The organism is Paraglaciecola sp. MB-3u-78 (assembly GCF_002835935.1).
Lineage (GTDB): Bacteria > Pseudomonadota > Gammaproteobacteria > Enterobacterales > Alteromonadaceae > Paraglaciecola.
This window is the reverse complement of record NZ_PJCF01000005.1, coordinates 576,716-634,386: the sequence shown is the minus strand read 5'-3', so window position 1 is coordinate 634,386 and position 57,671 is coordinate 576,716. Positions and strand designations below refer to the sequence as shown.

Here is a 57,671-nt window from a genome sequence, read left to right as displayed (position 1 = left end):
AAGGCACAACGATTTTAATACTTCGGCATATGAAGATCCCCAACTCAGGGGCTAATTAACCATGACTTTGTAGGTAAACCATGGCATTGGTTGTACTTTTGCTGCTAGCATCCAAGTGGATAAAAACCTCAAAAACTGAGCTATTGCAAAAGCCTGTGCGACACCAACAAGACCATTATATTCAACTAGGAGTAGCATTATGACTACATTTATTACACCTGAAATAATCGTGACTAAGGATAAATATTGGGTTTTTTTCGAAAAAAACACGTAGGTTGACACCATCAAGTGCATTCCACCAAAAATCTGCCCCATACATAGGTAACCAATTATGCTGCTCGCTTGAGCATATTTTTCACCTGCAACAAAAACCACAACTGGCGGTCCGATAACAAAAGATAAAATTGCGAGCACAACTAAAAAAGCCATATATAAATATGTACCCTTTACAACTCTTAACTTTTCTTCTTTTACATCTTTTTTAAGTAAAGTAAAAAGCCATGGTGTATATGCTTTACTAATAGCATCAAATACGATGGCCAATGCAGAGCTTAATTGATAAGAGACCATGTAGATAGCGGCGCTTTCAAGACCCAACTTACTATTTATTATGTAACGATCAACACTCGACAATAGAAAAATACCAATTATATGGGGTATCAAAGGTACGCCGAAGTTGAGAGCTTCTTTTATATACATGGGCTTAAAAGTAAAAAAGTTTACTAAGTTATCTAGTTTTAAGTAGTACAAAGTGAGCAAACTCATGATTAACACTGTAATTAACTGCGCATCAACTCGCCCAGCGGGGCCTAAGTTTAAAGTTATGACTAATAGTAGTGAAAACACTACATTAATAAGACTGCTTGCAATCTGTAACATCCCATATTGTTTAGCTTGACCGCGAACTTGCCATTGGCTTAATCTTATTTGGATAATAAAACCTAAACTTGCAATCGCTAGTGAGGCAAACACCCACTGGGCAGGTATAGCTAATAAATCCGATAATTCTTTATAAAAAAACAGAGTAAATGGAGATATAATAATGGTTGAAATGAATAAAATTTGAAAGCAAGCCCCATTAAAGTCTTTTAAGTCATCCGGGGTGATATCTTGATCGTAAAATTTCCTTGCCGAGGCCCCGACTACTCCAAATCCAGCCAAGGCAGATAGAGCCGTTATCAACAATTGAAACATTGCTATTTGACCATATTCAGCTTGGCTTAAGTACCTCGTCAATATAGGTAAAAGCATAAAAGGAATCGCTTTATTGACTATGTTACTAATCAAATAAATCGAGCCTGTTTTTAAAAAACTCATATTATCTACAGTCTCTGGTACAAAGAATTCTAATGTTCATTTGTATTTCTTCGGTGACCCCAGTGGCAGGATAAGACCACGCAGCCCCTTCCCCTATAAGGATTCCAGTTAGCTGATATTTCTACCTGCCTAGTTCGTTTTAAACAAAATCAAAATTCACTATTTTGGTCAAGTTCACTATGATCATGAAAAGATTTGATTTTTTTCGAAAATATAATTCCCAATGAGTAAAAGGGCGATTGGTTCCTAATCGACTTTCCTCAATATCAATGTTGATCTTCTTATCATAGTGAAAATCCATCATCAACAATAACATTTTGCCCTGTTACAAACTTCGACTGTTCAGATAGCAAAAATACAATAGAACCCATCACATCTTCTACATCTAGCATACCTTCTCCATGAGTATTCTTTTGATAGGCTTTAAGAAACGCTTCAGGCTGATGGTCAAATATGCCACCAGGGCTAACAGCATTAATGCGAAAACGACTATCATTTACATATGCTGCCACATATTTATTTAAATGAAGTGTAGCAGACTTGATAGCGGCATACTCAACAGGCATCGTCATAGGAGTGCTCTCATATATTCCAAACTTAGGTGCAACCACACCATAAACAGAAGAAATATTAACCAATGAAAATGGTGATTGTTGCGCTTTAAAGTAAGCAGCGCATTGCTGAGTGAATAGAAAACAGCTTCCTAAATGAAGAGACACATTTTCATTAAAGCTTGCCATAGATACATCGAAAAAATGTGCGCCATAAGACAAATTCCTTGGGTAAGTTGTATTCACTGCCCCAGTTAAGCCTTGCTGATATTTAAAAAACAACCGTACAGCAGGTTCATCAGTAATATCGAGCTCTTGAAGAAATAATCGTTGATCATCTAAATCCACCCCTGATAGAGCCAAACGAGATTCAAGCTTGTTTAAGTCAAGATCAACCGCAATAACTTCAGCGCCTTGAGTTAATAATCTCGCAACTAAATTTGATCCTAATAGACCAGCAGATCCAACTACAACAATTTTTTTATTGTCCAATGAACTATTCATAGTTAACTATTACCTTACTCTGTGCTTTCTTTGCTTGCCTACCCGCAATTAAAATAGAAATGGAACGGTTTAAGCTCTGCCAATCTAAAGCTGGTTTAGTTGTTTTAATTTGTTCAACAAATAACGCTAAGGTTCTTTTAAAAGAAGTGAAATTATCCCTAATTTCAAATTTTTGGCACAGCTTAGTACCAAAGACCTCATAAGAAAACGCCACTACATCGGGTCCGAGGGTGTCAATTTGAACCGTTAAATCATTTTCAAACTCAAGTAAGTAACTGTCGTAATTATTATTAGATATACACTGGATACTATTGGCATTTTGATCCCAAATACCTAAAGTGGCATCTAGCATGTGAATACCATATTTTTCCCAGTCATTAATCACAGCAGCTCTGACTAATCTCACATCCCCATATAAGTCTAATGAATTCCTTACTGGATCTAATTCTTGGCAATGACGAAGACCAGAGCATGACATAATCAAGCCCTTCTCATAATAAGGTTTGTACCAATTCAACTCTTCTCGGTCTAACGTTAGCGGTTTATCAATAAATACAGGAATACCTGCATCCAGAAAGTGTTGAGCTAGCTCTTTGTGCAATTCATAATCATCTCTAGCAATAATAATACCGTCAACATATCCAATCATATTGAGATAATCGTCCACGATATTCTCAATGTTGCAGCAATCTGCAATCTCGTGAGATAAAGCAGGAAACTGCGTCCAAATATGGGTAACCTTAGCATCTAACTCAGAGAACTCAGATGGCGATCTTTTCTCTAAATAATTGAGAATACCTACCCATTCAGTTTTCAAAAATGCATTACGGTTATAACCGTTAATGATGGCAGAAAACGAATAGGGATGACCATTTGCAGGGCTAAAGCCCAATACTCCGAGTTTTACCATATAGTCCAACCACCATCGACACAGATATTTTGCCCAGTCATATAAGAAGATGCGTCACTACATAAAAATGCTGCAGCTCCTTTAATTTCATGTGGTTTTCCTAAGCGCCCCATTGGGTTTTTATCACATAAACGCTGTTTGAAATCTGGATACTCATCAATTACATGCTCTAATGGGAATGGACCAGGGCTAATACAATTCACTCTAATTTTGTCTTGAGCTAAAAAGCTGCCTAAATATTTAGTCAATTGAATAACGCCAGCTTTCGCTGCACCATAACTTGGTGGATTTGCTTGAGGTACACCTTCATAAAGTCGATAATCAGGCGCAACATGGCCATACATTGAGCCAATATTTAAAACGACCCCCTGAGAACGCTTCAACGCTGCCGTTGAGGCTTTTATTAGTCGATAGACTCCATTTAAGCAAACTTCAATATCGTGATTCCAATCTTCGTCATTAATAGTATCCCAACTATTCTTTTTTCCTGACCATGCACAAGTTACTAATATATCTAACTGACCAAAAGCCGCCTCAGAGCTATTTACGCATTCGATAATACTTTCTGAATTCGTAAGATCTATAAAGAAATGACTAACTTGTATACTTGGAAAATCTTTCTTCAATTGGTCGCATTTTTTATTACATGAATCTAGATTACGACTTGCTATAATAATATTTGCACCTTGCTCCGCAAGTGCATCTGCAATTTCACCGCCCAATAAGCCAGCACCACCAGTCACTAAGGCTGTTCTTCCTGTTAAATCAAATAATCCTTTTAAGCTAACCATTAATTTCACCTTTAATTATTTCTTCTGCAATTGCAAAATGTATTAGATTGTCAATGTCCACAGACCGCTCTGGGGGCATCATCACTGCCGCGATATTTCCAGATAAAACGGGACTACCGTCAATAGTAATTTTATTGATATGAAAGCCATACACTGCACCATTTAATTGGTAAGCCTCTGGTTGTTTTTGCCTCGGTAGCCATGGAATTGCACCATCTATAAATGGAACGACCATATCACCTTCAACCTTCCACGCTCTATGCGGATTTAGTTCCGCCTCCATAAATGTTGCAACTGAGTCATGAGTAAGTAATTTTTCTATTACCAAATCAACATCTTCGACGCTTCTCAAAGGTGACGTTGGCTCTAACAATACTAAATAACATGCGTCTTCATTTTCTCTTTTTAAACGTCGAATCAAATCCCTTACACAATCAATAACCAACGATTCATCTTGAGCTAAATTTTCAGGCCTTAGATAAACCTCTGCACCATATTGTTCGGCAACTGATTTTATTAATTCCCCATCAGTTGAAACAATAATTCGATCTATATATTGTGACTTCTGAGCAGTTTCAATAGGCCAGGCGACTAAAGGTTTACCCGCTAGTAATTTGATATTTTTATTGATAATAGATTTACTTCCCGCTCTTGCAGGGATTACTGCGATAACTCTTTTATCATTTATCATATAAAATACCTAATCCTTTAATATCAGTTTGAGCACGATGATAGTCATCCATACGCCCAATATCTAACCAGTATTCATGAATTTGAAACATCATTATTTTGTTGTGTATTGCAATTTTAGATTCCAGTAATGTAGGCATATCAATAACTGTATTTTTAGACACTTTTTTAATAACAAGAGGATTAATAACGTAAATCCCTGCGTTAATATGGAAGTATTGAATAGGTTTTTCTACCATACTAATAATTTGGCCATGCTCACCTTTTACAACACCATAGGGTATTTGATACTCGTATTCGCGAACACACATGGTTGCATCTGCACTCTCACTATGATGAAAGTCCAGCAAGTTATGAAAATTAGTCTTCGTTAATATATCTCCATTCATCATGATTAATGGCAACTGAGGAATGTCATCAGGTAACAGACCTAAAGCACCGCCTGTCCCTAAAGGAGATTCCTCATGGACATAGGTAATGTTAACGCCCCACTTTGAACCGTCTCCAAAGTGATTTCTAATCATTTCGGGCATGTAATGGGTAGAGATATAAAAATTAACAAATCCATGTTTAATAAAATTTAATAGAGTTATTTCGAGTATCGGTTTATCACCCACTTTTAATAATGGTTTAGGGCAATTATTAGTAAGCGGTCTTAAACGCGTGCCAAAGCCACCTGCCATTAAAAATACTGGATTATCGAGTTTCGGCGTAGACAAAATTTCATGTAATGTACGTAACGAAACTACAATCCCATTCTCAACAATCGGTATCGATAAGAGTTCTTTCGCTTCCATTAATTTAACAAGCTGTTCTTGTGTTGTATCTCGAGTAGCAATAGTAGGGGAAGAATTCATCACTGCTGATACTTTGTCGTTTAAGGACACACCAGAAAGCAAGCCACGTCGGATATCTCCATCGCTGACTAGCCCCAACAACTTTTTATTTTCATCAACAACAATAGCGCCACGCAGGGCCTCTTTATCAATCACCGCAAGCGCATCTCTGACTGAGCAGTCTGGAGAAATTAATGTGTTTTGCCAAATATGGCTCATGATTTGCCCTTTTTATCTTGAATATGGGATCTAGCACCAAAAACCATCTTGCCGCTTTCAACGTGTTTCGTAATAATTGCACCAGCTGCAATAACAGCCCCATCCCCAATCGAAATGCCTTGAATAACAGTTGCACCAGAACCAATATGAACATTATTTCCTGTACTAACTTGCCCGCTTAAAGTGACGCCTGGAGCGACATGATTGTGCTTGCCAATAATACAATCGTGCTCAATAATCGCACCAGTATTAATGATAGTATTATCACCAATCACTGCACCAGCTTGTATAATTGCTCTGGGCATTACCTGAACACCTTGACCCAAGGTTGCAAAATCAGAAATGAAAGAGTGTTTAGAAATAACCTGTTGAAAAGAATACCCTTGCTCTGTGAACTTATTAAATAATTTTGTTCTTAAATTCGATCCAGGTAATGAACCTACACCATTAATGATACTTACCGTATTGCATTGATACTCAAAAATTTCGTCTTCATTTTTAAATATTGGAATACCTGATAATGCAGCTCTTGCAAAATCAATTTCGGGACTAAAAAGTCCTGATATTATCAATTTATTTTGCCTTAAAATATCGGCCAATACGCTTGCATGTCCTCCGGCACCTAATAAAAAAAACTTTTTATCCAAGGATAACCTCGCCTTCTAGGTAAGATTTGCTTGATTGCGTATTTAATAGCTCCCAATACCGATATGGACTAACGCCACTTCCGGGTCGTTTAATTGCTAGGTTTTCGCTATCAAATAATTCACCAGCAGCAATATCTTTGGCTGCGACTAAACTTTTTCGCGCAATTGCTTTATTCTTTATTTCAGATGGCCTAGGACCTTTCACACCATCACCAATTGCCAACTCAATATCGCGTATTCCTGCGACCATAGCAGCTAATTCGCTAGGCTCTAAAGAAGCTTTATGATCAGGGCCTTGCATGTTTTTATCTAATGTGAAATGTTTTTCGATGATCTTAGCGCCTCTTGCCACGGCTGCAATTGGTACGCTAATACCGGCACTATGATCTGAGTAACCTACTTTCAATTTAAACGCTTCAGCTAATGTATCCATGGCCTTTAAGTTAATATCTTTCATTGGCGCAGGGTATTCGGTTGTACAATGAAGCACGGTTACTTTAGTTTTCAATAGAGCTTGGCCTTCCTCTGAAAAATAGGCAGCCTGAAAAGCATCAAGAGAAGGTGTAACATCACTTTTCGCTAAATAGCCAAAAGCAATAACACCTAATGCGGACTCCACTTCCGCTAATGTAGCCATACCTGTCGAAACAATTAAATCAGCCCCTGTTTTTGCATGCTGCAAAACTAAAGGCGCGTTGGTTAATTCCCCTGATGGGATTTTTAAGGTTTTCAGGCCTAGTTCATTGACTAAAAAATCTAAACTTTCGGAATCAAATGCGGTTGAAAGAAATTCAATACCCAGCTTGTTACAATAAGCAACTAAGTCGTGATGAAATTCATAACTAAGCTCTAAGCGACTTAACATCGCAAATTGTGACTCTTCTTTCTGAGTGTTTTCTATTTGATAGTCGGCTTGTTTGGCTGTTACTGTAACAAGTTTTTTAGCTTTAAAGGTTTGAAATTTCACAATATCAACCCCCGCATTATATGCTACATCAACCAATTGTAATGCTAGCTTTTCGCTACCATTATGATTAACTCCCGCTTCTGCAATAATCAATGTACTCATTGAATTTCCTTAAGTAACATAAAAGCTTCAGCGGCATTACAATTAGCTTGAACACCTCGCACGCACGCCAGAGACTCCAGCGCTTTTCGACTTCGAGGAAATGGAAAATCTCCAATTTCTGATTTAAATTCTTCTAAAATATCCAATTTTCTGTCTAAGTGTGGAGTGATGTCAACAAAAACATTGGGTCTAAAACCTCCATCCTCTGGTTTCATACCAAAATCAGTTTCAGACATCGTTTCATACGCTAACACCCTTTTAATAAAGGGATGACGGAAAGACTTACTCGCAGACATCACGGCATCATATACAATCTCATGATCACTATGGGCATCATTGCGAAAAACTGTATATATATCACTCGGCTTAACTTTGTTAACAATGGATATTATTGGCCCGATTATATCTCCTTTAGGAAGCGTTTCTAACATAGCCGGAGCAAGCATCAACTCGTGAGTTGCAGTGAAGCCATACATCGTTGAAACCCTATCAATTTCGTTCCTTCTTGTATCGATCTGCTCTTGGCTAAATCCTGACTCTTTGCTCATTCCTGTTACCAATAACCAATGCACATTATGCCCTTCATTGATCGCTCGTAAGATTGTGCCTCCGCAGCCTAATGTTTCATCATCCGCATGAGGAGCAACAATTAAAATGTTTTTAGTAACCATGAGTTAGGGGATCCTCTTTTTTCAATAGCAACGACTTGAAGTCAATTGTTTTAATTAAGTTATAGGCTCGTTCGGAAGCTTTACCGTCACCGTATGGATTTACAACTAATTTTAATGTTTCTTCAAACTGCAACTCTTGTACCTTTCTAATACCAGTAATTACAGATTTTTTGTCAACATCGACAAAAATAACATTATCTGAACAGTATCGGCCTTTTTGTCTTTCCCCGATATTGATACAGGGTATAGGAATGCTTGCGGCTTCTAAGAGTCCGGCAGATGAATTTCCAGCAATCAGTTTGCAAGCTTTAAATAGTTGCACGAAGGGTTCTCTAGATAGATTACCATAGACACTAATGTGCTCTGTTTTCCCTTCAATTTCTTCTATAGCCTTGCGAATATCTGTATTTCCATAATCGCTATTGGGTTTACCAACAAAAACGTGAAAACCTTCTTCAATGAGGGCTGAAATTGAATCACTAACAATCTTAGCTGCAATATTCACTTCACTTTCAACAGGATGGAAAATAAATAGCGCGGCAGGTCTGTCAAGTTCTTTTCCCGCAACTGCATTTACCCTTTTACCACTAAACTCAATATCTGAAAATTTATCCAAAGCCACGCTGCCAATATGATGAATTCGATTACTTGGCTCACCTAAAGCTTTTAATCTCATTACATGTTCTTGTGTACTGACAAAATGACAAGTAGATAACTTTGAAACGGCATGGCGTAAAGGGTTGTCAATATGGCCGTCCAAGGAATGATCTCCACCAAAAAAATGTAAGGTTGGGATAGAAAGGTACCCCCCCAATAGAGCACCAACCATTACATCTTCGCGATCACCTGCATATATAATTAAATCCGGTGAAAATTGATTTACGATATCAGCTGCTGACAATAATAATATTGACGCACTTTTCAAGCGAGATGACTTTGAGTCTGCATCCAATAAGCTTTCAATATTGATAAGTATATTAAAGCCATCTAACTCAATATCTTTTTTAGTCAGGCCAAATGATGGTGAATTATGAGCACCGCCAACCATAAGCTGTAAATCAATTTCAGGGTCATTATTAAGTTTAAAGAATAACGAACTCAATAAATCATATTCAGAACGAATTGAGGTTAAGGCTAAAATTTTCATTAAAATACATCCGACATACACATTTGAACAAAAAATTGAGGGTTGTTAATATGTTCACAATTAAACAAGCGGTACCCAAAGCGGTAAGGAAATGCTACATGCATATTAGAAAACTCCGGCAATTCACCTATGGGTAAAATTACATTTACTTTATCTTTGATTTCAATACTTGAAATCAAAGAGGGATGAGCCAAGTACATTAAGTCGCTTCCACCATCAAAAACTTTTAACCCAACACCTTCATTAATACCCCATTCCTGAGAAGGTTTATTTACTCGCCAGTTTTTTAATGCTTGCTCATTAAGATTTAGCGTAAATAAGCTACTAAAATCCTGCTTTTCTAGTAAAGCAGCACATTGCTTTTGCGTTGTTTGGGTTAGCTCTATTATTTTATATTCTTCGGATATTATCCAGCCTAATCGTTTTCTAAAACCTGGAGCAGAATTGTCATTAGGAAATCCAAACACTGCAGACGGTTTATTTGTGGCATTAATTCGCTCAAAAACACGCTCTCCCAATACTTGAAATAATCGATAACGTCTATAAGCAGCAGAAACCATGATAGTCATGGTTAGGTAGCCATCAATTTTTTCAGTCGAACTTTCAACGGGCATGGGGATAGAAGTATAATGGCCAACTACTTTTCCACCAGAAATGGCAAGTGAAACGAAAGCTGAACCAGATGGATTGTTTTGATAAGCCCAATCCCATAACTGTCGATCTAATTTTCTACCAAAACACTCATTAAACAGTTCCGAAATCATGTCAAAATACGGTAGTAAATCACATGCAACATCAATATCGATATATTCAACTTTATCGTTCGTAGACATAAAAACCTCTACCTATTACTTTTCCACTTACAGGTACACATACTTTCATATTAAATCTTTATTACTGCAATAACATCGAGGGAGAGCTTGGCAAATTAATTAAATGCGCTTCAATCCACTCTGATACTGTTAAATCCCCCTTTAGGGCATTTTTAAACATCGGTAATCGGTGCATTAATTGCCAAATAGGTCTTGTCATTACACCTTGCTCATTGGTCTCTTTCAACAACACATTTCGACTATCTGTATCAGGGCAGATAATGGCATTCAACCAATAGTTTGATTGTGCATATTCAGGCTCAACAACAAACTGAAAATGAGAGCCTGAGAATAGCGTTTTATATTGCTCTGCCAGTACTCTTTTTTGCTTTAAAAATGTTGGCAATACTTCCATTTGAGCACAACCTAATGCTGCATTTAGATTAGGTAGTCGATAATTAAAGCCTGGCTCATCATGATAAAACTCATATGGATGAGGCACTTTCGCTGTCGTTGTTACGTGTCGAGTATGATTGCCGGCCTCTAAATTACTGCAAAGGACCATACCACCACCGCCAGTGGTTATTATTTTATTTCCATTAAAGCTAATAGCAGAAAAATCACCAATAGTGCCGGTATGTTTTCCTTTATAAAATGAGCCCAAACTCTCAGCCGCATCTTCAACCAAAATAAGCTTCCATTTCATACAAACAGCTAATAACTCATCAAGCTCAACAGGATGACCAAAGGTGTGCATTGGCACAACCGCATTAATTCTTTGCCCTGTACTTTTATGAATGCATACTCCGTCTGAATTGAGCTTGGCATTTTTCTCAAGGTACGCTTCAGTTGCGACAGGACATAAACCTAAACTGACTTTTGATACATCAACAAAAATAGGATGTGCGCCCATATGATAGAGCGCGTTGCAGGTAGCCACAAAAGTGAGTGCTTGAGTAATAACAAGATCACCTGGTTTAACCCCCGCCATATGCATTGCTGTATGTAATGCAGCCGTACCGTTAACTGTCGCAACTGCTTTAGCTGTTCCGGTATAAGCCTCTATATGTTGTTCGAAATCTTCTACATATTTACCTACGCTCGATACAAACGTGCTATCGATCGCATCAGTAACATATGCTTTTTCATTACCAGAAAATGTCGGTGCATGTAACGGAATAAAATCATTGGTCTGATAAACATCCCGGACAAAACTTATCAATTTTTTATTCATAACTATTGCCTTACATTTTGCTGTCTAGGTACTTACCTGTTTCTTTATGTCCAAAATCTGGGATCATCTTATAAAACAATGAAACAATTTGTTCTTTATCCCATTCTTTATCATTCTTCATTTGACCAATTTCTTGTTCAAATAATGAGACTAATTCTGCATCAAATAGCGCTTCATTTTTAATCACACCCAAATTTTCAAAACGTTGCATGTCTAATGTTTCTTTTTCGGTGAAGAACTCTTCGAAATCTTTTTCACCCGTCGTATCACTATCTGTAAATAAACAAGGCCACTTACCCTGTTCCGGCAATGTTTGAGCCAATTCCCTCGCCTCATCTTCTGAATCACAAAGATGTGGTTCATAACCTAATTGCCTAAGGTATTTTACAGCAATATCTGCAAATGAAATTAGATGCAGCGCTTCGCTTAACTTTGGGAAAAAAACATCTCTGTTTTCACCAAAAATGCATGACATGAGGCAAAGTTCACCGGACTCCTGAGGTGTTACGAAATAACGCTTAATATCTTTAGGAGCAACAATGGGTTGGCGTTTTTGAATACGTTGATTAAAGCCATGAAGCAGGGAGCCATCAGAAAATGCGACGTTAGCAAAACGTGCGGTAGATATTTTAATGTCTGAACTACGGCGCATTAAAAACATTTCCATAATACGCTTTGAAGCGCCCATCATATTGACAGGGTTAGCTGCTTTATCCGTTGATACACAAAAATATTTTTTAGTACCTTTGGCAACAGAATGTAATAATGTTTTTTCAGTATTAAAGATATTTACATCAATCATACGCATTAATGTGAATGGATCTTTTTCACTGCGAACGTGCTTAAGGGCGGAAAGATTTAAAACATAATCGTATTGACCATCAACTTTAATGAACGCATCGTACTCAACCGAACCAATATCCAAAGCAAAGGTTTGAAAATCTCCTTCAATATAACCAAATGAACTGCGAATATCACGCACCAATTCAACCATGTTATTTTCACTAATATCAACAACATGTAATTTTTTCGGATTTCTTTTGAAAATTTCTTTAGTTACAGCCTGACCAATTGATCCAGCCGCTCCAACAACGAGAAAACGACTACTTAAAACGATGTCTGTCAACTCTTTTTCGTGAATTTTAATGTCATTGGAAAATAATTCTTTTTCACGACCAATAAGCGATAGGATTGAGCTCATTAATATATTACCTTTATGAATACACATGGAGTCACTATAAATAACCAACCCCGAAATTTAACTCTGTTTTATAAAAACCACTGACAAGCTTTAGCCAAACCCTTTTCTAGCGACACCGAAAAAAATTCCAGCCTAATGATTTAAGTCTCCTGACATTCATAACCTTACGTGGAGCACCATCTAGTTTAGCAGCATCAAATTTGATTTCACCTTAAAAACCGTCCTCTACCACGCCCACCATGGTGTTCTTTACACTGCCTGGTTGAGATGACGTCTTCATCTATCACAAAATGTGATAGAGCTGCGGCTAAGCAATGTCTTGCTGTACTCTCTCCAGTTGACAATTTTGTTCTTAATTCTACCCATAATGACTAATGATATGGCTTCATTTGGCCGTCCTGCTCATCACATTGGGTAAAGGTTCAATCTATTTAAACAAAAAGTCCTTTAAAACCTAAAAAATAAAGGTATACCTGAAAACAGATATACCTTTGAATTTTACACTTATCATATTGATTTCAAAATATTATCGAGGTAACTAGGAGGTCTATAGATAGGCATTCTAGAAAGTTTATTGCATATAACTATACTAAAGCCTCTTTTTATAAAGAATTCATTGTGCAATTGTTGATAAAGCTAATAATTGGCCATTTTCTCATAAATTGGAAAACGGCTAAGATGCTCTGAAATTGAGCAAAGACCCTGAGTTTTACCACTTAAAAAACATTCGACTTGTTTATAAAGACCTGGCTTAAAATCGATATCAAGTTGATCATCTAGCTCAACTGAAACATGAGGGATTGTGCCTCTTTTTTGTACAAGAAGTGATTCTATCGGCCTAAATATATAGCGATTTTCTTTTGTCAAAATTTCAACAGACCAGCGCCCAGCTGATTCCCAATTAGCGGCATAGTTAAACAAAGCGCCATTAGTTGCGATACCCGCCCCTGAAAAAATAGCGGAATTTTTGTGCCAATCTAACTTTCCTGCTGTAAAACAGCAGATCTCCTCTGGTTTACCGCCTAAGAAAAATGCCATATCAGCAACATGCGTCGAGTTTGCAATGAACCACTTAGATAACACCGCTTTCGGTTGTTCTAAACCACCAATTATATGACTCCACTCTGTGAGTTCAAAGTTAAAAGACGTCACCCCTCCATCCTTTTCTATCAGCTCATTAGCTTTGATGACAGAACTATAAAAGCGTCGGTTGTAAGCGATAAATACCTCAGCTCCAAAACTCTCAGCTTTACAGTGTAACTGATTAATTTCGGACAACTCCAGTCCACCCGGCTTTTCTATAAGCAATGATTTGACACCATAGTTTAACAACGTCATCGAAGTATTAAATAAATGGTCGGCATTAACACTAACAATAACCGAAGAGGGCTGCTCTGGTTTTGACTGTAAAAATAGATCAACCCCTCCAACATAAACTTCAGCGCCGGTTTTTTCTTTAAAGATAACCGCGGATGCCTCACCTCTCCCTATTACTCTATATTCACATTTTTGAGCATCCAATACTTTTGCGTATGCAACTGACATCGCACCTGCGCCGACTAACCAGATCATAACAATTTCCTTTTAATATTTATGTAATTGGGCATGCAGTTAACTCTTTGCCCAAAGATGACTCAAAGTGCTCTTGCATAGACTTAATAAAGGGGAGGTGAATTGAGCATGACTCTTCAAAACTTGTTAAACTTGAAGAGTCAGATAGGATCAGCTCATCAACATTAAGACCTGATAATTGACTTTGATATAAGTTACTATGTTTTTCCCTTACTAACTGGCCATTATGTAGGTAGCTATAATATCCTTCAAACTCGTTAATTTGTACCTCATAGTGTGGGGTTTTCAAACTTATAGAGTAATTACCGGTTTCAGCTTCTTCACATATAAGCTCAAATCGACCTTTGCGGGTTTCACCTTGTAATTTACCCGTTGCCTCATAAAATCCTTCCCGTTTACTATCAACAAGCCCTTTAACAAGCCCTTCAGTTGATAAGTCAAAGTCAGTAACAGATGTTAAATATGCATATAAATCAATGAAATGAACACCATTACATGCAAGCCCCCAGCCATGACCAACGACTTCCATATCCAAAAACTCTTCACCGCAAAGTAACTCTTTTATTTTTTGATAAGTAGGAAATACACGTCTTGGGCAATTTACCCAACCTTGAGTTTCATGTTGTTTTAATAGATTACCTACGTTTTTATATTCTTCGACCTTTTGAAATAATACTTTTTCGAAAATAATATGCCTAACCTTGTTTTTTTCAAGCAATTCTCGAGTAACAATTGCTCTAACATTCGCTGTTGTTGCTATAATCACAACATAAAAAATGTCTAGACTTGGTATTGTATTTAAATATGAAACATTACTATTTTCGTTTCCTACAACAACTTCTTTTTCGCACTTTCGTGCATTTTCTAAAGATTTATTTGAAGGGTCAACAACGGTAATATTTAAATACTGCTTACTCTTCAATACTCCTTGTAAATGCCGGGCCCCTAATTGACCCGCTCCAATTATTAATATTTTATACATTTATCTCTCTCTTATTAACTTATCTTGATTATCACAAAACCACTGACAAGCTTTAGCTAAACCCTTTTCTAGCGACACTGAATATTCCCAGCCTAATGATTTAAGTCTGTCAACATTCATTAACTTGCGAGGTGCGCCTTCATGCTCAGAAAGCAGCCCGATATCTTTTGTGGTACTTTGGTCATGCGAATATCATATTCACCTTGATTATTAGCTCTATCGAAGCTTTCAGCGCAGGCGAAGTATTCGCATCGTTTTGCAACTGCGTCTTCGTTCGCTCTACTACTTCATTAATATTAATGCCGCTTAGGTTCATAGTCGAAGAGAATGGTGTGCCATGTAGATAGCATGGCAAATCAGAATGATCGGGCAATAGGAGCTCCAGATCAGTGCAACTTTATTTTTTAACAGGCTGAATAGTTACAATGTTTTTATAATTCAGGAGGCACTTGTTTAGACGTTATCCAAGTAAAGTTGTCTTTAACAGTAAGACCTAAAATAACTATTGCTAACTCTGAGTTTCTCTGTTGCCACTAGTGATTTTATTACTAGCAAAATAACGTATTAACACAATAAGCACCGCTAACATACCACCCAACAAGACACCTAACACCACAATCAGAGCACGCTTGGGTTTAGCTTTTAATTCTGGGACCAATGCCGTATCAATAGTTTTAAATATATATTCATCACGTACTTCAGCGAACATCAATGTTTTTGTTTGTTCTTCAATCAACTGATACAACAGGGTTTTATGATCGGCAATTGTGGTTTTTTCGATTTGAGATTGCAGATAAGCAATGCTCTTTTCAGCTTCTTGTTTATCACGGCTTTTCATATTGAGGTTAATATCTTGTATTAACCAATCGACCCATTGCTTTGCTACATAAGGTGAATAATGTTCAACACTGATATTCACCATGCCAGTTTCTTTAGCTTGCTCTATGTTCAATAGCTTTTTAAATGTCTCAATGGCTTCTTGCATCGAGGGTTTAATTTGCTTCGGTGGTTTAGCTTCGCGCACCCACTCGTCATTTTGAGGCAGATATATCTCTGCGTCATAGATAACTGAATTAGTGGATTGGTTCCACTCTTTGATTGCCATTAAATCAGGCAAAATATTATGCTTGTTTGCAAACTGACTAAAAAACTCTCGGGATTTAAGGATCTCAATGGCCATATCGATTTTATCTGCTTTACCGCCACCCAAATTAACCCCAGCTAATGAGGCTAAGCCGCCGAATTGACCAGCTAATGCCCCTAAGCCACTCTGTTGTTCACTGCTGGCGGGTGCAAGTAACACTTCACTTTTATATATACTCGGCAAACTTAGGGCATAAAAAACCGAGGCGATAGCGAATAAAGCCGTTACCCCAATAATAATCCATTTAGCCGACCAGATAACAGCCCATAATTCACGTAAGTCAATTCTGTCATCTTGACGGGCATTAATAGCACTGTCTGGGGCCACCATCACATAACGAACAGTGTCTGTGTTTGTTTCGTTTACATTATTGTCAGTCATAATAAATTACTATTGCCCGTTAGGACTTATAGCCTCCCAATCGCAACTAAGGCCACAGCCGATTGATAGACTATTTGTGTAACGGTTTGCCACAAACCCAACCTTTCGTAATTCACCACGTCTCGCGGCACAACAATAGTGTCACCGGGTTCTAATATTGCGCTTGTACCGCCAAACCAAAAATCGTTATTAGGCACCTTTACCGAGCCATTGGCTTTAACAATATAAACTTTACTGCTGTCTGCCTGCTCGGTTAAGCCGCCAGAGCGACTAATATAATCGGCAACGGTAGTGCCTTTATCTAGCAAGTGGGTAGAGGCCACAAACACCTCACCCACCACCGAGACTGAGTTTGAAATATTGGGCACATACAATTTATCGCCGCCTTTTAATTGAATATCATTCTCGCTGGCGTCAGCATTAAGACGTGCAACATCCAGAATTAAGCGACCAACGGGTTCAACATTTAACAACTCATTCAATATCTGATTGGCATCTGCAAAATTGATGGTTTTGACATTTTGGCTACCCGACACATTACTGTTAATAAATTGTTGCTTTAGATTTTCGATTGTTTTTTCTAAATTTTGTTTTTCTCTGCGTTTTAATTCTTCGCGGGTGAATATGACAGCATCTAAACTGGCATTAGAGGTAAAGCCTCCTGCTCGGCTAAGTAGTTGGGATAGTGTTTCGTCTTTTTTAATTTGGTATTTACCTGGAAACACCACTTCACCCACTAACTCTACCGTTCTGCTGTCATACCAATCTGGCACTCGGTGTACCTTTAATGCATCTTTACTTAAAATCTGTAGGTTTGCATTTTCACTACCTAACATGGCGTCAACCAAGTCTACGTTTATATGCTTAACATCTAAGGTACCACTGGCGTTTATCTGTGAACGTGATAGTTCAGCATTTTGAATATAGGCAGACTCGACAAAACCACCCGCCGCTAGAATAAGTTGTTTTATCTTGCCTTTATCGGCTATGGGATAAACGCCAGGATATTTTACTTGCCCCGATATTTCAGACAATTGAACGGGGGTTTCATTACTACCCTCATCTTTTAAGCGGGCAATAATAGGGGCCAGTAATTTTTTACGTGAGTAGTTTTTAGAGTTTGTGAGTATTAATTGGCTCTCAGTAAATGATTGTGAGTCTAAACCTTTTAAATAATCTGCCTCAGTGGTTTTTAAATCATCAGCGCTACCTTCTAAATTAACGCCAGTCACTTTAGCTTCAACGCCGCCAATCCTATCAAAGCCAGATTGATTAAACAGGGTAATTTGGTCAAAGCGTTCAAGGGTTGTGTCAAATTCGCCTGATAACACGCGACTGGGTTCAAACTGAATAACTTGGCTGTGACTGGCAAATTTTTCACGGCGAAGAATTAAGGCGTAATCTAAATCAGTGCCATTAAGTAAGGTATTTGGCTTAATTAAGCTTGAAAGTTGTAAGCTTGGCTGCCATTGCACAAGACCAGGTGTCGCGTAAGCACCAGCGATAACAATAGCGTTTGAAAATTCTTTATTGGCCTCAGCCACATTGATAAAGTCGCCGTTATACAAACTTAGGCTTGTTAATGTGTCATCAAATAAACTGACGCTTTTAACCTCTAGTTCTGATTTCGGTGTTTTTCTGGCGATTTGTAGCTGATCAGCGGCAGAAGGAAGTAAACCACCGGCAATCTCAATGACTTTTGCCAACGATTCTTGTTGTTTTACTTCATATATTGCTGGGCGCCTCACAGCGCCATCAATACTGACTAGTTTTTTAACCGTAGGGATAAAAATTACGTCACCTTGCTGGAGCCTAATATCATTTTCGGTTGAGCCGAAAATCAGCATGTCGTATAAGTCAAAGGTGCGAATAATTTGCCCAGCGCGTTTTAATTCAATATTACGCAATGAGCCTATGGCGTTTACTCCGCCACTGGCAAATAACGCATGGGTAATGGTTGATAAAGAATTAACAATAAGGGCTCCGGGGCGGTATGCCTCACCAACAATATACACTTGAATAGTACGCATAGTGCCCATAGTAATATGTGGTGAAACGCCAATCATCTGCTGCTTGTAACGCTCAATTAATGCTTGTTTTAGCTCTTCATATCTAAGGCCCAACACCGGCATAGGGCCTAGCTCGGGAATTTGGATCTCGCCTTCATTATTAACAACCAGCTCATATTGGCCACTTTCTTTACCAAATAATTGAATGTTAATGCTGTCTCCCGCCCCCATAAGGTAATCGGCAGGAACCGGCATATTGGGTGAGGGAGAAAATGACGCCGCGGCATTGCTGAACAATTGATAACCGTAAGGCTTGAGGGATTTGCTGTTATTTTGCGCCGCGCTTTGCTCTGCTAAGGTCTTAGACACCGCATTTTCATCAACGCGCCTGCTGACCATTGTTTCAGGTTCAACGTTAACTCTTTGCGTTGGGTTCGAGTTTAATTGAAAGCTGGATAGATCAATGCCCATTTGCCTGGCTAGTGCTTCTTGCTGGGCCCGTGGCATGGTTTTTAGTTGTTGAATTTGCTGCGCCGTAGGCGTAAACGCAAAAACAGCCTGCGTAACTACGTAAAATAACAAAACAATTACTCGAATTTCAAACTTTCTTAACATACTTCTATCCATATAATAAAAAGGCTCGAATCTTTCATACTTGAGCGGCCAAGGATGCTAACTGAATTCGTAATTAAGTTAAATATAAACTTAAACTTATCACTCAAATTTCGGAGTTAAAAGCCCACCAGCAATATAGCATAAGATGTTGTATTTAAACAAAATAAACCAATAATAATATAACATTTATTGTTTCGAAAAAACAAAATATATAAACAGTTTTAAATGGATACTGACACAATCCCTCTTATCGTTTTAGACACTTCATGCCAGCTATTCTGATAGTACATCGATAGTGTTGACTATTTATCTCTTGGATTCAAATAATAAGTGCATCACTTGGAAAAAGACTAGCATGTCGAGAGTCAGGTCTTGCCGTTTGCCTCACCACAGGATGTTGTTTACTCTTGGTATTGTTGTAAAGACAACAGAGAGCTTCGGCGCTGTTTCAGTCGTATTTTTCCTAATTTATTTAATATTTTCTAAGGAAAGAGCAAAATCATCTTCTTGATGATAATTAGCTTTTTCATTCCTACGAGAGGTGTCGATGATGTATAAATTTTATCAATTAATAAAAAAGCAGAAATAAAGACCCCCGTCACATAGTCTGTTTTTTGACTCCATAGTTGTTTTAATCTCAGCGCTCTAGTATAAACAATGCGTCAAAATGACAGACATAGTTTGACGTTCTATCAATACAGCTCTTAAAAACAGTTTGGTTTGTATTGATAATTCATTGCCATTAGATACTTTCGGCCTTCAGGGAGGCTTGTTTCTTAAGGCTCAGACTAACTTGTCAAACATTATAAAAATAAAAGGCAGACTTCATGACAACTGAATCAGTTCAAACAAAAACAAAAGATTTCCTGGGTCATCCAGGGGGGCTTTCCACACTATTTCTGACCGAGATGTGGGAGCGTATGAGTTACTACGGCATGCGTGCCATGCTGGTGCTCTTCATGACAGCATCAATTCAAGAAGGTGGGTTAGCGATCACTGTTGCTTCGGCAACTGCTATTTATGGTCTATATACTGGCTCAGTGTATTTAATGGGTTTACCTGGTGGCTGGATGGCTGACCGTTTAATTGGCGGACAACAAGCAGTTTGGTATGGCGGGATCATCATCATGTGTGGCCATATTGTGTTGGCTATTCCAAATGACTATACCTTTTTTATTGGCTTGATTTTAGTGGTACTAGGCACAGGTTTACTCAAACCTAATATTGGCGCTTTAGTAGGGCAGTTGTATTCAAGTGACGACAAAAGACGGGACAGTGGTTACACCCTTTATTATCTTGGCATCAATTTAGGCTCGGTTATTGGTTATACAGTTTGTGGTTATTTGCGCATCAACTTTGGATGGCACTGGGCGTTTGGCGCAGCTGCTGTCGGCATGGGTATTGGCTTAATCATGTATAAGAAGACACTTATCAAGTTAGAGGGTGCTGGTGCTGAGCCCACAGTTAGGTTGTCACCAAAAGCGGCAAAAATCAGCTGGTCAGTTATAGGTTTGTTTTTACTCGCTGTGACTGTAGTTGCTTATATGTTGATGAACAACTTGATGGCATTTAATGCCGTTGTTGTGGCACAAAAATTTGCCATTCTCGCTACCGTCTTATTTTTAGGCTACTTTGCTGCAATATTTTTTCTTGGTAACAATTCACCTAATGAAAAGCGTCAACTAGGGGCTTTATTTTTAGTGTGTATCGCGTCTATATTTTTCTGGACTGGTTTTGAACAGGCAGGTTCATCTTTGAATCTATTTGGTCAAAATTACACCGACAGGATCATAGGCACCTTTGAGATCCCACCTGAATGGCTGCAATCTGCCAACTCTATGTTTATTGTAATTTTGTCGCCTTTTTTCGCAGCAATGTGGATAAACATGGCTAAAAAAATGATCACCCCATCCTACGGTTTAAAATGTGCTGTTGGTTTGATTATTATGGCTTCGGGATTTCTTGTGATGTTTTTTGCCGCCCAGGTGGCTGCTACAGGATTAAAGGTGGCACCTTATTGGCTGATCGCCACCTACTTTTTACATACTGTAGGTGAGTTATGTTTGAGTCCAGTTGCCTTATCAGCGGTCAGTAAATTATCACCTAGACGTTTCGCGGGTCAGATGATGGGGGTGTTTGTACTCACTTACTCTATCGGCAATGTAGTGGCTGGTTTATTAGCTGGAAACTTTGATCCTAATAAGGTTGAAGATATGCCTAGTCTTTATCTACAAATCAGCTTATTTACTATTTCAATTGGTATTGTCATTTTCTTATTTACATTTAAGACTAAGAAGTGGGAAAAACTGGCGGATCATCAAGATGAAAATCGTGATGGAGCGATAGAACAACCCTTTAACTAATGTAAACTGGGAATTAAAATCGATGCCCATCTAAGTTTTTACTTATTTGGGCTGTTTAATCGTTACAAGCAGGTCACATTGCATATGAAGTTGTATTTTTCCACCAAACAAATCCCTCAACTACAGTCTTTATCTTTGACCCAAAGATTAGCAGCAGTGCAATTGGCCCAAGGCAAATTAATTGGACCTGAAAAATTATTCCTTAATGTGTTAAAAATGTTGGTCGTGATCCCAGTATTTATCCTTATAATTCAAATGGCGACTAATTGGATGGCTATTATATGGGCATTATTAGTTACATTACTTTATCCTATGTTAGTCAAACCGGTGCAGTACGGTTTATGTGCTAAATATATTCCTCAATCTAATCCTCATCCTGAAGGAGACAAATAATGCAGACAATTTTAGTAACAGGCGGTGCAGGATATATTGGTAGCCATACTGTTTTGCAGCTATTAGAGGCTGGAAATCAAGTGATAGTGCTCGATAACCTGTGTAACTCCTCTCAAGAATCCCTTAATCGCGTGGAAGAATTAACCGGTAAAAACACCATTTTTGTACAAGGTGACATTCGCGACCACACTATTTTAGAGTTGCTTTTTTCCAAACATAAAATCAATGCAGTTATCCATTTTGCCGGATTAAAAGCTGTGGGTGAATCGGTAAAAAAACCACTTAATTATTATAACAACAACGTCTATGGCACTTTAAAGCTATGCGAAGCAATGAACAAATTTGGTGTTAAAAACTTGGTGTTTAGCTCATCGGCAACGGTTTACGGCGATCCTGTTGAACTCCCACTTCGCGAAGATATGCCAACAGGTCACCCTACCAATCCATATGGCATGTCAAAACTCATGGTTGAGTTGGTGTTACGGGATTTATACAAATCAGACAACAACTGGAACATTGCTTTGCTGAGGTATTTCAATCCAGTTGGAGCACACCCGTCAGGACGTATAGGTGAAGATCCCAATGGTATTCCCAATAACCTGATGCCCTTTATTACCCAAGTCGCCACAGGAAAGCGTGACCACTTATCTATTTACGGAAACGACTATGATACCCCTGATGGAACGGGTGTTAGAGATTATATCCACGTAGAGGACTTGGCAGCAGGTCACTTAAAAGCCTTAGATAAACTATACACAAACCCAGGTATTGTGACTTACAACCTCGGCACAGGTCAGGGATATAGTGTATTAGATATGGTCAAAGAGTTTGAAAAACAAAGCGGCAAAGCTATCCCATATCAATTTGTTCCCCGCAGAGGAGGTGATGTAGCCTCTTGTTATGCTGACCCTAAAACGGCCAGCGAAGCCCTGGGATGGACAGCCACCAGAGGACTCGCAGAAATGTGCAAAGACTCATGGAACTGGCAAGCAAGTAACCCAGAAGGTTATAAATAACCTTTAAAACCTAAAGAACTTTTAAACAACTTAAAAGCAAAGAATTTTTTACCACCGAGGACAATGAGATCACCGGGTGCCGCGCACAGAGGAAAAGATGAAAATAAGACAAAAAAGGTTGGATGTTTGTTGTGTTGGTCTTTCAATCTTATCTTAACAATCAGTTGATTTTCTCTGTGTAGCGCAGCGGTCGGCGCCCGACGCTCTTTTTCCTCGGTGGTGTAATCGCTCTTGTTTTTTCTATCTACTATCTACTAGCCACTATTTACCGTCTACTGCTTTGCAATTTGTTTTCTATGCTTGGTATTCGCTAGCTGTGTGGTTAAACTAAAACAGAATCAATATAGAACTCGGTACTTTTATGGCTGTGAGATCCCAGGAGAAGTTAATTAATGACATTCGTTCACTAGTATTGGAACAGTCTCAGAGTATTAAGCTGATATATTTATTTGGCTCGCATGCAAATAATCAGTCGGATTCGCAAAGTGACATTGATATTGCCATATTAGGAGCAAACAAGTTCGACCCTGTTGCTCGTTGGCAATGGCAAAATGAACTAACAATAGCATTAAAAAACGATGTTGATTTAGTCGATTTATTAAGTGCTTCTACTGTTATGCAAAACCAAGTGATTCATCACGGAATGTGTATTTATGATGCAGCAAACTATGCGGCTTTATTTGAAATGCAGGTTATGTCAATGTATCAGCACTTAAATGACGAAAGAGCAGATATTTTGAAGCAACACATGAGTTTGGCAAATGAATGATGTAGTCATCAATAAAATCGCTACCATTGAGCGATGTTTACAACGCATCAATAGTGTATACGCTGAAGTTGCAGATAACTTATCTACTGACTTTACTCGTCAGGATTCCATTGTATTAAATTTACAGCGAGCCTGTGAAGCATCAATTGATCTAGCCAATTATGTTAATAAACAAAAAAAACTAGGCATACCACAATCCAGTAGAGACGCCTTTGAACTGTTATTTAAGGCTGTATTGCTGCCTGAAGAAGTAGCCGTAAACTTAAAAAAGATGGTGGGATTAAGAAATATAGCTGTGCATGACTATCAAGAACTCAATATTGATATTGTTAGGTTTATTGTTGAAAACCATTTGATTGATTTCCAATATTTTATCAAAGCCATTAAATTAATACCAAACCTCTAAATCCAATGCTCCTTTCACTTAAAAGATATTAAACCTCTGTGTAGCGCAGCGCTCGGCGCCCGACGCTCTTTTTCCTCGGTGGTGTAAACGCTTTTGTTTTTAAACGAATTAAAAGCAAAAGCGTTTACACCACCGAGGACAATGAGATCACCGAGGAAAAGATTAACAGAAGTTAAAAAAGGTTGGATATTTATCGTGCCACTCTTTAAATCTTATCTTAACAAATCAGTTGATTTTCTCTGTGAAGCGCAGCGCTCCTTTTCCTCGGTGGTGCAAACGCTCTTGTTTTTTCTATTTACTATTTACTATCTACTAGCCACTATCTACTGGCGCTATAGATCATCCAAAAACGCATCGATATCATCTTCTAATGCGGCTTCCTCTTCAGACTTTTCTACTTTTCCATCTTTCACTTTAAATTCTAAATTTTGAAAATAAGCACTTTTCACAAAAGCATAGGGATCGGAAGAAGAGTTCAGTTGTTGCTCTTGCTGTAACAAGGATGCTCGGGTTTCTAATGCTTTAATTCCTACTCGCAAAACACTGAAATATAGGTTAAGGCCGTCAAGAGGAGAGTAAGATGTATCTACCACATCTCCTACTGTACTGCGCACATCACTTGGTCCTCGAGCAGGTATCATCAAATAAGGCCCGGTATTTAGCCCCCATTTACCCAGTACTTCTCCAAATTCCTCTTCCTTAGGCTCTAAACCAATTTCACTGGCGACATCAATCAAGCCCAACAACCCCACGGTAGAGTTCAGCAGAAAACGCCCTAGACTGATAAAAGTGCCATCCAGTTTCCATTGCAACAGATTGTTAAGACTGTTGGAAGGCTCTTCAAGGTTCTCTGCCATGTTCAATAACCCAGTACGTGCTATTTGTGGCATATGGTCCACATAGGCTACAGCAGTAGGTCGTAATAGGTATTCATCTAATATTTCATAATTAAAATCCCACATCGTGCGATTTAATGACTCTAAGGGATCTTTAGGATCTGCAAACTGCTGCGATTGTTCTATAGCAGCGGGCTGAGATGCACAACCACCCAGTATCAGCAAGGCGGTTACCAAAGCTAGAACACTTGCGCTTTTCATCATAATTCCCTATCTATGGTTATCGTTTCTTGCGTCATCTCGTTCGCACTCAAAGTCACGAGCAATTCTCCTTGAAAGTCACCCGCTGACTGAGTCCCGATTCCATCAATAGAAACCCTAGCCACCAACTTAGCTTGTTGTAATTGCGACAAGGTATAATTGGGTGTCATAGCATTGTCATTAGACAACTCCACCACAACAGGGAATTCTCCAAGAGGCATTTTTACTACAGCAGCAGGCATTTTCACTTGTCCGCTACTTTCTTGAGCGAATACGAATAGAAAACCATTTCCAGGCAATTTAGCCTGCAATTCATCACTGATATTAATTGTTAACGACACTCGTGTTGTACTTAGGTTATCGGTAGATACTTTAGACTGGTTTTGAGCTACTTGCTGATTATCTTGATCTAGCTCGGTCTGTAATTGCAAAATACGTTGATTAACAGCCGCATTATTGGGATCTGAGTCCGGTATAAAAGCCACTAACCTTTGCCAATTTTCTAATGCTAATGCTTTGTCTCCTAATTCAGAGGCAGCAATAGCCAAAACCCCCATAGCATTAGTATTATCTGGTTCTAAATCCAGTATTTGCAACAGCACTTGTTTAGCCTGGAATACTTGCTGTTCTTGGCCCGTCATCAACAACGCTTGAGCATAGCTGGATAAGGTTCCAATGTTATTAGGATCATATTGTAAAGACTTTTCAAAAGCTTGAATAGCACTGTCTAGCCTATTAATGGCGCCAGATACTCGGCCTAACAACATCCACCCGGTAGCATCTTCTGGGGTGTCTACCAGTTTTGTTCTTAGTCCTAAAGCAAAGGTTTGTAAATCTTTTAAATTAAGGTTTTCATCACCTTTAATCATTCGCTGGCCAAGCTCACTGGTTTGTTGTTGCGCCATCTGCCATTGATCGATACGTTGGATCTGGTTCGAATACAGATACACACCTATACCGACTGACAAACTAACCAATGCACCAATTGCAAGGGGAATACCCACACTCGTCTCGTTGCTTTGACTCGTTTTAGTTTCATCCAACAAAGCAAGCTTTAGCTCATTTTCTGACTGTAATCTATCGGTATCACTCAACAAACCTTGCTGTTGCTCGGTATGTAATTCTGTTAGACGTTGTTTAATCAGGCTCTTATTGGTTAATGTACTAACAGTGTCATCGGGACTCTTTGTGAACCAAGGAAATAGAATAAACATGAGGAAAATAACAAAAGATAACACCGCACCTAGATAAAAAAGACTCACTCGTCACGCTCCAAAATTGCTTGTGCTTTAGCTAGTTGTTCGTCGTTAATCTCAGATGGTTGGCGTTTACGAGTCATCACTATTCCAGCCAAAGCCACTAAAATAAATAATACAGGTAATAACCATAACCAAATTGTCATAGGGTTAACTGGGGGTTGGTAATACACAAAATCACCATAACGTTGTTTCATAAAATCAATCACCTGATCCTTGTCATAATCTTTTTGCAGCAACTCATAAACCTTACGTTTTAAATCCACCGCTATCATGGCATCAGAATCTGCAATGTTTTGATTTTGACATTTAGGACAGCGCAATTCTTTAGTTAGCTCTATAAACAGAGCGGTTTTTTCGGGAGATTCAAAGTGAAATTTATCTTCTGTGGCGAGAACTAGGCTAGCAAAACTCCCAAGCACCAAAATAAGTAATGTGGCGACTAATCGATTCATTGCGCCACCAATGCATCATATATAGGTGCAAATTTGTTATTCCAAACCCGTGGATTCATATCACCAATATGATGCAAACGTATCTTGCCCTGTTGATCAATTAAATAGGTTTCCGGAGCACCGGTGACACCCAGATCCATAGACAAATCTCGTTTGACATCGAATATATTGTAGGCATAAGGATTACCTAATTGGTTGAGTTTGTCGGTGACTTCCTGCTGCACGCGAGCAACTGTCTTAATCCCAAAATCAGGATCCATATCTTGGTCGAAGTACAAACCTACAATATGTTTGCCTTCATCTTGCAACTGCTTGAGGTAAGGCAACTCTATTGCGCATGTAATACACCATACCCCCCAAACATTGAGTAAGGTCACTTTGCCAAGAAATACATCTTGTGTATAGGTCTGCTCAATATTCATCAAATCAGGCAACACAAACTCAGGCATGGGCTGTTCTAGTAAACTAGATTGATGCTCCCTTGGATTGGAAAACAATCCTTGATACAGGAATATAATTAACCCAAAAAACAGTCCCAAAGGGATTAAATATACCGCGATTTTTTTCAAGATGGTTGCTCCGTTAAGGCAGGGGCTGGTGTTGTATTAGCTTTAGGTTTTACGACAATTTTCCCCATACGATAGCGCTTATCACTAATAGACAACACCCCGCCAAACGCCATAATAAAGGCACCTAACCATATCCAGTTAATAAAAGGTTTCACATAAATGCGTAATGACCAATCACCATTTTTAAGCTGTTCGCCCAATGCTACAAATAAATCTCGTGTGAAACCTGAATCGATGCCCGCTTCCGTCATAACATTTCGTTGTACCGGATAAAAACGTTTTTCAGCAGCGAGTGACGATATTTTCTGCCCATTTTGGTAAATATCTAGATGCCCAACATCGGCCGTATAATTAGGTCCTGCAAATACTGAAACACCTTTAAAAACAAATTCATATCCTTGCAAAGTGACACCATCTCCCACAGCCATCCTTACATTGCGTTCCACACTATATGCACTGACTAATGCAATACCGATAAGGGTTACCGCAAAACCAAGGTGGCCTGATACCATACCCCAATGGCTTCGGGTCAGTTTTTTAAGGCTTTGTAAAATGGTAAATTTACCTGACTCAACTTGTGGCTGAATACGCTGCCGTATTTCCATGATAGTCGTAATAATAATCCAAAAGCTCATGACTAAGCCTAACGCTGCCATATAGCTAGATTGCTCGAAACTAGCATTCACCAAGATCCCGGCTGACACACTTAAACCAAATGCAATCAACAGTTGTTTATATAACGCTTGAGGGGATTGGCTTTTCCAGCGTGACAGCGGGCCAATACCCATAAACAGTACAAATGGCACAATAAGATAGGTAAACATTTGATTAAAAAAGGGTGCGCCGATTGAAATAGAGCCCATACCGATTTCTTTATGTACCAAGGGTAACAAGGTACCTAATAACACCACTAAGGTAGCCGCGGTTAAGAACACATTATTACCAATCAATAACACTTCTCTTGAAAACAGTTGGTATCTACCATTCCCTTTTAATTGAGGTGCCCTATAGGCATACAAAGCCAAAGAGCCGCCGATAATTATTACTAACAAGCCAAGGATAAATAATCCACGACTAGGATCACTCGCGAATGAATGTACTGAAACTAACACCCCTGAACGCACTAAGAACGTACCAAGTAAGCTTAATGAAAACGCAGATATAGCTAACAAAACGGTCCAAGACTTAAACACTTTGCGTTTTTCAGTGACGGCCAAACTATGGATCAAAGCGGTACCTACCAGCCATGGCATAAACGAGGCGTTTTCAACTGGATCCCAAAACCACCAACCGCCCCAACCCAATTCGTAGTAGGCCCACCAACTGCCAAGCGCTACGCCTACTGTTAGAAAAGACCATGCAGCCAACGTCCAAGGCCTAGACCAGCGCGCCCAAGTGGAGTCTAATTGCCCAGAAATCAGCGCAGCAAGCGCGAAGGCAAAGGCAACAGAAAAACCCACATACCCCATATACAACATAGGAGGGTGAATGATCATCCCAAAATCTTGCAACAACGGGTTTAAGTCTTTGCCATCAATAGGAAAGAAAGGTAACAGACGATCAAAAGGGTTAGAGGTAAGCAACATAAACAAATAAAAGCCAATACCTACCATACCTAAAATAGATAACACTCTGGCGACCATTCTCATGGGGATAGCCTTACTAAACAGCGCTACCGCCACGGTCCAAATAGAAAATATCAACACCCATAGTAAAAATGAACCTTCATGCCCTCCCCACACAGCCGTTATTTTATAATAGATCGGCAATGTACTGTTCGATGTGTTCGCTACGTAGGCTATGCTGAAGTCATCAGTGATAAATCCATGGGTCAGGCAACCATATGCAAAAGCGGTAAATACAAACATGCCTATTGCCAATGGTTTCGCCATGGCCATCATTTGTGAATGATTTTTATAGGCGCCCCACATGGGGAAAATAGATAATAATATGCCCGTCATCAGGGCTAGTACTAAAGCGAAATGACCTAATTCAGCTAACATAGTTATTCACTCGCTCCTGTGTTGCCATAACTGGCATTTTCTGGTTTAACGTGTTTAATGCCTTTCATTTTTTCTGCCAGTTCTGGCGGCATATATTCTTCATCATGTTTAGCCAGTACTTCATGAGCGTCAATATGATTAGTTTTAGTCAAGACACCTGTTGCCACAATACCCTGCCCTTCACGAAACAAATCAGGCAGTATGCCGTGATAACTCACAGTCACCGCGGGACCGATATCGACTAAATCAAAGCTCACAGTTAAGGTTTCTTGGTCCCGCTCAACGGTGCCGGGCACAACCATGCCACCGATGCGTAATCGCTGACCGACTTCAGGGATTTTCCCTTCTTTTCCATCAATAATTTCAGATGGCGTATAAAATAAATCGATATTTTGACTTAGAGCATACAACATCAAACCGATAGCACCGCCCACTACTAGTAAGATTGCAGACACAGCCATCAAACGTTTTTGACGCCTTGGGTTCATATTGTTTCTCCGTTAGTTTTTTGTTCAGCTGTGGCACTTTGTTCAGCTGTGGCACTTTGTTCAGCTGTGGCACTTTGTTCAGCTGTAGCACTTTGTTCAGCTGTAGCACTTTGTTCAGCTGTAGCACTTTGCTTAGCCGCAGCTTTAATTCGCCCTTGCCTTGTTTGTTCATTCAATACTTGTGTTATTAATCTTCGCTTTGAAAAAAGTGAGTCTAACCACAAAACTAACAAACTAAAGGCTGCGGAGCCAAAAGACAGCCATACGTATAGACCATAACCGCCCATATCAAAGAGACTATTGATGTCATCAAAATACATTATTTGCCTTCACTTAACGTTGAGCTTTTGTTTGCCAAAGCCACCACCCACGGGCGCCTAATTTCTCGTTGTAAAATTTCGTTTTGCATACGTAATAAAAAAATAGCACCACTGACAAGTGCCCACCCTAAAATAGACAACAATAGTGGCCATAACATTTCAGGGGGCATAGATGGTTTACCCAGTTTCATTATGGTGGCGCCTTGGTGCAATGTATTCCACCATTGTACTGAGTAATGAATAATCGGCAGATTTATCACGCCCACTATGGCCATGACCCCAGCCGCTTTGCCTGCCTGCTGTTTATCTTCAAAGGCCTTGTATAAAGAAATCACCCCAAGAAATAAAAACAATAATATCAATTGCGAGGTTAATCGAGCATCCCACTCCCACCATGTCCCCCACATAGGTTTACCCCAAGCAGCGCCAGTAATAAGTGAAACAAAGGTCACAGTTGCGCCTATGGGCGCCAAAGCTATCATTGCCATAAAAGACGTTTTAATTTGCCAGACCAAACCAATAATGGCAGCCAGTGCCATAGCGCTATATAGGCTTTTTGATAACACTGCACTGGGTACATGCACATAAATAATGCGGTAGGCTTCACTTTGTTGATAATCCGTTGGGGCAAAAGCCAATCCCCAAACAGTTGCTACTATAATCACTGCCAAACCCAGCACACTAAACCAAGGCAACAGCCTTTGGCATAAGTGATAGGTGCGTTCAGTTTTAGCGTAAGGATGTAACCACTTCCACATCAGGTTTGACTCACTCTAAGTGCATAAGCGATGGCAAATGGCGCCAAAGCTAAAGAGAAAAGGAACATAGCACCAATGATCGCCAATTGTGCACTATATTGCAGTTGCATTGAGGCCGATTCCACAGCTGATGTAGCAAAGATTAACAAAGGAATAAACACAGGTAGTAGCAATAAAGCTAGCAGCACACCACCACGATTTAACCCAACAGTTAACCCTACGGCTATAGCACCAATTAGGCTCAATAAAGGTGTACCCAATAACAAAGTTTTCAGCAATGCCCAATACATGGGTTCGCTCAAATGTAAAAACAACGCCAACAAAGGCGACAATATAATCAATGGCAAAATACTGGTTAACCAATGAGCCACAACTTTGATCAATGCCGCAGCAGGTAATGAGGTGCTAGATAACATCAACTGTTCTAATGACCCGTCTTGAAAATCATCCCGAAACAATCGCTCTAAACCTAACAGTGAAGACAATATTGCTGCAACCCAAATCACCCCAGGGCCAATAAGTTGTAACGTTTTAGGTTCAGGCCCCACAGCGAGTGGAAATAAGCTTATCACCAAAATAAAAAATAACATTGGCTGCATCAACTCAGCTCGTTGCCTATAAGCCAAGGCTAAGTCACGCTTTAAAATAGCCATCAATGCTGCCATTAAATCCGATACTCCAATGTCAGTTCGTCTGTTGGATAATCAATACGTAAAGCTTGATGGGAAGTCATCACCACAGCGCCACCACCTCTGAGAAAAGAAGTGATGTGTTTGCTTAACAACTCAATACCTTGAGTATCAAGGGCGGTAAAAGGTTCATCCAAAATCCATAATTTTGCATCTTGTTTAAACCAAAATCTTGCTAATGCCACTCTACGCTGTTGTCCAGCTGACAAATTGGAGACAGGAATATCTTCTAACCCAACCAAATTAAGCTGAGCTAAAGTATAAAATATTGTATCAACGGAAATAACCACCTGATGCTGCTTGCACCAATACTGCAAGTTTTCCACCGCACTTAATGTTAAGTTAATGCCCAACTTGTGACCAAAATACACTAAATGTTGGTGATAATGTTCGCGGCAATCTTTGATATTTTGTAGGGTGAAATACACTTCGCCACAATCAGCTGCAACTAAACCAGCCAGTACCCTAAGCATACTGGTTTTACCGGCCCCATTTTGCCCTTTGACGTACAGTAAACTTCCTTGCTTAACGGCAAAGTTTACGTTTTTAAACAATAATCTATCTCTTTTGACTACAGATAAATTAGTTACAGAAAGTACCGCCAAAGGTATCCTCGTTTTTTCCATAAAGAGTGAAACAAAAAAAAGTGCGACAAAGAAAGCAACAAATTGGTTTATAATAATATCATAGGGTTAGGCCATGACCTACTAGCTAAAACAAATAGTGAGTGCCAATTAGTAACAAAATAATCAGAAAAATAGACAACAGAAATAGAAAACAATTTAAAAGATAAATAAGCAGATTAGTCAATATACGCTAGTTGCGGGTAAACTAAGATTTAACTCATACTTCTGAATATCAGCCGATAACGTTTATATGCCTGACATTTCTCAATCTTCCCAAGCAACCCTATCTCAGGCACTCACTCAACTGAGTCAATTAACCCCTACATCTGACGTAGCGAGGCAAGGTGTTGAGGTATTGGTAAAACACCTTGCAGGTAATGTTTTAAGTTTAAGTAAAAGCACTGTTTTGTTGAATAAAGTTGTTTTGTTAAACAATCCACAGATAAAAGGCAATTTAGCAGAGGGGCAAACCCACCAAGTTAAATTGTCCACAGGCAATAATCCTTCGCTTGATTTTTTTTCTCAGGCAAGTGCCAAATCAACCATTGTCATTTCACTTACTGAGCAACAACTGCAAAGTTTACTCAGGTTACCTGCAAAACAAATCATGTCTAATAACCTACTGGCTAATTCAGACCTAACCACTAAACTGCCTCTGATTAATGCAAGCGTATTATCCATATTGCCCAAAGAACAATCCAGTACCCAAATCCCCGCCGAGTTACTTAAACTACAGGTTACAACCAGCCCAAAAGAGTTAAAAAGTATAAGTGTCACTCATCAGCAAAACATCCTTAGGATTAATCTGACTGACCTGCGTCAACCACTCGAAGTTGCATTGCCTACCAAAACATTAAATCAGTTTGCTGTGGGTGACAAAATCAGCCTTGCCATCACTCCCAAAGGTAATAATTGGCAACTCACTATCACACCCAATAAAACGGATGCATCTAATCAGAATACCGGCGGAGATAGGGTGCAGTTAAAAAGCCAGCCAGCCACTTCTGTTTTACCCATACCCGAGATTAAAATCGCTAAAGATCAACAAAGTATACTCTCACCTATACTCGCCACACCTCTAATTAAAGCCAGCTTGCAACAAGTTAACTTGGCTAAACCGCTGACTTTTGAACTGCCTATTAAGCCGGTTTTACAGCAACTAAGTAAAATCAATAATCAACAAAACCAAGAACTGATACAAAAACTACAGTCATTACCCATAGATAAGCTAACACTGCAAATAAAACCCCATGGTGAAATTAATTTGTTGCTACAAAATACTCAGCCTGTGGCTAACATCCCTATCACTAAGGAGATTGCACAGGCATTAGTACCACTCAAATTACCGAATCAACAAGCCGTCATTAAACAACTAAATCTACCCAGTGATACTAACAAACAGTTCCAAGCAACTTCTCAAGCGCCGCGCCCAGAGCTAAACCTAAATAACCAAAGGTTAGGCACAGAGGGATGGCAGAATACGACCACTGCTAATAAGTTGCCTCCTATTGCGCCACCTGTGGATTCCAATACCTTTCAAACATTCAGATTAAACATGAAAGAGGCAGCGGCGAATTTATTAGCTGCAGTACAACAAAACCCTGTGGCACAAAGTATTATCAACCCAAGCCTACTTGCCAACAAACCAGAACAAATAAATCTAGTACAAAGTTTACTGCGTATCGTTCAGGCCAAAGCAGAAGCACCAGCCATCACCCTGCAATCAATAGAAAAAGCCTTAGTGGATGTCGAGTTTTTTAAGGGGGCAACCGAGCAGTCAAGCAAACAATTAGTCGAACAAGTATTACAACAAATTAAACAAGCACTGCCCCAAGGAAAAGAACAAGACGCTAATCAAATAAGACAATTACTCACCGCCCCAGCACTTAATTTGTCAGCGTTACAAATGATTAACCCCGCATCAAACCAAGGGTTTATGAGTGGTTTGATCACCCTATTACAAATGTCTCTCAGTGCAAGGCTGGCACGTAACCAATCGAGTCGTGCTGAACATATTACGGCAACAGTCAATGATGTGTTGGGCGTCACCAGTAAGGTCAAAACAGGTGTCAGCCCTAAAGCCATGATCGAGATGTCACAATTGGAACAAAAACACCAATTAATGAAAGAGATTGGTCGTTTGTTATCTGGTCATCAGACAAACAAACTTAGCAATGCAGAACAGATGATCCAAGGTCAAGAAACCTTCTACTACAATTTGCCTTCAGCTTTAGGAGGCACGATTAAAGACGTTGAATTGTTAATTAAACGGGAAGAACACAATAAAGAACATGATTCAGACGATGAGCAAAGTAATAAAACATGGCAACTTACTATGAAGTTAGCCGTTGGCGAGTTGGGAGAGTTATTAACAAAAGCTAAACTAAGAGCTGACACCTTAGAAATAAATTTTTATGCTTCCAATGAAACGGTGAAAATTCAAGTGATGAATTTCCTACCATTACTACGCAGAAAACTTGACTCCCTTGGCATTGAAGTGAGTAAAAGCCAGTGCCAGTTAGGTAAAATCCCAGATACTCTGCAACAACGTCCTTACCATATGTTCCAGGCTAAAGCTTAGGAGGCTTAGACATCAATGACCGATAAAACATCAAAAAAGCCCAGCCAGAAAAGCGCCGTTGCCATTAAATATGATCAGAGTAGTCAAGATGCTGGGATTAACGATGGCGAGTCATCCGCAGGGGCACCTACCATTATAGCGAAAGGCTTTGGCGACTTGGCCCAGGAAATAATTACACTTGCAAGACAAAACGGAGTCTTGGTCCATGAAGATCCGTACCTTAGTGACTTTTTAGCCACCTTAGACTTAGGCCAAGAAATCCCAGATCAGCTTTATCACGTAATAGCAGAACTCATATCGTTCTCCTATGTACTGCAAGGTAAGTTTCCTGATAGCTGGGCAAAAATGCATAATAAAGTGTCGAAAAAGGTGTAAGTGGGATCCCTTATGTTTTTTGATTTAAGGTACTTATCTGATACTCAAAACTGTAAAAACGAGTTAAAAAGCCACTCAGTTTAAAAAACAACCCACTATTCTATGTAAAACATAAAAATGTAATAAGATATCAACACCTTCAAAGAATGTGTTTAATCATTATTTAGAAAAACAGCCCTAAACTATCGCCAACCCTACTATTTCTATTGAGAAGAGCGCACAATCAGAAGAGCTCGAGTGTTCGCAGTGTTTTAATTAAACAATAGAATAAGTTCAGTTATGAGCCAATCAGCCGAAAACGTTATTAGTCAGTGTATTACACAGTGCTTAAATGAGAAGTTATGTTATGTATTCTCATGAGCTATAAAAGGTACCTAGCACCTTTATTATTTATTAAATATGTGGAGCCTCAATTCATGTTGGTCAGTAAAAGCAGATATGTTGAATTAGAACAAAAATTAGCTCATATAGATGCAGAAAAGAATCGCTATAAAACTGAGAATGAAGACCTCATAGCTGAATTAAGCCAGGTAAAGGCGGCTTCAGTTATCCAAGAAGAAATGAGTTTTGATAAACAGATTTGGCCCAACTTACTTGATTGTATTGGACAAGTGGCAAGCATAAGAGAGTCTGTTCTGTCTTCCTATGAAGTTATCCATGACGAAGCCCAAACTATTGATGAGCTGAACCATGTGTTAGAGAGCGGTCAAAAATCCATAACAAATATTGCTGGCGGTATGGAGCAAATAACCGAAAAAATGCAAAATATGTCACAAAGCATGGCTAACTTAGAAGCCATTGCCGACAGCATTAATTCATTTGTAGTGACCATATCTAAAATATCGGATCAAACAAACTTGTTAGCACTTAATGCGGCAATTGAAGCAGCGAGGGCTGGAGATGCCGGTCGTGGGTTTTCTGTCGTAGCCGATGAAGTGAGAAGTTTGGCAAGTAATACCAGTAAATCTGCAGAAGAAGTGGGTGGGCTCATTGCCAGAATTAAACAAGACACCGAGTCAGGCGTTAAATTTGCGACAGCACTTGAAGAGTCAAACGTTGAGCTATCTAATACCATTGCTGGCTTAAATGAGAGTTACAGCGGCATTAACAGCACAGTCGGCGCAATGAAATCATCCATTGTCGAGGTGACAGATAGAAGTTTTATTCAGACGGTGAAGTTAGATCATATTGTTTTCAAAGGCGAAGTTTATGAAGTGGCGCTAGGGCGTTCTCAAAAATCTGTAGATTCATTCATAGATCATAAACAATGTAGGTTAGGACAATGGTATAGCAGTGATCAATCACGCAAGTACCAAAAAAACTCGTCTTTTAAAGCCATCGAAAGACCTCACGCTGAAGTACACCAGAGTGGCATTACTGCTTTAAAACAATTACAAAGTGGTGATATCAAACAAAGCTTATTATCTTTTGAACAAATGGAACAAGCCAGTATGCAGCTCATTAATATTTTAGATGACTTAGCGAACTAAGGTTAATTTGTAGTAGTTCCCAGTTGACTTAATCATCACCTATTTTTGAAAAAACATAAAAAAACCCCGCTAAATAGCGAGGTTTTTCGTTTTAATACTCAGATTACAAATCGTCTTCTTTTATCTCAGTTTCATCAATCTCTTGGGTAATCCTGCCATTTTTTAACGTTCTTCTCGCCAATGAACTACAACATCTCTTCATCACGAAGTAGTTTGAATATTTCTTGGGCTGACTCCTTGCTATCGTAAATCACCTTACCAGAGCCCCCTTGAATTTTTGCTGTGGCCGCTTTAAAACGGTCGGCTGCGGTTTTAGCCTTAACAATTTTGAGTCTTTTAGGACGCATTTGAGCACTGTTAACTTGCCAATGACGTTGTCCAACATCATCAATACTCTGATTGAAGTCTTTAACAACCAACTGTCCCCGCATAGCGCAGCCATAGGCACTTTGTCTTGGAGCGGGTGCCGCCATATCAACACTAGCGACAAATGGCAGGCTTACTTTTATTTTCCGACGTTGCCCTCGAGGCAAAGCCTGTAAAACTTCAGCCAGTCCAGTCAGCATATCAATGGATACAATATCTGTAATTGAAGTGACGATTGGGATATTTAATTGCTCAGCCAATAGATAAGGGATCATGCCCGACGATTCGCCGTTTTCAGCACGGCCCCCTGTTAAAATGATATCAGGACAATTTGCTTTAAAATTTTCTAGCAAAGTGTTGCTAATATCGGCTTGTGGAGGCACGTCTAATACCTGTATTTGGCCTAAACCCATACCTAGGTAATCTTTTAATACACTGACTGTCGCGGGGCTTTTCGCCTGACCGATATATAATACTTGTAAATTATCAGCTACTAATTTTAGACCCAGCTCTAAGGCTCTAGCATCCTGTTCAGCACGACGTGGCCGTCCAGACAATGGGTGCTCGCCGATAGAAACAAGTGTTACAATGTTCAGACTTGGATCAAATATCATATTGTATTTATCCATGATTGATAACAACATGGTTAACTGGTTTTTCCGCTGCGTGCTGGCGCACTACATTAAGCAACTCACCGAGTATTTCGCTACTGTCTCCAATAGCACTTAAATCAGCGCGTTTCACCATATCGCAGCTATCATTATTATTAATTGCCACTACTTTGTCGCATTGAGCAATTCCCTGCATGTGCTGAATAGCACCTGAAATACCGACAGCGATATATACTCTAGCGGTTACCCAGGTACCTGATGCTCCAACCTGACGATCTCTTGGCATAAACCCATCGTCCACTGCAACACGACTTGCCCCCTCTGTTGCTCCCAATATTTTCGCTGCCAAGTGAAATTCAGGCCAATCTTTTACGCCATTTCCACCCGACAATATAAAGCCAGCCTCAGCCAAGTTAATCGCATTTGGGTCAACACTCATATTACCTAAATCAAGAATACGTTGCTTGACGGTCACAGATGAAACAACGGGCATCAACAAACTTTGATGGCGTGTTTCGCTGACAGGCTCACTACACTCTTCAAGTACTAACAATATTTTGGCCATAGGGCGAGTAATGTCAGTTTTACCTGCACCACCACGGCATACCAATTGTTCACCATTGACTTTCCACACGCCGCACGCCGGTCGCTGGTCTAGTTTAGCCGCTAAACGACGACCTAAGTCTCCACCACCGTTGATACTGTCTGGCAACAGAATGTGTTTAGGTTGCAATTCATTGACTATGTTGCATAGGTCAGCACAACGTTGTTCCGGGTTGTAGCTCTGGTATGCAGAAGTGTCGAAGTGGATCAACCGATCAATACCCGCGGTATCCAGCTTGTCTTCTTTCACCTCTCCAAATAAGACGGCAACTACTGCACCTTTGGCGTTGTTGCTATTAGCCATATGATGCGCCAAACCTAAGGTATCCCTGTCATGATTGTTTAATCGAGCAGACACCAAATCCACGACCACCAATATGTAAAAATCTGGCTTATCTATTTGATGCAGTGGTAAAACAATCTCAACGGCTGTGGTCGCTTTACGCCCTGATAAACCACCCTTTGAATCACCTGAACGGTCAATGCGTTTAACGCCATTAGCACCAATAAAGCCAATATTGTGCAGGTTTTTGCGTAGCAATCCACTGGGGCCGCGCTCAGGCTCCCCTATGTTTGCGACATGTAAAGGATGTAATCTATTGCGGGCTATCCACTGTGTCCTTGGATCACGACGGAAAATATCGCTCATTAGACAACCTCCTCACACAATGCATCTAGCATCAATTCAGCAATGTCTTTAACTTGAGGACGCGGTTCAACCACACCTTCTAACATCTGACTACATCCAGGACAGGCGACTGCGACAATTTCCGCCCCAGTGGAATTGGCGTCATCCATTCGCATATCCGGGATCCGTTGTTTACCCGGGATATCCGTCACTGCAGCACCGCCGCCGCCGCCACAACAACGGGATTTGGATTTACTGCGCTCCATCTCTTTAACATTAATGCCCATCGCTTCGAGTAAATAGCGCGGCGCATCGTATTCCCCGTTGTATCGACCTAAATAACAAGGATCATGGTAGGTAAGAGAAATGGCATTATTCGTATTAAGTTTAATTTTCCCATTTTTAACCAGGTCAGCAAAAAAGCCAGTATGGTGATAAACATCGTAGTGGCCGCCAAAATCGGCGTATTCATTCTTAAGGCAATGAAAAGCATGAGGATCGGCGGTCACTATATGCTTAAACTCAAACTGGCTCATCGTGGCAATATTGGTTTTCGCCAAACGTTGAAAGGTTGCTTCGTCACCTAAACGTCGGGCTAAATCGCCGCTGTCGCATTCACAGTCACCCAACACCGCAAAGTCAACTTTAGCGGCTCTTAACAAAGTGATCATAGCGCGCAATGTGCGCTGATTGCGCATATCAAACGCCGCATCACCAATCCACAACAACACGTCGGCGCGATCTACATCGCTGCCAAACACGGCTAAATTTTGGTCTGCTGCCCAATTCATTCTACTACTAGGCGCATGGCCGTTAGGATTGTCAGTGGTATTCAAATTGTCTAATACTTCAGCCCCTTTGCCGGGTGTTTTTCCCTTTTCCATGGTTTCAAAACGGCGCATGTCAACTATGGCATCAACATGTTCAATCATCATTGGACATTCTTGTACACAAGCTCGGCAAGTAGTACATGACCATAGGGTATTGGCTTCTAATAGCACATCAACAATGGGGATAACAGCCCCACCCTTGTGGCTACCGAGCTCAACGCCAGGGTATGCGCTGCCGGCAAATTTGGCAGTATTACCACCAGCCATGCCGACAACCATGTCCTGGATGATTTTTTTCGGATTTAGCGGTTGCCCCGCCGCGAATGCAGGACACGCTTTTTCGCAGCGGCCACATTCAACACATGCATCAAAGCTTAATAACTGACTCCATTTAAAATCTTCTGGTTTTTCTACGCCTAATTTGTCTTTTTCCAGGTCAATACTGATCAAGCCCGTTGAACGGCCGCCACCAAAACGATCCTGACGACGGTGTAAACCCAAATGCAGTGCCCCCGCAAAAGCGTGTTTCATTGGCCCGCCCCAGGTCAGACCAAAAAACATTTCGCCCACCCCCCAGATGATCCCAACAACTAATAAAATGGCGAGTAACCAACTCCCTGAATCGATTGGTAACAAGCCAGAAGCAGGTAGAGTTAACACAAAAAAACTTGAGGAAAAAATCAGCAAACTATAAGGCAGTCGCGACCAAGGACCGAGTGATAGGTTAGGCGGCGGATTGATACGGCGCATTAAAACAAAAACTGCACCAACAAACATTAAGCCACTCGATGCTAAGAGTGCATAATTTAGGATATTTGTAGCAACATCAAACAGGTAAATTAAAATAACCAATAGGGCGGTTAGTACAAAGCCACCTGCGGTCGCCACATGGGTATTGGATATATATTTATCACTGGCTACCACATGATGCAGATCCACCAAATAACGCTGCGGGATGGAAAATAATCCTGCCCAGTGAATGGTCGACTCCTGCCCCTGGCGCCATAACAATATTCTGCGCAGCGCGCCTATGACAGCAAGCACTAAGCCAAGCAGTATTAATATGGGCAACAGTTGCGGTAAAAACTCAGCAAAAGACATGACAATACCTATAGTGAGATGGGGTTTTAACAATCACAGCTAATATCAAGCTGGGCACAAACGTCCCCAGCTTTGACCTAGTGATGAGTGCAAATTGCGTCGCGCCATGCAAGCTGACTAAAAATCCTTGCACAGACGTAGCGCGTCATAAATCGCTGCGTGGGTGTTACGCTGAGCAACACAATCACCAATCCGATAAAGCAGATAACCATCAGCAGCCTCTGTTAAAGCGGGCTGGGGCTTGGCTGCATATAAGGCTTCGATATCAATTTGCCCTTTGTTACGTGAATCTTGTTTAAGTTGGAAATATAACCGTTCATCCGGGCGCACACCGTTTTCAACCACGACTTGGTCAACCACTCTTTCTTCTTGCTGCCCGGTATATTCATTTTCCAGTACGGCGACCAATTTATCCCCTTCGCGGTAGACCTTTTCCAGAACCAAATCAGAGCTCATGATCACTTCACGCTCATACAAACTGCGGTAATAGGTAGGGAAAGTAGTACCACCTACAGCAGCACCGGGTTTGATGTCGTCAGTCACCATTTCAACTTGTGCGCCGGCGTGAGCTAGAAAATCAGCCACCGACAAGCCGCTGAATTCACAAATAGTATCGTACACCAACACATTTTTACCCGGTGCTACTGTGCCGTTGAGAATGTCCCATGAACTTACCACTAAACCTTCGGCTGCACCCCAATGAGGGTTTTGCGTCAAAAAGGGCTGTGCACCTGTCGCTAAAATAATCACGTCGGCATTCGTCCCGCGGATCGTAGCTTCATCGGCAGCAGTATTTAACTGTACATCCACGCCCAAACGGGCCAATTCCAGGGCAAACCAACGGGTGATCCCGGCAATTTGGTCACGCTGTGGTGCTTTGGAGGCAATGGTGATTTGTCCTCCTAATTCAGGGTTTTTCTCAATCAAGCTAACCTTGTGTCCTCGTTCTGCACACACACGAGCCGCTTCCATCCCTCCAGGCCCACCGCCTATGACGACAACCTTGCGAATAACACCGCTGGTTTTTTGGATAATATGCGGCATGGTGGATTCTCGGGACGTGGCAGCATTTTGAATACACAACACGTCTAAACCCTGGTACTGACGGTCGATGCAATAGTTTGCACCCACACATTGTTTGATTTGGTCAATCTGATTGAGTTTAATTTTGGTGATTAAATGAGGATCCGCAATATGGGCTCGAGTCATACCCACAAAATCCACATAACCGGCTTCAAGAATGCGTTGTGCCTGGTTCGGATCTTTAATGTTTTGGGCATGCATGACCGGCACATCAACCACGCCTTTGATACCCGCGGCCAAATGTAAAAACGGCTCTGGAGGATAACTCATGTTGGGAATAACGTTGGCCAGAGTATTGTGGGTGTCACAGCCGGAGCCGATGACACTAAAAAAGTCCAGCAGGCCGGTTTTATTGTAGTACGCAGCGATTTCTTTCATGTCTTCGTGGTTTAGACCATCAGCATGAAATTCATCGCCGGTAATACGTAAGCCCACCGCAAAATCACGACCCACTTCTGCGCGCACCGCTTTTAGCACTTCCATACCAAAGCGCATACGGTTTTCGAAACTGCCACCCCATTCATCGGTACGTTGGTTTACTCTTGGACTCCAAAACTGGTCAATCAAATGTTGATGCACAGCAGATAATTCCACCCCGTCCAAACCGCCGGCTTTGGCCCGTCCAGCCGCTTTGGCAAAATCACCAATGATACGCTGCATCTCTTCAACCTCGATGGATTTGCAGGTTGCACGATGCACCGGTTCACGGATCCCGCTGGGGCTGACCAGGGTACTCCAGTTACCACCATCCCAACGGGAACGACGGCCCATATGGGTGATTTGGATCATAATTTTGCCGCCATGTTTATGCACGGCATCGGCTAAATTTTGAAAATGTGGAATAATCCTATCGGTGGACAAATTAACTGATTTCCACCATTCCTGAGGGCTATCAATTGACACCACGCTTGAGCCACCACAAATACAAAGTCCTACGCCCCCTTTGGATTTTTCTTCATAATATTTCACATAACGTTCTGTCGTCATGCCGCCTTCAGTGGCATACACTTCGGCATGTGCGGTACTGACTACTCGATTTCGAATTGTCAGCTGATTAATTTTTAATGGCTTAAATAATGCGTCAAACTGTGCCATGTTGGCCCCTCACAGAATTGAGTAATAATATTGGTTAGAAATGTTTGTCTGTACCTACAAGGGTGACACGTCAAAAATTCCGGATTCACAGCCATCTTCGGCAGCACATTGCACTTGTATGGCCTGAGTTTTAACCTCATAACCAAGACTGTCAGCGATTTGATCCATAGCGCCTGCAAACCAGCCCGTAAACATATAATCAACTTTGCGATTAACTTTTCCGTACTGATAAACAAAGGCTGAGTGTTCCAATCGAACTCGCGCCTTACCTGCTTTTAAATCGAGAAATTCGGTAATAAAAAATCCCCAGCCACGCTGCGATAAACGTTTCATATAATGCTCAAATACTGCCTCACCCGATAACCCATGGGCTGCGGCTTCTTTTTCGCACCAGTAGTAGGCCGATTTATACCCAGCCTTATATAAAACTTCAGCATATTTTTCAGCGCCTAACGCTTCTTCTATTGCCATATGATTGTTAACAAAAAAGTGCCTTGGCACATACAACATGGGCAAAGAATCTGTGCTCCACACACCCGTTTCATCATCTACTTGTATTGGCATTTCTGGACTGTGACTAGTCATCGGCTATTCTCCCCATACGTCTTTTAAGACATTTACCCAGTTCTCACCCATCACTTTGCGGATTTTTTGCTCTGACCAATCATGCTTTAACATGGTCGCGGTTAAATTGGGAAATTCACCTAAGGTACGTATGCCCAATGGGTTCACAATTTTGCCAAAATTAGTCAAACGCCGTGCATAGCCTTTATCGTGAGTTAACATATCAAAAAAAGTTTGATCATGGCCTTGAGTGAAGTCGGTGCCTATACCGACACAATCTTCTCCGACTAGATCAATCACATAATCTATCGCTTCAACATAGTCATCAACGGTAGAATCAATGCCTTTTTTCAAAAAAGGGGCAAACATGGTGATACCAATAAAGCCGTTTCTATCGGCAATAAATTTTAATTCTTCGTCAGACTTATTACGGGGGTGCTCTTTAAGGCCTAAGGGTAAACAATGGGAATAACACACGGGTTTAGTCGATGCCTCAATCACCTCGATTGAGGTTTGTGGTCCAACATGACTAAGATCACACATCATGCCGACTCGGTTCATTTCAGCCACGATTTCACGACCAAAGCCAGACAATCCACCGTCGCGTTCATAACAGCCAGTGCCTACTAAATTTTGCGTGTTGTAGGCCATCTGTACTATACCAACACCAAGCTTTTTAAATATTTCCACATAGCCGATTTGATCTTCAAACGCATTGGCATTTTGAAAGCCTAATATGATGCCAGTTTTGCCTAGTTCTTTAGCCCGTGCTATATCAGAAGTTTTAGTCACAGGTATAATCAAGTCACTATCGTTCTGAAAAAATTGATTAAACTCGACAATGTTATTCACAGTCGCCTGAAAACCGTCCCACACTGACACCGTGCAGTTGGCTGCAGTCAAGCCACCGCGGTGCATATCTTCAAAAAGAGCTCTGTTCCATTTGGCGATCACCAAACCATCAAATATAATGGAGTTGCTGTGCAACTCTTGTGCGTTTTGCATGCTTTTATCCTCAAATTACCGAAGCTTTTTTGACTGTTGTACGAAGTAGAAATCTTGATTCAGTCTAGCATTGGCAATATGGCTGATTTGGGCTAATACGACTCATTATTGGCTAATCACGTCGTGTTTGTTCTAAAGGCAAGGTCGCATATGATATCTCCCTTTGCTAAAAGACGCCTATTTGTGTGAACCGGATAAACGCAACTGGGCAAAGAACGCAGATAAGCTAAACTGAGATATCCAGGGCTTACGTTTTTCACAATAAAAAGGTTAGCTAGCTACATGCAGGTGATAAAAAGTTGTTTAATCTACACATTATATTTTTCCTAAGCAGAAAATTTAATCTGCACAGGCAAAGTATTTGAGGGGGGGTTACTTATAATAGATGGAGGTAGCCCTACTATAAGTAAAGTAAATTTATCTACGCAGAGCAGTATATACATCAAAAAAGTCTCAACTAGTACACAGAATTGAACCAAAAGTAGACTCTTCACTGGCAGCCTCAGATGGCAATGTTAGACCACGATTGACGCGTTCATCTCTTGGTGGGATCCTAAATGTATTACGATAACATTTACTAAAGTGGGGGGTAGAAACAAAACCACAGCAAATAGCGACTTCGATAATGGACAGATTGGTCTGTTTAATTAATTGACGCGCTCGGGTTAAGCGTATTTGCAAATAATAGCGGTGGGGTGAGCAATGTAAGTATCGCTGAAATAAACGCTCAAGCTGACGTCTGGATAAGACCACATAAGAAGCCAGCTCATCCAAACTTAATATTTCTTCAATATTCGCCTCCATTAAATGGACGATTTCTTGTAATTTGGATTGATTTGCGCCTAAAACATGCTGCAATGGAATACGTTGCATCTCAGACTCATCACGAAAATGTTCATGGTTAAACATCTCACAAATGGCGATTTGCAATGCTTTACCATGGGCTTTGCCGATAAGGCATAACATTAAATCCATTGGGGCAATGCCACCTGAACTGCACCAACGTTTGTTCTCAATGGTAAACAGCTGATTAGTACTTTTGATATTTGGAAATTCCTCTTGCCAGCTGGCTAAGAGTTCCCAATGTATGGTGCATTTAATGCCGTCCAATAAGCCAGCCTTTGCCAAGAGGTAACTGCCCGTACAGATCCCGCCTAAGGTCACTTTATTGCGAGATAAGTAGTTCAACCAGCTTAGGGTTGCCTTGGTGATGGTATCTTTAATCGCAATTCCTCCACACACTACCACTGCGTCATAGAGACGGTGTTTATCAATACGACAATCCACGTTGACACTTAAACCGTCGCTGGCCAACACCGCATGACCATCTTGACTAATCAGAGTCCAAGCATATAGTTTTTTGCCAGCCAGCTGATTGGCCATGCGTAGCGGTTCAATAGCCGAACACAGAGCGATCATCGTGAAATTACTCTGTAATAAAAAACCTATAGTTAACGTTTTATTGCTTTTATCATTATATAAATTAGAAGCGGATGACATGAATCAATACCTCTTGTTTAGCACAAATTAATTTTATGTTTTAGTGATTATTAATCAGTTCTTCAGTATTTTCATCCGATTAACAGCAGATATTATCACGGCTAATACTGGTGAAATAGCGACCACGCCGACATTTCAATAACGACTACATAGGCACTTAAAACGACATTATCATAAATGAAGTGATCTTTTTATTTATCAATGTTGCTGGTGTATACCGAACCATGTCTTAATTGGGTATGTGTATGTCTTAATCAGTTAAACGTATACTACACTAATGGCATTAAGGTGGAGGTATAAAAGTCACAACATGAATAATACCTATGAGCGCAATCAGTACAGCTGATATTCATACAATAAACAACCTACTTGAACAACATAAAACCCTCCCTGGTGCTCTGCTGCCTATATTACACAGTATCCAAGACCAATTGGGTTATGTTCCCCCTGAAGTGGTGCCTATGATTGCTTCAACACTGAACCAATCCAGCGCTGAAATCCACGGGGTAATCAGTTTCTACCATCATTTTTTAACGCATAAACCCGGACAAAATAAAATTTCCATATGTCTTGCTGAGTCCTGCCAAGCCTTGGGCTCAACAGGATTAGAAAAAGACATTAAACAGCGTTTGAATATTGATTATCACCAAACTACAAAAGATGGGAAATACACCCTAGAGCCAGTTTATTGCTTGGGGAATTGTGCCTGTTCCCCGGCTATTCGTATTGGTGAAAAAATATACGGAGAAATGGACATAAATAAATTTGACGAATTATTGGAAGCACTAGTGACCTATAAAGTTGAGCTCACATGAATAGCACTTGCGCATCTATAGCAAATAGGGTTTTTGTGTCACTGGATACCAGTGCGCTGTCTAAAGGCAGCGAAGCGGTAGCTGAGCGTATTCAGCAATACTTAATCAAACAGCCTGACATGGATGTAACACTGGTAAGAAATGGCACCAGAGGCATGGTTTGGCTAGAGCCCTTAGTTGAGTTTGAAACCGCCCAGGGCCGCATCGCGTATGGCCCAGTTAAGCCTGAGGATGTAGCAGATATTTTCCAGCAACAACCCTTTTCTGGGCTCAATAATCATCGGCTGTGTCTAGGTTTAACCGACAATCTACCTTGGATGAAAAAACAACAGCGCTTAACCTTTGCCAGAGTAGGTCTGATCGATCCCTTGGATATAGAGGATTATATCCGCCATGACGGATTTACAGGCTTAAAAAACGCGCTGTCTCAGAGCCCACAAGCAATCGTATTACAAGTCAAGGAGTCAGGTTTACGTGGCCGAGGTGGCGCGGCCTTTCCAACCGGGATCAAGTGGCAAACCGTGCTTGATACCCCCTCCGAGCAAAAGTACATTGTGTGTAACGCTGATGAAGGCGATTCAGGGACCTTTGCTGACCGTATGTTGATGGAGGGTGATCCTCTGGTACTGATTGAAGGTATGCTGATTGCAGGCTTGGCCGTGGGTGCCACGCAGGGGTATATCTACTTGCGCAGCGAATATCCCCAAGCCCATAAAATATTGAATATGGCCATTAACCGAGCAGAAGCAGCGGGGTATTTGGGCGACAATATTTGTGGCAGCGGCAAACGTTTTGCCTTAGAAGTACGCTTAGGCGCGGGGGCCTATATTTGTGGCGAAGAAACATCCCTGTTAGAAAGTCTTGAAGGTAAACGGGGGGTAGTCAGAGCTAAGCCGCCCTTGCCTGCTATTGAAGGCTTATTCGGCCAGCCTACCGTCGTCAACAACGTTATCTCTCTAGCCTCTGTGCCCATTATTTTAAGTCGCGGCGGTGAGTTTTATCGGGATTTTGGCATTGGACGCTCAAGGGGCACCATTCCCATGCAGTTAGCGGGCAATATTTCCCGACCGGGTTTACTCGAACTGGCCTTTGGTTTGAGCTTAGATGAATTACTGGAAGATTTGGGGGGTGGCTGTAAAACTAATCGGCCCATGCGCAGTGTGCAAGTTGGTGGTCCATTGGGCGCATACCTAGCGCCTGAGCACTGGTCAACCCCTATAGATTATGAAGAATTTGCTAAAATCAACGCGGTACTTGGCCATGGTGGTGTGGTGGTGTTTGACGACACTGTGGATATGGCCGTACAAGCACGTTTTGCCATGGAGTTTTGTGTCGTAGAATCCTGCGGTAAATGCACCCCCTGTCGCATTGGCGCAGTGCGCGGCGTGGAAGTGATCGACAAGCTCACAGATGTGCATGCCGACCAAGGACAGCGCCAGCAATCACTGAGCCTATTAAATGAACTATGTGACACCATGGAATTGGCTTCATTGTGCGCCATGGGTGGGATGACGCCAATCCCGGTCAGAAGTGCCTTAAAATATTATCCAGCTGATTTCGGCCTTGCACCTTTACTCGTCGACCCTCGCTCGACTCATCAAGAGAACACGTCCAAATGATCCAATATTTTGATCCTAAAACAGACTCGATTATCAACCCTATTCATGCACAGCGAGATTTGGGTACCCCTGAAAAATTCTCTACCACTGAGATAACCTTAGACATTGATGGAGTATCGATTACGGTACCACAGGGTACTTCTGTGCTACGTGCAGCGGCCATTTTAAATATTAACATTCCTAAATTATGCGCCAGTGATAATCTTGAGCCCTTTGGCTCCTGCCGCCTGTGTATGGTAAGCATTGAAGGCATGCGAGGTATGCCGGCTTCTTGTACAACGCCGGTCAAAGCGGGTATGAAAGTACAAACCCAAACCCCGGCTTTGGCTAAGTTACGCCGTAATGTAATGGAGCTATATATTTCTGATCACCCGCTAGACTGTTTAACTTGCCCAGCGAATGGTGACTGCGAATTACAAGACATGGCGGGGGGCGTGGGATTACGCGAGGTACGTTACGGATTCAGTGGCGAAAATCATCTGGATGCAAGCACCGATACCTCCAATCCTTATTTTGACTTTGATGCCTCAAAATGCATTGTCTGCTCCCGTTGTGTGCGAGCTTGTGAAGACGTTCAAGGCACCTTTGCCTTAACTATTGAGGGACGAGGTTTTGACTCCAAAGTGGTGGCTGGGCAAAACCAGAGTTTCATCGACTCTGATTGTGTGTCTTGCGGCGCTTGTGTGCAAGCATGCCCCACCTCTACGCTCATGGAAAAATCCATCGTTGAAATGGGTCAGCCCGATCACAGTGTGATCACAACCTGTGCATACTGTGGTGTGGGCTGTTCGTTTAAGGCTGATATGCAGGGTGAAAAGGTGATCCGCATGGTGCCGGATAAAAATGGTCAGGCTAATCAGGGTCATTCCTGTGTTAAAGGCCGTTTTGCCTTTGGTTATGCCAATCATAAGGATCGCATTACTTCCCCAATGATCCGAAATTCCATTGATGAGCCTTGGCAGAAAGTCAGTTGGCAACAAGCCTTGGACTTCACTGCCAATAAATTCCGTAGCATCCAAGAACAACATGGACGCAATAGCATTGGGGCAATAACGTCGTCTCGCTGCACTAATGAAGAAACCTATTTAGTGCAGAAGCTAGTTCGTGCGGTGTTTAACAATAACAATGTCGATACCTGCGCCCGAGTGTGTCACTCCCCTACTGGTTATGGACTCAAAGCGACCTTAAATGAGTCATCTGGCACTCAAACATTTCAATCCGTTATGGCCGCCGATGTTATCTTAGTCATTGGTGCCAATCCCACTGATGCACACCCGGTGTTTGCATCCATGTTAAAACGTCGCCTGCGCCAGGGCGCGAAACTTATCGTGGTTGATCCCCGTACTATTGATTTAGTTAATAGCCCCCATACCAAAGCCCAACATCATCTAAAATTGCGCCCAGGGACCAATGTTGCGCTGATCAATGCCATCGCCCATGTCATTGTCGATGAAGCGTTGCTCGATAATGACTTTATCACCCGTCGCTGCAATGATCTTGCCTTTAGCAAATGGTTTGAACATATTAAGGATGCACGTCATGCGCCAGAAAACACCTGGCAGATAACAGGCGTGCCTGCCCAAGAAATGAGGGCGGCAGCGCGTTTATATGCTAAGGCGAATAACGGCGCTATTTATTATGGTCTGGGAGTCACTGAACATTCCCAAGGATCTTCCGCGGTAATGGGTATCGCCAATTTAGCCATGGCTACCGGCAATATTGGCCGTGAAGGGGTGGGCGTTAACCCCTTACGTGGGCAAAACAATGTGCAAGGTGCGTGTGACATGGGGTCATTCCCTCATGAGTTACCGGGTTATCGCCATGTGAGTGATACCACTACCCGCCATTTATTCGAAAATGCTTGGCAGGTCGAGCTGGATCACGAACCAGGCTTACGTATTCCAAACATGTTTGATAGCGCAATTAATGGCCATTTTAAAGGCTTGTATTGCCAGGGGGAAGATATCGCCCAATCTGATCCCAATACCCAGCATGTTCAACAAGCATTGATGGCGATGGAATGTATTGTTGTACAGGATCTGTTTTTAAATGAAACCGCAAAATATGCCCATGTGTTTTTACCCGGCTCGTCCTTTATGGAAAAAAATGGGACTTTCACCAATGCAGAGCGACGCATATCCAGAGTCAGAAAACTGATGCAGCCTTTGGCCGGCAAAGAAGACTGGCAAGTCACGGTCGCGTTAGCGAAAGCCTTAGGTTATGAGATGAACTATGCTCATCCCTCAGAAATAATGGATGAAATTGCTGCACTCACTCCAACCTTTAACGGTGTCAATTATGCCCTGCTAGATAAGCTTGGCAGTATTCAATGGCCTTGTAATGAACAAGCACCCGAGGGTACACCTGTGATGCACATAAGTGATTTTGTGGGCAAACAGGGTAAATTTGCGATTACTGAATATGTTGCTACCCCAGAAAAAGTCAATAAACACTTTCCCTTGTTGTTAACCACCGGACGGATTTTGAGCCAATACAATGTAGGGGCGCAAACCCGGCGTACCGACAACCAAATCTGGCACGAAGAAGATAGACTAGAGATCCATCCCCACGACGCCGAGGAACGGGGCATTACACCAGGAGATTGGGTAGGCATTGCCAGTCGCGCTGGCACGACTGCACTACGTGCTACAATCAGTAAGCGTATGCAACCCGGTGTAGTCTATACGACCTTCCATCATCCCTTAAGTGGTGCCAATGTAGTGACGACCAACAATTCAGACTGGGCCACCAACTGCCCAGAATATAAGGTGACTGCGGTGCAGGTGACTCAGGTCAGTGAACCCGCTAAATGGCAGGCAGAATATCGAGAGTTCACCGCCCGTCAGCACCATTTTTTGAATAAAGCATCAGAGCCATTCAATGACATCAGTTAAGCCAGCCGAAGAACAAGCTCGACATCTTGAAGCTAAATCAGGGTTTTGCCTTAATTTCTAGTCGGGCCAGCTATGAGATGGTGAGTAAAGCGAGTCGTGTGGGTATGAGATATCTAGTGGCGGTATCGGCTCCCACTACCTTAGCTATTGAGGTGGCCAAACAAATAGATTTAACCCTAGTAGGTTTTGCCCGAAGCGGTAGACAGACTCATTACAGCTAATATTCGTCATCTAACATAGTCAAAGGGAATATCCAATGTCACATTCCAGTACCTCACATTTGATTGAAATGGCCAACCAAATTGCCCTCAACCTATCACATGGTAGAGAGCAGCTTGAGTGCATCAGCGAGATAGCCAAACATATCCAACGTTTTTGGGCACCCAGTATGCGTTTGCAACTAATTGCATTGGTGGCGCTAGATAATCCACAGATTCATCAGCGGGTCAATATAGCCGTCACTCAGTTAAGCGATTATTCTGCGCCCACCTAAGCAGCCATCGTATATCAATCCACTTTAATAAGTACCCTAATGTGCGATAAAACAAATATCAATACCTTAACTATTTCTCAGTCATTCGCCCCGTCTAAAAGCGTCAGGGTTAATCGACTGACGCCCATAGCCGTGTTCTTTATTGGGGACCGTTAGCCGCAATATTTTTTTGCATGGAGTGACTAAACCAATCAATAAAATTGATCACACCAAACTCATAGGTTTCTGAATAGGGCCCCGGCTGATAAGCGATAGAGTTAACGCCACGCTGATTGTTTTCCACCAAATTACGGTCTTGGCTGTTTGTTGCATTCCACACATAAGTCAGCCTATCAATATTATAGTCAACACCTTCAACCGCCTCTTTATTGACCACCCATTTGGTGATGACCTCCGTCAGCTGAGGCCCTAAGGGTCTTACCTCAAAGACGACAATATGATCACCTTGCGCGTGGCACCAGGAGTTAGGTAAATGTAAAATACGCATAGAGCCCAAATCTGGATTTTTAATCCGCCCCATCAATTTACTACAGGCTGCACGACCATCTTGAGTCATGGCTACGGTGCCATCTTTAAGTGGCATACGTACGATACGATTACGCAGACCGTGACCGTGGGAAACATGTTTATAAGGAATGCCTTCGGCTTCCCAAATGGCTTGTTTACTGGCCACCAGAGCCCTAAATTCATCACTGGCACGAGGATCTTCGGTGTCATCCCACTCCAACAGGCTAGTTAATAACTCGGGATGTGAACCATCACAATGGTAACACTCTCGGTTATTCTCAATCACCAATTTCCAGTTAGCCTCTTCAACTATAGTGCTTTGCACAGCCACTTTCGCATTGTCAAGATCATAGGGTTCAAGATAGCGTTGCAGATCGTCGAAATAGGCGTCTATGTTAGTCGGATTATCACTAAGGGAAACATACATATATCCCCCGGCGGTTCGACAATTAATGGGGTGTAATGAAAATTTTGATTTATCAAAATCACTGCCCATATTTGTGCCCGCATAAAGCAAATTACCATCCAGCTCATAGGTCCATTGATGATAGGAGCACACCAGTTTGGCCACTTTACCCTGTTTTGCCAAACACAACTTCGAGCCACGATGGCGACAAACATTATGAAACGCCCTGATCTGACCCTGATCACCTCTAACTATCGTAATCGGACTGCTACCAATCTGAAGTGTAATAAAATTACCTTTAGCTGGGATTTCACAGGTTAGACCGACAAAAAGCCATTCTTTTTGAAAGATTTGTTCCATTTCAAGATCAAAATAATGTTGGTCGGTGTAAAACTTCCGAGGCAAAGAAAAACCGACTGGGTGAGAGTTTAAATATTCAGACACTTGCTCACTGCACGATACAGGTAAAAGCGAATCAAGCTTGATATGTCGATCAGTCATGGTATGTCCCTATTACCGGTATAGAAAAGCCGTTTAGCTTATGATTATAACTGTACATCGTGATATTACTTGACCTTTGCATAATTGGCATGAGCCCATTAAATTATTCTGTTGATTTTGCAGTCCTCTTGTTAACTCAACTTCTCTATAAACGACAAAATCACACTCTAATACCGACATTTAGTCATAATTAAACTGCATTGTTACTGTATTGGATTTAATTGGATTTAATTGGATTTATTCCTTTTTGCAACTTTGGTGATATTGGTTACAGTTATGTCGTTTTTGGCGAAGTAGGCGAAGGCTTACTGTACGATATTCTATGCACAATTAAGCTTATGATCGGAACTCAATTTTTATGAGCGATAACTCTTTTACCGAAGTTAATACACAGACTTGGGCTAATGGCCGGCATGAAATTCAATGCGTAAAAGTTATCTATGAAACGGCCGACGTTTATACCTTTTGCTTTAATGCGACCACCCCGGTCATGCATTTTTTTAAACCAGGTCAATTTGTCACCTTTGAACTGGAAATTAATGGCCAGCAGGTCCTGCGTAGTTACACCATATCGTCCTCTCCGTCTGTGCCTTATAGCTTTTCGGTGACCATTAAACGCATCCTAGATGGCCAAGTATCGAACTGGATGCATGATAATTTAAAGCCCGGAGATTTGTTGGCGGTACATGGCCCCGTGGGCCGTTTTAACTGCATTGACATTTTCGACGACAAAGTATTACTGCTCTCCGGTGGTGTGGGTATTACCCCGGTAATGTCGATGGTGAGATGGTGGTATGACACCAATACTAACGTTGACATGATCTTTGTGCACAGCGCACGAACGCCCAAAGACATCATCTATCGCCGTGAACTCGAACTCATTGATACGCGGATTGATAATTTTAAGCTGAATTTAATTTGTGAATATGTTGAAAACGGTGAAAGCTGGAGCGGTTACACAGGTTTTTTTGATCGCAAAAAACTCGATATTATTGCCCCTGATTTCATGCAACGAACCGTATTTTGTTGCGGACCCCCTCCTTATATGAACGCAGTAAAAAATATACTCATAGCCGCTGGTTTTGACATGACTAATTACCATGAGGAAAGTTTTAGTGCTCCGCCAGAAGAAGTCCTATTAGATGCCGAACAACAAGCTGATGATAATGCCAATCTAGAGATTGATAATCAGGACCTACTACAAATAGAATTTAGTAATAGTGGTAAATCGGTGAAGATCCAACCCGGACAAACGGTGCATGCCGCGGCCGCACTACTAGGTTTACACATACCCAAAGGATGTGGAATGGGGATGTGCGGAACCTGTATTGTTAAAAAAACCACTGGCAAGGTAGAAATGTCACACAACGGAGGGATCACCGAAGATGATGAAGCAGAAGGGTATATTCTTAGCTGCTGCAGCATTCCCCAGGGCGATGTGTCTATCGAATATTAAGCCTAGCAGCAACGCCAATGGATTTGGGTATAGGGTCTTGACCCACATTATAAATCACTGTTTGTTAGAATTTTTCTGATTATTTAGCGACATTTCTAAGCAGAAAAACATGTCGCTAATAGTCGCAAGTGTGGCGTTAGCAGAACTATTGGTTAGGCGAACGAGGGATATTATTCTGATCAAAGGGTCAGGCCATTGTATGCCAAGCGAAGTATTCGAAGCAGACAACAGCAAGACCATTGATATCAAGTTTAACTTGCTTTTATACGCTTTACACACATAAAACTGGGCCTTTTGTCGGGCACTGGAGATGTCACAATGTTTTACAAAAATGATCAAATAGCAGGTTTTGATGAACCAATATGGCAAGCAATCCTTAGTGAAGATAAACGACAACAGGATCATGTAGAACTGATTGCTTCAGAGAATTATACCAGTGCCCGTGTAATGCAAGCACAGGGCACTCAGTTGACCAATAAATACGCTGAAGGTTATCCAGGAAAACGTTATTATGGTGGCTGTGAACATGTCGACATAGTCGAACAAGTAGCCATCGACCGCGCCAAAACGTTATTTTCTGCAGATTATGCCAATGTCCAACCTCATTCAGGCTCCCAAGCGAATGCCGCGGTGTTTATGGCGCTACTACAACCGGGTGATACTGTGTTGGGCATGAGTCTAGCCCATGGAGGCCATTTAACTCATGGCTCAAAAGTAAGTTTTTCGGGAAAAATCTACAATGCTATACAATATGGTCTGGATGAAAGTACTGGTGAAATTAACTATCAACAAGTTGAAAGATTAGCACAAGAGCACAAACCGAAAATGATCATTGCCGGTTTTTCGGCCTACTCACGCGTCGTTGACTGGCAACGCTTTCGTGATATCGCCGACAGTATTGGCGCTTGGCTCTTTGTCGATATGGCCCATGTAGCAGGTTTGGTTGCCGCCGGGCTTTATCCTAATCCTGTGCCTATTGCCGATGTTGTTACTACAACTACCCATAAAACCTTGCGTGGACCTCGTGGTGGATTGATATTGGCCAAAGAAAACGCCACCTTAGAGAAAAAACTCAATTCAGCCGTTTTCCCTGGTGGCCAGGGTGGCCCCTTGATGCATGTGATCGCAGCCAAAGCTATTTCCTTTAAAGAAGCCATGCAAGAGGACTTTGTTGTCTATCAACAACAGGTTATCGATAACGCCCGTGCTATGGCCGCAATTTTTAAGCAGCGCAGCTATAACGTCGTATCTGGTGGAACCGACAATCACCTGTTTTTGTTAGATCTCATCAATAAAGGGATCACAGGTAAAGACGCCGATGCGGCCTTGGGCCGGGCAAATATTACAGTAAACAAAAACTCTGTACCCAACGACCCTCAATCACCCTTTGTCACCAGTGGTTTACGTATTGGCACACCTGCGGTGACCAGCAGAGGCTTTGGTGTTGAGGACGTGTGTGAATTGACTCACTGGATCTGCGATGTTTTGGATGACATACACAATGAAGCGACCATCAACTCAGTGCGCAATAAAGTCTTGGCCTTGTGTGACGCGAATCCGGTTTATAGCTAATCAATAGACCTCAACCAAATAATTGGATTTGATAAACACATAAATATTGACCGCGAAATTAAGAATAAGGTAGAACCATGCAAAAATACTCTGGGTTCGGACTGTTAAAACATTCCATGAGTCATCACGAAAACTGGCAACGCGTGTGGCGTAATCCCGCGCCTAAAAAACATTATGATGTGGTGATAGTGGGTGGCGGTGGTCATGGTTTGGCGACAGCCTATTATATGGCAAAAGAGCATGGTTTAACCAATATCGCAGTGGTTGAAAAAGGCTATCTTGGTGGTGGAAATACGGCGCGTAATACCACCATTGTGCGCTCCAATTATTTGTGGGACGAAGCCGCTCACTTGTACGAACATTCATTAAAATTATGGGAAGGTTTGGCTCAGGATCTAAATTATAATCTTATGTTCAGCCAACGGGGAGTATTGAATCTCGGCCATAGCTTGCAAGATATGCGCGACATAGAGCGGCGGGTCAACGCCAATCGTCTCAATGGTATTGATTCACAAGTACTCAATAACGCTCAAGTGCAAGCGAAGGTGCCCATTCTCGATTGTTCCAAAAACGCTCGCTATCCGGTGATGGGCGCATCCTGGCAAGCCCGGGGTGGCACCGCACGGCATGACGCCGTTGCCTGGGGTTTTGCCCGTGCTGCGGATGCCTTAGGTGTCGATTTATTGCAACAAACTGAAGTAACCGGTATTCGCCGTAAAGATGGCGCGGTATGTGGCGTGGAAACCAACCGTGGTTTTATTTCTGCGGATAAAGTTGCCTGTGTTGCATCTGGTAACTCTAGTACCTTGGCCAAAATGGTGGGCATAGACTTACCCTTAGAGTCACATCCTTTACAGGCCATGGTATCTGAGCCCATTAAACCCATACTCGATACAGTGGTGATGTCGAATCATGTGCATGGTTATCTGAGCCAATCGGACAAGGGCGACCTGGTCATTGGTGCCGGTATTGACAGTTACCTGGGTTATGGTCAACGTGGCTCATTTGATGTTGTGGAGCACACCATTGCGGCCATTATTGAAATGTTCCCCATATTCAGCCGAGT

Annotated in this window: 52 protein-coding genes (1 of these 52 cut by a window edge); 17 read left to right on the top strand and 35 right to left on the bottom strand. The window is 41.3% G+C overall.

Annotated elements, in window-relative coordinates; genetic code table 11:
* Positions 1–51: 51 nt before the first annotated feature.
* The 17 genes from CXF95_RS13890 to CXF95_RS13805 form a co-directional block, all read right to left on the bottom strand.
* Positions 52–1,317 (bottom strand): lipopolysaccharide biosynthesis protein, encoded by a 1,266-nt coding sequence (locus CXF95_RS13890; protein WP_101199231.1) that lies wholly within the window; start codon positions 1,315–1,317, stop codon positions 52–54.
* Positions 1,318–1,601: 284 nt separating this feature from the next.
* A complete protein-coding gene (locus CXF95_RS13885) occupies positions 1,602–2,372 on the bottom strand; it encodes an oxidoreductase (RefSeq protein WP_101199230.1) in 771 nt (256 codons plus the stop codon).
* Positions 2,365–3,282, bottom strand: a complete 918-nt coding sequence (locus tag CXF95_RS13880) for a Gfo/Idh/MocA family oxidoreductase (RefSeq protein ID WP_101199229.1) — start codon at positions 3,280–3,282, stop codon at positions 2,365–2,367. The genes CXF95_RS13885 and CXF95_RS13880 overlap by 8 nt, the downstream gene beginning before the upstream one ends.
* On the bottom strand, positions 3,276–4,073 hold the full coding sequence (locus CXF95_RS13875; RefSeq protein ID WP_101199228.1) for an SDR family NAD(P)-dependent oxidoreductase: 798 nt from the start codon (positions 4,071–4,073) through the stop codon (positions 3,276–3,278). The genes CXF95_RS13880 and CXF95_RS13875 overlap by 7 nt, the downstream gene beginning before the upstream one ends.
* On the bottom strand, positions 4,066–4,764 hold the full coding sequence (locus CXF95_RS13870; protein ID WP_101199227.1) for a cytidylyltransferase domain-containing protein: 699 nt from the start codon (positions 4,762–4,764) through the stop codon (positions 4,066–4,068). Before CXF95_RS13870 ends, CXF95_RS13875 begins: the two co-directional genes overlap by 8 nt.
* Positions 4,754–5,818 (bottom strand): nucleotidyltransferase family protein, encoded by a 1,065-nt coding sequence (locus tag CXF95_RS13865; protein WP_101199226.1) that lies wholly within the window; start codon positions 5,816–5,818, stop codon positions 4,754–4,756. Before CXF95_RS13865 ends, CXF95_RS13870 begins: the two co-directional genes overlap by 11 nt.
* On the bottom strand, positions 5,815–6,465 hold the full coding sequence (locus tag CXF95_RS13860) for an acetyltransferase (RefSeq protein ID WP_101199225.1): 651 nt from the start codon (positions 6,463–6,465) through the stop codon (positions 5,815–5,817). Before CXF95_RS13860 ends, CXF95_RS13865 begins: the two co-directional genes overlap by 4 nt.
* A complete protein-coding gene (gene neuB / locus CXF95_RS13855) occupies positions 6,458–7,534 on the bottom strand; it encodes an N-acetylneuraminate synthase (protein ID WP_101199224.1) in 1,077 nt (358 codons plus the stop codon). Before neuB ends, CXF95_RS13860 begins: the two co-directional genes overlap by 8 nt.
* The gene (locus CXF95_RS13850; RefSeq protein WP_101199223.1) at positions 7,531–8,205 is read right to left on the bottom strand and encodes a PIG-L deacetylase family protein; all 675 of its coding nucleotides are present in this window, start codon (positions 8,203–8,205) and stop codon (positions 7,531–7,533) included. Before CXF95_RS13850 ends, neuB begins: the two co-directional genes overlap by 4 nt.
* A complete protein-coding gene (neuC, locus tag CXF95_RS13845; RefSeq protein ID WP_101199222.1) occupies positions 8,195–9,352 on the bottom strand; it encodes a UDP-N-acetylglucosamine 2-epimerase in 1,158 nt (385 codons plus the stop codon). The genes CXF95_RS13850 and neuC overlap by 11 nt, the downstream gene beginning before the upstream one ends.
* Positions 9,352–10,185: a GNAT family N-acetyltransferase gene (locus tag CXF95_RS13840; RefSeq protein ID WP_101199221.1), complete on the bottom strand. Its 834-nt coding sequence runs from the start codon at positions 10,183–10,185 to the stop codon at positions 9,352–9,354. The genes neuC and CXF95_RS13840 overlap by 1 nt, the downstream gene beginning before the upstream one ends.
* Positions 10,186–10,246: 61 nt before the next feature.
* Entirely contained in the window at positions 10,247–11,398 is a 1,152-nt protein-coding gene (locus CXF95_RS13835) for a LegC family aminotransferase (RefSeq protein WP_101199220.1), read from the bottom strand.
* Between the two features lie 10 nt (positions 11,399–11,408).
* The gene (locus tag CXF95_RS13830; protein WP_101199219.1) at positions 11,409–12,599 is read right to left on the bottom strand and encodes a UDP-N-acetylglucosamine 4,6-dehydratase; all 1,191 of its coding nucleotides are present in this window, start codon (positions 12,597–12,599) and stop codon (positions 11,409–11,411) included.
* A 636-nt stretch (positions 12,600–13,235) separates the two neighbouring features.
* Complete coding sequence (locus tag CXF95_RS13820) at positions 13,236–14,120, bottom strand: gfo/Idh/MocA family oxidoreductase (protein ID WP_232787844.1); 885 nt, start codon at positions 14,118–14,120, stop codon at positions 13,236–13,238.
* A 70-nt stretch (positions 14,121–14,190) separates the two neighbouring features.
* Positions 14,191–15,153: a Gfo/Idh/MocA family oxidoreductase gene (locus CXF95_RS13815; protein ID WP_101199217.1), complete on the bottom strand. Its 963-nt coding sequence runs from the start codon at positions 15,151–15,153 to the stop codon at positions 14,191–14,193.
* Between the two features lie 508 nt (positions 15,154–15,661).
* Positions 15,662–16,678, bottom strand: coding sequence for a Wzz/FepE/Etk N-terminal domain-containing protein (locus tag CXF95_RS13810; protein WP_101199216.1), 1,017 nt, complete (start codon positions 16,676–16,678; stop codon positions 15,662–15,664).
* Between the two features lie 26 nt (positions 16,679–16,704).
* Positions 16,705–19,302: an SLBB domain-containing protein gene (locus CXF95_RS13805; RefSeq protein ID WP_101199215.1), complete on the bottom strand. Its 2,598-nt coding sequence runs from the start codon at positions 19,300–19,302 to the stop codon at positions 16,705–16,707.
* An 827-nt stretch (positions 19,303–20,129) separates the two neighbouring features.
* Here CXF95_RS13805 and CXF95_RS13800 point away from each other — a divergent pair.
* The 5 genes from CXF95_RS13800 to CXF95_RS13780 all read left to right on the top strand — a co-directional run bounded on the left by CXF95_RS13800 (position 20,130) and on the right by CXF95_RS13780 (position 24,249).
* Positions 20,130–21,665 carry a peptide MFS transporter gene (locus CXF95_RS13800; RefSeq protein ID WP_101199214.1) on the top strand — a complete coding sequence of 512 codons (1,536 nt, stop codon included), beginning with the start codon at positions 20,130–20,132 and terminating at the stop codon, positions 21,663–21,665.
* 84 nt (positions 21,666–21,749) lie between these two features.
* Positions 21,750–22,058, top strand: coding sequence for a DUF6170 family protein (locus CXF95_RS13795; RefSeq protein ID WP_101199213.1), 309 nt, complete (start codon positions 21,750–21,752; stop codon positions 22,056–22,058).
* Complete coding sequence (gene galE, locus CXF95_RS13790) at positions 22,058–23,074, top strand: UDP-glucose 4-epimerase GalE (protein WP_101199212.1); 1,017 nt, start codon at positions 22,058–22,060, stop codon at positions 23,072–23,074. The genes CXF95_RS13795 and galE overlap by 1 nt, the downstream gene beginning before the upstream one ends.
* Positions 23,075–23,435: 361 nt before the next feature.
* The gene (locus CXF95_RS13785) at positions 23,436–23,843 is read left to right on the top strand and encodes a nucleotidyltransferase domain-containing protein (protein ID WP_101199211.1); all 408 of its coding nucleotides are present in this window, start codon (positions 23,436–23,438) and stop codon (positions 23,841–23,843) included.
* Positions 23,836–24,249, top strand: a complete 414-nt coding sequence (locus CXF95_RS13780; RefSeq protein ID WP_101199210.1) for a DUF86 domain-containing protein — start codon at positions 23,836–23,838, stop codon at positions 24,247–24,249. The genes CXF95_RS13785 and CXF95_RS13780 overlap by 8 nt, the downstream gene beginning before the upstream one ends.
* A gap of 332 nt (positions 24,250–24,581) precedes the next feature.
* Here the strand turns inward: CXF95_RS13780 and CXF95_RS13775 are convergent, their stop codons facing one another.
* Genes CXF95_RS13775 through ccmA form a run of 10 tightly spaced genes read right to left on the bottom strand, consistent with a single transcriptional unit; the run spans position 24,582 to position 32,489 of the window.
* Positions 24,582–25,346, bottom strand: a complete 765-nt coding sequence (locus CXF95_RS13775; RefSeq protein ID WP_101199209.1) for a VacJ family lipoprotein — start codon at positions 25,344–25,346, stop codon at positions 24,582–24,584.
* Positions 25,346–26,608: a c-type cytochrome biogenesis protein CcmI gene (gene ccmI / locus CXF95_RS13770; RefSeq protein ID WP_101199208.1), complete on the bottom strand. Its 1,263-nt coding sequence runs from the start codon at positions 26,606–26,608 to the stop codon at positions 25,346–25,348. The genes CXF95_RS13775 and ccmI overlap by 1 nt, the downstream gene beginning before the upstream one ends.
* Positions 26,605–27,057, bottom strand: coding sequence for a cytochrome c-type biogenesis protein (locus CXF95_RS13765; protein WP_101199207.1), 453 nt, complete (start codon positions 27,055–27,057; stop codon positions 26,605–26,607). The genes ccmI and CXF95_RS13765 overlap by 4 nt, the downstream gene beginning before the upstream one ends.
* The gene (locus CXF95_RS13760) at positions 27,054–27,626 is read right to left on the bottom strand and encodes a redoxin family protein (protein WP_101199206.1); all 573 of its coding nucleotides are present in this window, start codon (positions 27,624–27,626) and stop codon (positions 27,054–27,056) included. The genes CXF95_RS13765 and CXF95_RS13760 overlap by 4 nt, the downstream gene beginning before the upstream one ends.
* Positions 27,623–29,629, bottom strand: a complete 2,007-nt coding sequence (locus CXF95_RS13755; protein ID WP_101199205.1) for a heme lyase CcmF/NrfE family subunit — start codon at positions 29,627–29,629, stop codon at positions 27,623–27,625. Before CXF95_RS13755 ends, CXF95_RS13760 begins: the two co-directional genes overlap by 4 nt.
* 2 nt (positions 29,630–29,631) lie before the next feature.
* Positions 29,632–30,117 carry a cytochrome c maturation protein CcmE gene (ccmE, locus tag CXF95_RS13750; protein WP_101199204.1) on the bottom strand — a complete coding sequence of 162 codons (486 nt, stop codon included), beginning with the start codon at positions 30,115–30,117 and terminating at the stop codon, positions 29,632–29,634.
* Positions 30,114–30,437, bottom strand: a complete 324-nt coding sequence (gene ccmD / locus CXF95_RS13745; protein ID WP_101199203.1) for a heme exporter protein CcmD — start codon at positions 30,435–30,437, stop codon at positions 30,114–30,116. Before ccmD ends, ccmE begins: the two co-directional genes overlap by 4 nt.
* Positions 30,437–31,195, bottom strand: a complete 759-nt coding sequence (locus tag CXF95_RS13740; protein WP_101199202.1) for a heme ABC transporter permease — start codon at positions 31,193–31,195, stop codon at positions 30,437–30,439. The genes ccmD and CXF95_RS13740 overlap by 1 nt, the downstream gene beginning before the upstream one ends.
* The gene (gene ccmB / locus CXF95_RS13735; RefSeq protein WP_101199201.1) at positions 31,195–31,860 is read right to left on the bottom strand and encodes a heme exporter protein CcmB; all 666 of its coding nucleotides are present in this window, start codon (positions 31,858–31,860) and stop codon (positions 31,195–31,197) included. The genes CXF95_RS13740 and ccmB overlap by 1 nt, the downstream gene beginning before the upstream one ends.
* Positions 31,860–32,489, bottom strand: a complete 630-nt coding sequence (gene ccmA, locus CXF95_RS13730; RefSeq protein ID WP_101199200.1) for a cytochrome c biogenesis heme-transporting ATPase CcmA — start codon at positions 32,487–32,489, stop codon at positions 31,860–31,862. The genes ccmB and ccmA overlap by 1 nt, the downstream gene beginning before the upstream one ends.
* 271 nt (positions 32,490–32,760) lie before the next feature.
* On the opposite strand from ccmA, the gene CXF95_RS13725 reads away from it, so the two are divergent.
* The 3 genes from CXF95_RS13725 (at position 32,761) to CXF95_RS31265 (ending at position 36,956) form a co-directional block, all read left to right on the top strand.
* The gene (locus tag CXF95_RS13725; RefSeq protein ID WP_101199199.1) at positions 32,761–35,091 is read left to right on the top strand and encodes a flagellar hook-length control protein FliK; all 2,331 of its coding nucleotides are present in this window, start codon (positions 32,761–32,763) and stop codon (positions 35,089–35,091) included.
* Positions 35,092–35,106: 15 nt separating this feature from the next.
* Positions 35,107–35,466 carry an EscU/YscU/HrcU family type III secretion system export apparatus switch protein gene (locus tag CXF95_RS13720; protein ID WP_101199198.1) on the top strand — a complete coding sequence of 120 codons (360 nt, stop codon included), beginning with the start codon at positions 35,107–35,109 and terminating at the stop codon, positions 35,464–35,466.
* A gap of 416 nt (positions 35,467–35,882) precedes the next feature.
* The gene (locus CXF95_RS31265) at positions 35,883–36,956 is read left to right on the top strand and encodes a methyl-accepting chemotaxis protein (RefSeq protein WP_101199309.1); all 1,074 of its coding nucleotides are present in this window, start codon (positions 35,883–35,885) and stop codon (positions 36,954–36,956) included.
* Positions 36,957–37,141: 185 nt separating this feature from the next.
* Here CXF95_RS31265 and CXF95_RS13710 read toward each other — a convergent pair whose 3' ends face one another.
* The 7 genes from CXF95_RS13710 to CXF95_RS13680 all read right to left on the bottom strand — a co-directional run bounded on the left by CXF95_RS13710 (position 37,142) and on the right by CXF95_RS13680 (position 46,342).
* Positions 37,142–37,951 (bottom strand): electron transfer flavoprotein subunit beta, encoded by an 810-nt coding sequence (locus tag CXF95_RS13710; RefSeq protein ID WP_101199308.1) that lies wholly within the window; start codon positions 37,949–37,951, stop codon positions 37,142–37,144.
* Positions 37,944–39,185, bottom strand: coding sequence for an electron transfer flavoprotein subunit alpha/FixB family protein (locus CXF95_RS13705; protein ID WP_101199197.1), 1,242 nt, complete (start codon positions 39,183–39,185; stop codon positions 37,944–37,946). Before CXF95_RS13705 ends, CXF95_RS13710 begins: the two co-directional genes overlap by 8 nt.
* Positions 39,185–41,095 (bottom strand): (Fe-S)-binding protein, encoded by a 1,911-nt coding sequence (locus tag CXF95_RS13700; protein WP_101199196.1) that lies wholly within the window; start codon positions 41,093–41,095, stop codon positions 39,185–39,187. Before CXF95_RS13700 ends, CXF95_RS13705 begins: the two co-directional genes overlap by 1 nt.
* Positions 41,096–41,212: 117 nt before the next feature.
* Complete coding sequence (gene dgcA / locus CXF95_RS13695; RefSeq protein WP_101199195.1) at positions 41,213–43,273, bottom strand: dimethylglycine demethylation protein DgcA; 2,061 nt, start codon at positions 43,271–43,273, stop codon at positions 41,213–41,215.
* Between the two features lie 54 nt (positions 43,274–43,327).
* Entirely contained in the window at positions 43,328–43,858 is a 531-nt protein-coding gene (locus CXF95_RS13690) for a 4-vinyl reductase (RefSeq protein WP_101199194.1), read from the bottom strand.
* Between the two features lie 3 nt (positions 43,859–43,861).
* Positions 43,862–44,842, bottom strand: coding sequence for a dipeptidase (locus tag CXF95_RS13685; RefSeq protein ID WP_101199193.1), 981 nt, complete (start codon positions 44,840–44,842; stop codon positions 43,862–43,864).
* A gap of 453 nt (positions 44,843–45,295) precedes the next feature.
* On the bottom strand, positions 45,296–46,342 hold the full coding sequence (locus CXF95_RS13680) for a GlxA family transcriptional regulator (RefSeq protein WP_101199192.1): 1,047 nt from the start codon (positions 46,340–46,342) through the stop codon (positions 45,296–45,298).
* A gap of 323 nt (positions 46,343–46,665) precedes the next feature.
* Between CXF95_RS13680 and CXF95_RS13675 the strand changes: the two genes are divergently transcribed.
* Genes CXF95_RS13675 through CXF95_RS13655 form a run of 5 tightly spaced genes read left to right on the top strand, consistent with a single transcriptional unit; the run spans position 46,666 to position 52,163 of the window.
* The gene (locus CXF95_RS13675) at positions 46,666–47,157 is read left to right on the top strand and encodes a formate dehydrogenase subunit gamma (protein WP_101199191.1); all 492 of its coding nucleotides are present in this window, start codon (positions 46,666–46,668) and stop codon (positions 47,155–47,157) included.
* Positions 47,154–48,776 (top strand): NADH-quinone oxidoreductase subunit NuoF, encoded by a 1,623-nt coding sequence (locus CXF95_RS13670; protein ID WP_232787843.1) that lies wholly within the window; start codon positions 47,154–47,156, stop codon positions 48,774–48,776. Before CXF95_RS13675 ends, CXF95_RS13670 begins: the two co-directional genes overlap by 4 nt.
* Entirely contained in the window at positions 48,773–51,670 is a 2,898-nt protein-coding gene (fdhF, locus tag CXF95_RS13665; RefSeq protein WP_101199190.1) for a formate dehydrogenase subunit alpha, read from the top strand. The genes CXF95_RS13670 and fdhF overlap by 4 nt, the downstream gene beginning before the upstream one ends.
* 26 nt (positions 51,671–51,696) lie before the next feature.
* Positions 51,697–51,891: a formate dehydrogenase accessory sulfurtransferase FdhD gene (locus CXF95_RS13660; protein ID WP_232787842.1), complete on the top strand. Its 195-nt coding sequence runs from the start codon at positions 51,697–51,699 to the stop codon at positions 51,889–51,891.
* 35 nt (positions 51,892–51,926) lie between these two features.
* Complete coding sequence (locus CXF95_RS13655) at positions 51,927–52,163, top strand: formate dehydrogenase subunit delta (RefSeq protein ID WP_101199188.1); 237 nt, start codon at positions 51,927–51,929, stop codon at positions 52,161–52,163.
* 139 nt (positions 52,164–52,302) lie between these two features.
* Here the strand turns inward: CXF95_RS13655 and CXF95_RS13650 are convergent, their stop codons facing one another.
* Positions 52,303–53,577 (bottom strand): SRPBCC family protein, encoded by a 1,275-nt coding sequence (locus CXF95_RS13650; RefSeq protein WP_101199187.1) that lies wholly within the window; start codon positions 53,575–53,577, stop codon positions 52,303–52,305.
* Positions 53,578–53,935: 358 nt separating this feature from the next.
* Between CXF95_RS13650 and CXF95_RS13645 the strand changes: the two genes are divergently transcribed.
* The 4 genes from CXF95_RS13645 to CXF95_RS13635 form a co-directional block, all read left to right on the top strand.
* The gene (locus CXF95_RS13645) at positions 53,936–55,033 is read left to right on the top strand and encodes a hybrid-cluster NAD(P)-dependent oxidoreductase (RefSeq protein WP_101199186.1); all 1,098 of its coding nucleotides are present in this window, start codon (positions 53,936–53,938) and stop codon (positions 55,031–55,033) included.
* Positions 55,034–55,142: 109 nt separating this feature from the next.
* Positions 55,143–55,316 carry a hypothetical protein gene (locus CXF95_RS29610; protein ID WP_157828148.1) on the top strand — a complete coding sequence of 58 codons (174 nt, stop codon included), beginning with the start codon at positions 55,143–55,145 and terminating at the stop codon, positions 55,314–55,316.
* Between the two features lie 35 nt (positions 55,317–55,351).
* The gene (gene glyA / locus CXF95_RS13640) at positions 55,352–56,605 is read left to right on the top strand and encodes a serine hydroxymethyltransferase (RefSeq protein WP_101199185.1); all 1,254 of its coding nucleotides are present in this window, start codon (positions 55,352–55,354) and stop codon (positions 56,603–56,605) included.
* Between the two features lie 77 nt (positions 56,606–56,682).
* A protein-coding gene (locus CXF95_RS13635) for a sarcosine oxidase subunit beta family protein (protein ID WP_101199184.1) crosses the window boundary here: on the top strand, positions 56,683–57,671 show its 5' portion. 262 nt of this gene lie beyond the right edge of the window; the window shows 989 of its 1,251 coding nt (coding positions 1–989); the start codon lies at positions 56,683–56,685; its stop codon lies beyond the right edge, outside the window.

What these genes read in the sequence shown, in the direction of transcription:
- CXF95_RS13875 (WP_101199228.1), bottom strand. Translation starts at nt 4,073, where the DNA reads ATGGTTAGCTTAAAAGGATTATTTGATTTAACAGGAAGAACAGCCTTA.
- CXF95_RS13685 (WP_101199193.1), bottom strand. Translation starts at nt 44,842, where the DNA reads ATGCAAAACGCACAAGAGTTGCACAGCAACTCCATTATATTTGATGGT.
- ccmE (WP_101199204.1), bottom strand. Translation starts at nt 30,117, where the DNA reads ATGAACCCAAGGCGTCAAAAACGTTTGATGGCTGTGTCTGCAATCTTA.
- ccmB (WP_101199201.1), bottom strand. Translation starts at nt 31,860, where the DNA reads ATGGCAGCATTGATGGCTATTTTAAAGCGTGACTTAGCCTTGGCTTAT.
- galE (WP_101199212.1), top strand. Translation starts at nt 22,058, where the DNA reads ATGCAGACAATTTTAGTAACAGGCGGTGCAGGATATATTGGTAGCCAT.
- CXF95_RS13835 (WP_101199220.1), bottom strand. Translation starts at nt 11,398, where the DNA reads ATGAATAAAAAATTGATAAGTTTTGTCCGGGATGTTTATCAGACCAAT.
- neuC (WP_101199222.1), bottom strand. Translation starts at nt 9,352, where the DNA reads ATGAAAATTTTAGCCTTAACCTCAATTCGTTCTGAATATGATTTATTG.
- dgcA (WP_101199195.1), bottom strand. Translation starts at nt 43,273, where the DNA reads ATGGCACAGTTTGACGCATTATTTAAGCCATTAAAAATTAATCAGCTG.
- neuB (WP_101199224.1), bottom strand. Translation starts at nt 7,534, where the DNA reads ATGAGTACATTGATTATTGCAGAAGCGGGAGTTAATCATAATGGTAGC.
- CXF95_RS13850 (WP_101199223.1), bottom strand. Translation starts at nt 8,205, where the DNA reads ATGGTTACTAAAAACATTTTAATTGTTGCTCCTCATGCGGATGATGAA.
- CXF95_RS13805 (WP_101199215.1), bottom strand. Translation starts at nt 19,302, where the DNA reads ATGTTAAGAAAGTTTGAAATTCGAGTAATTGTTTTGTTATTTTACGTA.
- CXF95_RS13720 (WP_101199198.1), top strand. Translation starts at nt 35,107, where the DNA reads ATGACCGATAAAACATCAAAAAAGCCCAGCCAGAAAAGCGCCGTTGCC.
- CXF95_RS13765 (WP_101199207.1), bottom strand. Translation starts at nt 27,057, where the DNA reads ATGAATCGATTAGTCGCCACATTACTTATTTTGGTGCTTGGGAGTTTT.
- CXF95_RS13780 (WP_101199210.1), top strand. Translation starts at nt 23,836, where the DNA reads ATGAATGATGTAGTCATCAATAAAATCGCTACCATTGAGCGATGTTTA.
- CXF95_RS13830 (WP_101199219.1), bottom strand. Translation starts at nt 12,599, where the DNA reads ATGAGCTCAATCCTATCGCTTATTGGTCGTGAAAAAGAATTATTTTCC.
- CXF95_RS13890 (WP_101199231.1), bottom strand. Translation starts at nt 1,317, where the DNA reads ATGAGTTTTTTAAAAACAGGCTCGATTTATTTGATTAGTAACATAGTC.
- CXF95_RS13690 (WP_101199194.1), bottom strand. Translation starts at nt 43,858, where the DNA reads ATGACTAGTCACAGTCCAGAAATGCCAATACAAGTAGATGATGAAACG.
- CXF95_RS13800 (WP_101199214.1), top strand. Translation starts at nt 20,130, where the DNA reads ATGACAACTGAATCAGTTCAAACAAAAACAAAAGATTTCCTGGGTCAT.
- CXF95_RS13705 (WP_101199197.1), bottom strand. Translation starts at nt 39,185, where the DNA reads ATGAGCGATATTTTCCGTCGTGATCCAAGGACACAGTGGATAGCCCGC.
- CXF95_RS13880 (WP_101199229.1), bottom strand. Translation starts at nt 3,282, where the DNA reads ATGGTAAAACTCGGAGTATTGGGCTTTAGCCCTGCAAATGGTCATCCC.
- CXF95_RS13655 (WP_101199188.1), top strand. Translation starts at nt 51,927, where the DNA reads ATGTCACATTCCAGTACCTCACATTTGATTGAAATGGCCAACCAAATT.
- CXF95_RS13795 (WP_101199213.1), top strand. Translation starts at nt 21,750, where the DNA reads ATGAAGTTGTATTTTTCCACCAAACAAATCCCTCAACTACAGTCTTTA.
- CXF95_RS13865 (WP_101199226.1), bottom strand. Translation starts at nt 5,818, where the DNA reads ATGAGCCATATTTGGCAAAACACATTAATTTCTCCAGACTGCTCAGTC.
- fdhF (WP_101199190.1), top strand. Translation starts at nt 48,773, where the DNA reads ATGATCCAATATTTTGATCCTAAAACAGACTCGATTATCAACCCTATT.
- CXF95_RS13870 (WP_101199227.1), bottom strand. Translation starts at nt 4,764, where the DNA reads ATGATAAATGATAAAAGAGTTATCGCAGTAATCCCTGCAAGAGCGGGA.
- CXF95_RS13645 (WP_101199186.1), top strand. Translation starts at nt 53,936, where the DNA reads ATGAGCGATAACTCTTTTACCGAAGTTAATACACAGACTTGGGCTAAT.
- glyA (WP_101199185.1), top strand. Translation starts at nt 55,352, where the DNA reads ATGTTTTACAAAAATGATCAAATAGCAGGTTTTGATGAACCAATATGG.
- CXF95_RS13740 (WP_101199202.1), bottom strand. Translation starts at nt 31,195, where the DNA reads ATGTGGAAGTGGTTACATCCTTACGCTAAAACTGAACGCACCTATCAC.
- CXF95_RS13725 (WP_101199199.1), top strand. Translation starts at nt 32,761, where the DNA reads ATGCCTGACATTTCTCAATCTTCCCAAGCAACCCTATCTCAGGCACTC.
- CXF95_RS13775 (WP_101199209.1), bottom strand. Translation starts at nt 25,346, where the DNA reads ATGAAAAGCGCAAGTGTTCTAGCTTTGGTAACCGCCTTGCTGATACTG.
- CXF95_RS13675 (WP_101199191.1), top strand. Translation starts at nt 46,666, where the DNA reads ATGAGCGCAATCAGTACAGCTGATATTCATACAATAAACAACCTACTT.
- CXF95_RS13670 (WP_232787843.1), top strand. Translation starts at nt 47,154, where the DNA reads ATGAATAGCACTTGCGCATCTATAGCAAATAGGGTTTTTGTGTCACTG.
- CXF95_RS13680 (WP_101199192.1), bottom strand. Translation starts at nt 46,342, where the DNA reads ATGTCATCCGCTTCTAATTTATATAATGATAAAAGCAATAAAACGTTA.
- CXF95_RS13785 (WP_101199211.1), top strand. Translation starts at nt 23,436, where the DNA reads ATGGCTGTGAGATCCCAGGAGAAGTTAATTAATGACATTCGTTCACTA.
- CXF95_RS13810 (WP_101199216.1), bottom strand. Translation starts at nt 16,678, where the DNA reads ATGACTGACAATAATGTAAACGAAACAAACACAGACACTGTTCGTTAT.
- ccmD (WP_101199203.1), bottom strand. Translation starts at nt 30,437, where the DNA reads ATGTATTTTGATGACATCAATAGTCTCTTTGATATGGGCGGTTATGGT.
- CXF95_RS13710 (WP_101199308.1), bottom strand. Translation starts at nt 37,951, where the DNA reads ATGGATAAATACAATATGATATTTGATCCAAGTCTGAACATTGTAACA.
- CXF95_RS29610 (WP_157828148.1), top strand. Translation starts at nt 55,143, where the DNA reads ATGTCGCTAATAGTCGCAAGTGTGGCGTTAGCAGAACTATTGGTTAGG.
- CXF95_RS13700 (WP_101199196.1), bottom strand. Translation starts at nt 41,095, where the DNA reads ATGTCTTTTGCTGAGTTTTTACCGCAACTGTTGCCCATATTAATACTG.
- CXF95_RS13840 (WP_101199221.1), bottom strand. Translation starts at nt 10,185, where the DNA reads ATGTCTACGAACGATAAAGTTGAATATATCGATATTGATGTTGCATGT.
- CXF95_RS13885 (WP_101199230.1), bottom strand. Translation starts at nt 2,372, where the DNA reads ATGAATAGTTCATTGGACAATAAAAAAATTGTTGTAGTTGGATCTGCT.
- CXF95_RS13815 (WP_101199217.1), bottom strand. Translation starts at nt 15,153, where the DNA reads ATGTATAAAATATTAATAATTGGAGCGGGTCAATTAGGGGCCCGGCAT.
- CXF95_RS13755 (WP_101199205.1), bottom strand. Translation starts at nt 29,629, where the DNA reads ATGTTAGCTGAATTAGGTCATTTCGCTTTAGTACTAGCCCTGATGACG.
- CXF95_RS31265 (WP_101199309.1), top strand. Translation starts at nt 35,883, where the DNA reads ATGTTGGTCAGTAAAAGCAGATATGTTGAATTAGAACAAAAATTAGCT.
- CXF95_RS13650 (WP_101199187.1), bottom strand. Translation starts at nt 53,577, where the DNA reads ATGACTGATCGACATATCAAGCTTGATTCGCTTTTACCTGTATCGTGC.